General features: G+C 64.5%; 54 protein-coding genes (2 of these 54 cut by a window edge). 23 read left to right on the top strand and 31 right to left on the bottom strand.

What is annotated here, in order from left to right:
* The 3 genes from J6525_RS00855 to J6525_RS00845 form a co-directional block, all read right to left on the bottom strand.
* Positions 1-363, bottom strand: partial view of a D-TA family PLP-dependent enzyme gene (locus J6525_RS00855; protein ID WP_225641319.1) — the beginning only. Its footprint begins 717 nt before the window's first position; the window shows 363 of its 1,080 coding nt (coding positions 1-363); it begins with the start codon at positions 361-363; the stop codon falls past the left edge of the window.
* A 127-nt stretch (positions 364-490) separates the two neighbouring features.
* Positions 491-2,305: an ABC-F family ATP-binding cassette domain-containing protein gene (locus J6525_RS00850; RefSeq protein WP_225641317.1), complete on the bottom strand. Its 1,815-nt coding sequence runs from the start codon at positions 2,303-2,305 to the stop codon at positions 491-493.
* 4 nt (positions 2,306-2,309) lie between these two features.
* A complete protein-coding gene (locus J6525_RS00845) occupies positions 2,310-2,810 on the bottom strand; it encodes a YaiI/YqxD family protein (RefSeq protein WP_225641315.1) in 501 nt (166 codons plus the stop codon).
* 135 nt (positions 2,811-2,945) lie between these two features.
* Here J6525_RS00845 and J6525_RS00840 point away from each other — a divergent pair, with 135 nt between their 5' ends.
* Positions 2,946-3,749, top strand: coding sequence for a hotdog family protein (locus tag J6525_RS00840; RefSeq protein ID WP_225641313.1), 804 nt, complete (start codon positions 2,946-2,948; stop codon positions 3,747-3,749).
* Between the two features lie 167 nt (positions 3,750-3,916).
* Here J6525_RS00840 and J6525_RS00835 read toward each other — a convergent pair whose 3' ends face one another.
* Positions 3,917-6,289 carry a xanthine dehydrogenase family protein molybdopterin-binding subunit gene (locus J6525_RS00835; protein WP_225641312.1) on the bottom strand — a complete coding sequence of 791 codons (2,373 nt, stop codon included), beginning with the start codon at positions 6,287-6,289 and terminating at the stop codon, positions 3,917-3,919.
* Between the two features lie 197 nt (positions 6,290-6,486).
* Here J6525_RS00835 and J6525_RS00830 point away from each other — a divergent pair, with 197 nt between their 5' ends.
* From J6525_RS00830 to J6525_RS00820, 3 genes are all read left to right on the top strand, one after another.
* Positions 6,487-7,530: a Ppx/GppA phosphatase family protein gene (locus J6525_RS00830; RefSeq protein WP_225641310.1), complete on the top strand. Its 1,044-nt coding sequence runs from the start codon at positions 6,487-6,489 to the stop codon at positions 7,528-7,530.
* Between the two features lie 166 nt (positions 7,531-7,696).
* Positions 7,697-8,398 (top strand): RlmE family RNA methyltransferase, encoded by a 702-nt coding sequence (locus J6525_RS00825; protein ID WP_092081821.1) that lies wholly within the window; start codon positions 7,697-7,699, stop codon positions 8,396-8,398.
* Between the two features lie 233 nt (positions 8,399-8,631).
* Entirely contained in the window at positions 8,632-9,468 is an 837-nt protein-coding gene (locus J6525_RS00820; RefSeq protein ID WP_176936848.1) for a Crp/Fnr family transcriptional regulator, read from the top strand.
* A 26-nt stretch (positions 9,469-9,494) separates the two neighbouring features.
* On the opposite strand, the gene J6525_RS00815 is transcribed toward J6525_RS00820, so the two are convergent.
* From J6525_RS00815 to J6525_RS00805, 3 genes are all read right to left on the bottom strand, one after another.
* The gene (locus J6525_RS00815; protein ID WP_225641308.1) at positions 9,495-9,692 is read right to left on the bottom strand and encodes a hypothetical protein; all 198 of its coding nucleotides are present in this window, start codon (positions 9,690-9,692) and stop codon (positions 9,495-9,497) included.
* A gap of 119 nt (positions 9,693-9,811) precedes the next feature.
* Entirely contained in the window at positions 9,812-10,393 is a 582-nt protein-coding gene (locus J6525_RS00810) for a phasin (protein WP_092081825.1), read from the bottom strand.
* Between the two features lie 641 nt (positions 10,394-11,034).
* Positions 11,035-12,522, bottom strand: coding sequence for a DHA2 family efflux MFS transporter permease subunit (locus tag J6525_RS00805; RefSeq protein ID WP_225641306.1), 1,488 nt, complete (start codon positions 12,520-12,522; stop codon positions 11,035-11,037).
* A 139-nt stretch (positions 12,523-12,661) separates the two neighbouring features.
* Between J6525_RS00805 and J6525_RS00800 the strand changes: the two genes are divergently transcribed.
* Together J6525_RS00800 and guaB are read left to right on the top strand one after the other, a co-directional pair.
* A complete protein-coding gene (locus J6525_RS00800) occupies positions 12,662-12,913 on the top strand; it encodes a hypothetical protein (RefSeq protein WP_018271177.1) in 252 nt (83 codons plus the stop codon).
* 183 nt (positions 12,914-13,096) lie between these two features.
* The gene (gene guaB / locus J6525_RS00795; protein ID WP_028335041.1) at positions 13,097-14,587 is read left to right on the top strand and encodes an IMP dehydrogenase; all 1,491 of its coding nucleotides are present in this window, start codon (positions 13,097-13,099) and stop codon (positions 14,585-14,587) included.
* Positions 14,588-14,662: 75 nt separating this feature from the next.
* Here guaB and J6525_RS00790 read toward each other — a convergent pair whose 3' ends face one another.
* From J6525_RS00790 to J6525_RS00765, 6 genes are all read right to left on the bottom strand, one after another.
* Entirely contained in the window at positions 14,663-15,505 is an 843-nt protein-coding gene (locus J6525_RS00790) for an ABC transporter ATP-binding protein (protein WP_225641304.1), read from the bottom strand.
* A 74-nt stretch (positions 15,506-15,579) separates the two neighbouring features.
* Positions 15,580-16,905 (bottom strand): ABC transporter substrate-binding protein, encoded by a 1,326-nt coding sequence (locus J6525_RS00785; RefSeq protein WP_225641302.1) that lies wholly within the window; start codon positions 16,903-16,905, stop codon positions 15,580-15,582.
* An 83-nt stretch (positions 16,906-16,988) separates the two neighbouring features.
* The gene (locus J6525_RS00780) at positions 16,989-18,116 is read right to left on the bottom strand and encodes a branched-chain amino acid ABC transporter permease (RefSeq protein WP_141339946.1); all 1,128 of its coding nucleotides are present in this window, start codon (positions 18,114-18,116) and stop codon (positions 16,989-16,991) included.
* 15 nt (positions 18,117-18,131) lie between these two features.
* Entirely contained in the window at positions 18,132-19,061 is a 930-nt protein-coding gene (locus J6525_RS00775) for a branched-chain amino acid ABC transporter permease (RefSeq protein ID WP_080667122.1), read from the bottom strand.
* A gap of 9 nt (positions 19,062-19,070) precedes the next feature.
* Positions 19,071-19,856, bottom strand: coding sequence for an ABC transporter ATP-binding protein (locus J6525_RS00770; RefSeq protein WP_225641300.1), 786 nt, complete (start codon positions 19,854-19,856; stop codon positions 19,071-19,073).
* Positions 19,853-21,823 carry an AMP-binding protein gene (locus tag J6525_RS00765; RefSeq protein ID WP_225641298.1) on the bottom strand — a complete coding sequence of 657 codons (1,971 nt, stop codon included), beginning with the start codon at positions 21,821-21,823 and terminating at the stop codon, positions 19,853-19,855. Before J6525_RS00765 ends, J6525_RS00770 begins: the two co-directional genes overlap by 4 nt.
* A 685-nt stretch (positions 21,824-22,508) precedes the next feature.
* Between J6525_RS00765 and curA the strand changes: the two genes are divergently transcribed.
* Both curA and J6525_RS00755 read left to right on the top strand, forming a co-directional pair.
* Positions 22,509-23,531 carry an NADPH-dependent curcumin/dihydrocurcumin reductase gene (gene curA / locus J6525_RS00760; protein ID WP_225641296.1) on the top strand — a complete coding sequence of 341 codons (1,023 nt, stop codon included), beginning with the start codon at positions 22,509-22,511 and terminating at the stop codon, positions 23,529-23,531.
* A 144-nt stretch (positions 23,532-23,675) separates the two neighbouring features.
* Positions 23,676-23,933 carry a hypothetical protein gene (locus J6525_RS00755; protein ID WP_092082141.1) on the top strand — a complete coding sequence of 86 codons (258 nt, stop codon included), beginning with the start codon at positions 23,676-23,678 and terminating at the stop codon, positions 23,931-23,933.
* Positions 23,934-23,939: 6 nt separating this feature from the next.
* Here the strand turns inward: J6525_RS00755 and J6525_RS00750 are convergent, their stop codons facing one another.
* Positions 23,940-24,776 (bottom strand): metallophosphoesterase family protein, encoded by an 837-nt coding sequence (locus J6525_RS00750; protein ID WP_225641294.1) that lies wholly within the window; start codon positions 24,774-24,776, stop codon positions 23,940-23,942.
* Here J6525_RS00750 and J6525_RS00745 point away from each other — a divergent pair.
* The 3 genes from J6525_RS00745 to J6525_RS00735 all read left to right on the top strand — a co-directional run bounded on the left by J6525_RS00745 (position 24,775) and on the right by J6525_RS00735 (position 26,902).
* Positions 24,775-25,026: a hypothetical protein gene (locus tag J6525_RS00745; RefSeq protein WP_225641292.1), complete on the top strand. Its 252-nt coding sequence runs from the start codon at positions 24,775-24,777 to the stop codon at positions 25,024-25,026. The two genes, J6525_RS00750 and J6525_RS00745, sit on opposite strands and share 2 nt — an antisense overlap.
* Positions 25,027-25,158: 132 nt before the next feature.
* Entirely contained in the window at positions 25,159-25,581 is a 423-nt protein-coding gene (locus J6525_RS00740) for an MAPEG family protein (protein ID WP_076826618.1), read from the top strand.
* A gap of 22 nt (positions 25,582-25,603) precedes the next feature.
* Positions 25,604-26,902: an RsmB/NOP family class I SAM-dependent RNA methyltransferase gene (locus tag J6525_RS00735; protein ID WP_225641290.1), complete on the top strand. Its 1,299-nt coding sequence runs from the start codon at positions 25,604-25,606 to the stop codon at positions 26,900-26,902.
* A gap of 172 nt (positions 26,903-27,074) precedes the next feature.
* On the opposite strand, the gene J6525_RS00730 is transcribed toward J6525_RS00735, so the two are convergent.
* Positions 27,075-28,349, bottom strand: a complete 1,275-nt coding sequence (locus J6525_RS00730) for an MFS transporter (RefSeq protein WP_225641288.1) — start codon at positions 28,347-28,349, stop codon at positions 27,075-27,077.
* Positions 28,350-28,463: 114 nt separating this feature from the next.
* Between J6525_RS00730 and J6525_RS00725 the strand changes: the two genes are divergently transcribed.
* The gene (locus J6525_RS00725) at positions 28,464-28,916 is read left to right on the top strand and encodes a winged helix-turn-helix transcriptional regulator (protein WP_092081847.1); all 453 of its coding nucleotides are present in this window, start codon (positions 28,464-28,466) and stop codon (positions 28,914-28,916) included.
* 200 nt (positions 28,917-29,116) lie between these two features.
* Here J6525_RS00725 and J6525_RS00720 read toward each other — a convergent pair whose 3' ends face one another.
* Both J6525_RS00720 and J6525_RS00715 read right to left on the bottom strand, forming a co-directional pair.
* Entirely contained in the window at positions 29,117-29,449 is a 333-nt protein-coding gene (locus J6525_RS00720; RefSeq protein WP_225641286.1) for a DHCW motif cupin fold protein, read from the bottom strand.
* 144 nt (positions 29,450-29,593) lie between these two features.
* On the bottom strand, positions 29,594-29,965 hold the full coding sequence (locus J6525_RS00715; RefSeq protein ID WP_225641284.1) for a nuclear transport factor 2 family protein: 372 nt from the start codon (positions 29,963-29,965) through the stop codon (positions 29,594-29,596).
* Between the two features lie 137 nt (positions 29,966-30,102).
* Here J6525_RS00715 and guaA point away from each other — a divergent pair, with 137 nt between their 5' ends.
* Together guaA and J6525_RS00705 are read left to right on the top strand one after the other, a co-directional pair.
* Complete coding sequence (gene guaA / locus J6525_RS00710) at positions 30,103-31,713, top strand: glutamine-hydrolyzing GMP synthase (protein WP_249795859.1); 1,611 nt, start codon at positions 30,103-30,105, stop codon at positions 31,711-31,713.
* Between the two features lie 92 nt (positions 31,714-31,805).
* Positions 31,806-32,708: an HNH endonuclease gene (locus J6525_RS00705; protein ID WP_225641281.1), complete on the top strand. Its 903-nt coding sequence runs from the start codon at positions 31,806-31,808 to the stop codon at positions 32,706-32,708.
* Positions 32,709-33,833: 1,125 nt separating this feature from the next.
* Here the strand turns inward: J6525_RS00705 and J6525_RS00700 are convergent.
* The gene (locus J6525_RS00700) at positions 33,834-34,397 is read right to left on the bottom strand and encodes a TetR/AcrR family transcriptional regulator (RefSeq protein WP_225641280.1); all 564 of its coding nucleotides are present in this window, start codon (positions 34,395-34,397) and stop codon (positions 33,834-33,836) included.
* A gap of 107 nt (positions 34,398-34,504) precedes the next feature.
* Between J6525_RS00700 and J6525_RS00695 the strand changes: the two genes are divergently transcribed.
* Positions 34,505-35,158 carry a glutathione S-transferase gene (locus J6525_RS00695; protein WP_225641278.1) on the top strand — a complete coding sequence of 218 codons (654 nt, stop codon included), beginning with the start codon at positions 34,505-34,507 and terminating at the stop codon, positions 35,156-35,158.
* Positions 35,159-35,349: 191 nt separating this feature from the next.
* On the opposite strand, the gene J6525_RS00690 is transcribed toward J6525_RS00695, so the two are convergent.
* Both J6525_RS00690 and J6525_RS00685 read right to left on the bottom strand, forming a co-directional pair.
* Positions 35,350-35,949, bottom strand: coding sequence for an NADPH-dependent F420 reductase (locus tag J6525_RS00690; RefSeq protein WP_249795858.1), 600 nt, complete (start codon positions 35,947-35,949; stop codon positions 35,350-35,352).
* A 36-nt stretch (positions 35,950-35,985) separates the two neighbouring features.
* Positions 35,986-36,720, bottom strand: a complete 735-nt coding sequence (locus J6525_RS00685; protein ID WP_225641275.1) for an SDR family NAD(P)-dependent oxidoreductase — start codon at positions 36,718-36,720, stop codon at positions 35,986-35,988.
* A gap of 317 nt (positions 36,721-37,037) precedes the next feature.
* On the opposite strand from J6525_RS00685, the gene J6525_RS00680 reads away from it, so the two are divergent.
* On the top strand, positions 37,038-37,934 hold the full coding sequence (locus J6525_RS00680; RefSeq protein WP_057019792.1) for a LysR family transcriptional regulator: 897 nt from the start codon (positions 37,038-37,040) through the stop codon (positions 37,932-37,934).
* A 280-nt stretch (positions 37,935-38,214) separates the two neighbouring features.
* Here the strand turns inward: J6525_RS00680 and J6525_RS00675 are convergent, their stop codons facing one another.
* Together J6525_RS00675 and J6525_RS00670 are read right to left on the bottom strand one after the other, a co-directional pair.
* Positions 38,215-38,451: a hypothetical protein gene (locus J6525_RS00675; RefSeq protein WP_225641272.1), complete on the bottom strand. Its 237-nt coding sequence runs from the start codon at positions 38,449-38,451 to the stop codon at positions 38,215-38,217.
* 395 nt (positions 38,452-38,846) lie between these two features.
* On the bottom strand, positions 38,847-39,992 hold the full coding sequence (locus J6525_RS00670) for an NAD(P)/FAD-dependent oxidoreductase (RefSeq protein WP_225641270.1): 1,146 nt from the start codon (positions 39,990-39,992) through the stop codon (positions 38,847-38,849).
* 371 nt (positions 39,993-40,363) lie between these two features.
* Between J6525_RS00670 and J6525_RS00665 the strand changes: the two genes are divergently transcribed.
* Positions 40,364-41,551, top strand: a complete 1,188-nt coding sequence (locus J6525_RS00665; RefSeq protein WP_225641267.1) for a serine hydrolase domain-containing protein — start codon at positions 40,364-40,366, stop codon at positions 41,549-41,551.
* Positions 41,552-41,631: 80 nt separating this feature from the next.
* Here J6525_RS00665 and J6525_RS00660 read toward each other — a convergent pair whose 3' ends face one another.
* Positions 41,632-42,285, bottom strand: a complete 654-nt coding sequence (locus tag J6525_RS00660; protein WP_225641264.1) for a glutathione S-transferase family protein — start codon at positions 42,283-42,285, stop codon at positions 41,632-41,634.
* A gap of 408 nt (positions 42,286-42,693) precedes the next feature.
* Between J6525_RS00660 and J6525_RS00655 the strand changes: the two genes are divergently transcribed.
* Both J6525_RS00655 and J6525_RS00650 read left to right on the top strand, forming a co-directional pair.
* Positions 42,694-43,167: a VOC family protein gene (locus tag J6525_RS00655; RefSeq protein ID WP_225641262.1), complete on the top strand. Its 474-nt coding sequence runs from the start codon at positions 42,694-42,696 to the stop codon at positions 43,165-43,167.
* Between the two features lie 188 nt (positions 43,168-43,355).
* Positions 43,356-44,618: a serine hydrolase domain-containing protein gene (locus J6525_RS00650; RefSeq protein ID WP_225641259.1), complete on the top strand. Its 1,263-nt coding sequence runs from the start codon at positions 43,356-43,358 to the stop codon at positions 44,616-44,618.
* Positions 44,619-44,742: 124 nt separating this feature from the next.
* On the opposite strand, the gene J6525_RS00645 is transcribed toward J6525_RS00650, so the two are convergent.
* The 6 genes from J6525_RS00645 to J6525_RS00620 all read right to left on the bottom strand — a co-directional run bounded on the left by J6525_RS00645 (position 44,743) and on the right by J6525_RS00620 (position 50,535).
* Positions 44,743-45,240: a peptide deformylase gene (locus J6525_RS00645; protein WP_225641257.1), complete on the bottom strand. Its 498-nt coding sequence runs from the start codon at positions 45,238-45,240 to the stop codon at positions 44,743-44,745.
* A 69-nt stretch (positions 45,241-45,309) separates the two neighbouring features.
* Positions 45,310-46,182, bottom strand: a complete 873-nt coding sequence (locus J6525_RS00640; RefSeq protein WP_225641255.1) for a bifunctional helix-turn-helix transcriptional regulator/GNAT family N-acetyltransferase — start codon at positions 46,180-46,182, stop codon at positions 45,310-45,312.
* Positions 46,183-46,347: 165 nt separating this feature from the next.
* Positions 46,348-46,815 (bottom strand): carboxymuconolactone decarboxylase family protein, encoded by a 468-nt coding sequence (locus tag J6525_RS00635; RefSeq protein WP_225641254.1) that lies wholly within the window; start codon positions 46,813-46,815, stop codon positions 46,348-46,350.
* A 91-nt stretch (positions 46,816-46,906) separates the two neighbouring features.
* Complete coding sequence (locus J6525_RS00630; protein WP_225641252.1) at positions 46,907-49,003, bottom strand: YncE family protein; 2,097 nt, start codon at positions 49,001-49,003, stop codon at positions 46,907-46,909.
* 165 nt (positions 49,004-49,168) lie between these two features.
* The gene (locus J6525_RS00625; RefSeq protein WP_225641240.1) at positions 49,169-50,029 is read right to left on the bottom strand and encodes a DMT family transporter; all 861 of its coding nucleotides are present in this window, start codon (positions 50,027-50,029) and stop codon (positions 49,169-49,171) included.
* A complete protein-coding gene (locus J6525_RS00620) occupies positions 50,026-50,535 on the bottom strand; it encodes a MarR family winged helix-turn-helix transcriptional regulator (protein ID WP_225641238.1) in 510 nt (169 codons plus the stop codon). Before J6525_RS00620 ends, J6525_RS00625 begins: the two co-directional genes overlap by 4 nt.
* 217 nt (positions 50,536-50,752) lie before the next feature.
* Here J6525_RS00620 and J6525_RS00615 point away from each other — a divergent pair, with 217 nt between their 5' ends.
* Positions 50,753-51,550 (top strand): DUF899 domain-containing protein, encoded by a 798-nt coding sequence (locus J6525_RS00615; protein WP_225641236.1) that lies wholly within the window; start codon positions 50,753-50,755, stop codon positions 51,548-51,550.
* Between the two features lie 129 nt (positions 51,551-51,679).
* Here J6525_RS00615 and J6525_RS00610 read toward each other — a convergent pair whose 3' ends face one another.
* On the bottom strand, positions 51,680-52,579 hold the full coding sequence (locus tag J6525_RS00610; RefSeq protein WP_225641235.1) for a LysR family transcriptional regulator: 900 nt from the start codon (positions 52,577-52,579) through the stop codon (positions 51,680-51,682).
* A 103-nt stretch (positions 52,580-52,682) separates the two neighbouring features.
* Here J6525_RS00610 and J6525_RS00600 point away from each other — a divergent pair, with 103 nt between their 5' ends.
* Together J6525_RS00600 and J6525_RS00595 are read left to right on the top strand one after the other, a co-directional pair.
* A complete protein-coding gene (locus tag J6525_RS00600; RefSeq protein ID WP_312009707.1) occupies positions 52,683-53,465 on the top strand; it encodes a GNAT family N-acetyltransferase in 783 nt (260 codons plus the stop codon).
* On the top strand, positions 53,462-54,655 hold the full coding sequence (locus J6525_RS00595) for an MFS transporter (RefSeq protein ID WP_225641232.1): 1,194 nt from the start codon (positions 53,462-53,464) through the stop codon (positions 54,653-54,655). Before J6525_RS00600 ends, J6525_RS00595 begins: the two co-directional genes overlap by 4 nt.
* 20 nt (positions 54,656-54,675) lie before the next feature.
* On the opposite strand, the gene J6525_RS00590 is transcribed toward J6525_RS00595, so the two are convergent.
* Positions 54,676-56,115: an MFS transporter gene (locus tag J6525_RS00590; RefSeq protein WP_225641230.1), complete on the bottom strand. Its 1,440-nt coding sequence runs from the start codon at positions 56,113-56,115 to the stop codon at positions 54,676-54,678.
* 125 nt (positions 56,116-56,240) lie between these two features.
* Here J6525_RS00590 and J6525_RS00585 point away from each other — a divergent pair, with 125 nt between their 5' ends.
* Positions 56,241-56,596, top strand: the 5' end (the start) of a protein-coding gene (locus J6525_RS00585) for a LysR family transcriptional regulator (protein ID WP_225641227.1). It continues 556 nt past the right edge of the window; only the first 356 of its 912 coding nucleotides appear in the window; its start codon is at positions 56,241-56,243; the stop codon falls past the right edge of the window.

Raw genomic sequence — 56,596 nt, 5'->3', positions numbered from 1 at the left:
GCCGACGACGACGGAATTGTCGGCGGCGACGGTGACGTTGGCCTTGCCTTGCAGCGCGCCGAGCCGTGCCATCTTCTCGTCGCCGAGCAGATTGTAGCTGATCAGGATGTTGTCGATGCCGGCGTCCGCCATGATCTCGGCCTCGCCGAGCTTCTGGCAGGTAATGCCTTTGGCGCCGGCCTTGATCTGCAGCTGCGCCAGCATCGGGTTCTTGTGTGTCTTGATGTGCGGGCGGTTGGCGACGCCGGCCTCATCGCAGGCCTTCTGGATGCGCGCGATGTTGCGCTCGACCCGGTCCATGTCGATCACGGCGCAGGGCGTGCCGTATTCCTTGGCGATCTTGGCGGCGAGGGGCGTGGTCATCGGGGCGGCTCCATTGCAGAGTTTCTGTCATTGCGAGCGGAGCGAGGCAATCCATCTGCCCGCATCTGCGGTTGCATGGATTGCTTCGTCGCTCCGCTCCTCGCAATGACGGCAAGAATCATTGTGTTCACGCTTGCTCGATCTCTTCACGCAGCACCTCTAACTCGAGCCAGCGGTCCTCGGCGGCGGCGAGCTCCTCCTGCGCCTTTGCGATCGCGGCCGAGGCGGCGTCGAATTTCTTGCGATCCTTCGTATAGAGATCGGGATCGTCGAGCAGCTTCTGCTGCTTGGCGATCTCGTTGTGCAGCTTGTCGATCGTCTTCGGCAAGGTTTCCAGCGCGTGCTTCTCGTTGAAGCTCAGCCGGCGCCTCGGTGCTGCTTCGGGCGCCGCGGCCCTGGCTTCCTTCTTCTCTTCGGTCGCGGCTTCCGCCTTCACCGTCTCGCGCTTCACGTCGGCGCCGCGCTGCGCCAGCATGTCGGAATAGCCGCCGGCATATTCGATCCAGCGTCCCTGGCCTTCGGGCACGATCACCGACGTCACGACGCGGTCGAGGAAGTCGCGGTCGTGGCTGATCAGGATCACCGTGCCCTCGTAATCGCCGAGCATGTCCTCGAGCACGTCGAGGGTTTCGAGATCGAGGTCGTTGGTCGGCTCGTCCAGGATCAAGAGGTTGGACGGCTTGGCCAGCGCGCGCGCCAGCATCAGGCGGCCGCGCTCGCCGCCGGAGAGCGCTTCCAGCGGCGTGCCGCGCTGCTCCTGCGCGAACAGGAAGTCCTTCATGTAGCCGATGACGTGCTTCGACTTGTCGCCGACCATGACGTGATCGCCGCGGCCGCCGGTCAGCGCCTCGGCCAGCGTCAGCTTCGGGTCGAGGCTCTCGCGGTGCTGGTCGAGGGTTGCCATCTCGATATTGGCCCCGAGTCGCACCGAACCGGAGTCGGGCGGATCGTTGCCGATCAACAGATGCACCAATGTGGTCTTGCCGGCGCCGTTCGGGCCGACGATACCGAGCCGGTCGCCGCGCTGGATCCGGGTCGAGAAGCCGTCGACGATCTTGCGCTCGCCGAACGCCTTCGCGATGTTCTTGGCCTCGATCACCAGGCGGCCGGACTTCTCGGCTTCGGCGGCGGCGAGCGTGGCATTGCCGGTGGCGCCGCGATAGTTGCGGCGCTGGTCGCGCAGCGCAAAGAGATTGCCGAGCCGCTTGACGTTGCGCTTGCGGCGGCCGGAGACGCCGTAGCGCAGCCAATGCTCCTCGTTGACGATCTTGCGGTCGAGCTTGTGCTGCTCGCGCTCTTCCTCCGCCAGCACCTCGTCGCGCCACGCCTCGAAGGCGCCGAAGCCGCGCTCGATCTGCCGGATCTGGCCGCGGTCGAGCCAGGCCGTGGTGCGCGACAGATTGGTGAGGAAGCGGCGGTCGTGGCTGATCAGCACCAGCGCGCAGCGCCGGCTTTCCAATTCGCCCTCGAGCCATTCGATGGTCGGCAGGTCGAGATGGTTGGTCGGCTCGTCCAGCAGCAGGATATCGGGCGAGGGCGCCAGCACACGCGCCAGCGCCGCGCGGCGCGCCTCGCCGCCGGAGACATGCGCGGGATCTTCCTCGCCGCTGAGGCCGAGTTGCTCAAGCAGATAGCGCGCCTGGTAATGGTCGTCGCCGGGGCCGAGGCCGGCCTCGACATAGGCGAGCGTCGTCTTGTGCTCGCCGAAATCCGGCTCCTGCGGCAGATAGCGGATGGTGGCGCCGGGCTGCACGAAGCGGCTGCCGGCGTCAGGCTCGACCAGGCCGGCCGCGATCCGCAGCAACGTCGACTTGCCGGAACCGTTGCGGCCGATCAGGCAGACACGCTCGCCGGCGGAGACCGAGAGCTCGACGCCCGTCAGCAGCGGCGTGCCGCCGAAGGTCAGGCTGATGTCCTTGAGCTGGATGAGAGGCGGAGCCATCGCGCTAACCCTGCTGGCTCGCCTGCGCGTGCTCGGCGCGACGGCGCTGGATACGGCGGATGGTCTGGTCGAGCGTCGACAGGAAGGTCGAGCGGTCGCGCGGCGAATATGATTTCGGCCCGCCGGTGATCTCGCCGGACGAGCGCAGATCGGTCATCAGATTGCGCACCGCCAGCGTCATGCCGATCGACTGTTCGGTGAACGGCTTGCCGTTCGGCGCGATCACATCGGCGCCGGCCTTGACGCAGCGGCTCGCCAGCGGGATGTCCGCCGTGATCACGACGTCGCCTTCATGCGCGCGTTCCGCGATCCAGTCGTCGGCGGCATCCATGCCGGAACCGGCGGCGATGCGCTCGATCAGCGGATCCTGCGGCACGCGGATGAAATTGCCGGCGACCACGCTGACGGACACGCCGTGCCGGATCGCGACGCGATAGATCTCGTCCTTCACCGGGCAGGCGTCGGCGTCGACATAGATGCGGGTGGGAGCTGCGGTTTCAGTCATCGATTCCAGGGTTGGCAGGCGCGGCCTGCGTGTACTCCATCGGGCGGAAAATAGCGAGCAAAACGAGAGGCTTGTCACGCTGCCCGGTTCGACTACGATTGCCTGAGAAAAACAACGGAAATAAGGGGAAACACCATGGATTCGAAGACGCCTTCACTGACCTACCGCGTCTCGGCGTACAACACCTCGAAACTGTCGGAGAACAAGATCCACGACGACACGGTGGCCCGAAAGTTCGGCTTTTCCGGCGGGCTCGTGCCCGGCGTCGACGTGATGGCCTACATGATGCATCTGCCGGTCGAGAAATGGGGCCGCGATTTCCTCGCGCGCGGCCTGATCGAGGCGCGCTTCGTGAAACCGGTCTATGACGGCGAGATCGCGGAATTGACCGGCCAGGAGACCGGCAATGGGCTCACGATCGAACTCCACAGCCGCGGCGAGCTCTGCGCCACCGGCACCGCGTCGCTGCCGCCGTCGGCGCCGAAATTCGTGCTCGACGACTACAAGCAGATCGCAGCTGTCGCCGAGCGCAAGCCGGTCAGCGCGTCGTCCTATGAAGAGGGCAAGTGGCTCGGCACCATCCCGCGCGACTGGTCGGGCGATGCCGCGAAGGAGTATCTCGCCGATATCAGGGAGACCGACCCGATCTACTTGCGCGAAGGTCTCGGCCATCCCGGCCTGCTGCCGCGAGTGATGAACAAGGTGCTGGTCGACAATGTGATCCTCGGGCCCTGGATCCATGTCGGCACCCGTATGCAGCTGCTGTCGGCGGGCAAGATCGGCGACGAGCTGACCGCGCGCGCCAAGGTGACCGGCAATTACGACAAGAAGGGCCACCGCTTCGTCGAGCTCGACGCGCTGGTGCTCGGCAATGGCGTGCCGCTCGCGCATTGCTGGCACATCGCGATCACCCAGCCGCGCGAGCAGGCCGCGGCGTAACTTTCCACCTCTCCCCGTTCTTCACGGGGAGAGGTCGGATCGCATCGCAGATGCGATCCGGGTGAGGGGCAAGGCACAATTCCAGTTACAACGACCTTGCTCGCCGGATGGAGCCCCTCACCCCAGCCCTCTCCCCGCAAGAGCGGGGCGAGGGAGCAGGAGAGCCCTCACGCCGCGCTCGCCTTGGCATCCTGGATCGCGCGCCAGACGCGTTCGGGCGTCAGCGGCATGTTGATGTGCTTGATGCCGTACTCGGAGAGCGCGTCGACCACGGCGTTGACGATGCAGACGAGGCTGCCGGCGCAGCCGGCTTCGCCGCAGCCCTTGGTGCCGAGCGGGTTGGATTTCGCCGGCGAGGGATGATCGCCGACCAGCATCGACGGCACGTCGCCGGCACGCGGCAGCGCGTAGTCCATGAACGAGCCGGTGATCGGCTGGCCTGAGGCGTCGTAGCTGACTTCCTCCATCAGCGCCTGGCCGATGCCCTGCGCGACGCCGCCGTGCAGCTGGCCCGCGACGATCATCGGATTGACCACGACGCCGAAATCGTTGACCGCCGAGTAGCGCACGATCCGCGTCACGCCGGTGTCGGGATCGATCTCGACCTCGGCGACGTGGCAGCCGTTCGGGAAGGTCGACGCCGTCTCCTTGGTGGCGTGATCGACGTCGAGCGTCTCCGGCGTGCCCTCGGGCATCTTGCCGGCGCGCATCCGCTCGGCGAGCTCCATGATACCGATCGAGCGGTCGGTGCCGGCGATGGTGAAGCGGCCGGCGCCGAATTCGATGTCGGCCTCGGAGGCCTCCAGCATATGCGCGGCGGCCTTCTTGCCCTTCTCGACCACCAGCGCGGAAGCCTCGACGATCGCCTGGCCGGTCGCGGTGATCGAGCGCGAGCCGCCGGTGCCGTTGCCGAACCGGACCAGATCGCTGTCGCCCTGTTCGAGGGTGATCTTCTCGAAGGGCACCCCGAGCTGGTCGGACAGCACCTGCGCGAACGGCGTGGCGTGGCCCTGGCCGTAATCCAGCGTGCCGGTGGTGAGCTTCACCGAGCCGTCGGGCTCGAAGCTGATCTTGCCGAGCTCGCCACTCGGCGGCGCGGTGACCTCGAGATAGGAGCCGACGGCGATGCCGCGCAGCTTGCCGCTCTTCTTGCTTTCCTTCTTGCGCTTGGCGAAGTTGTCGTAGTCGGAGATCTCGAGCGCCTTCTGGAACACGCCGGCGAAATCGCCGCTGTCATAGGTGACGCCGGAGGCGGCCGGGAAGGGCAGCTGCGACGGCTTGATGAAGTTGCGCTTGCGCAGCGTGAAGCGGTTGATGCCCATCTCGTCGGCGGCGGCATCGATCAGCCGCTCCATGTAGTAATTGGCCTCGGGCCGGCCGGCGCCGCGATAGGCGCCCATCAGCGTGGTGTTGGTCAGGACCGTCTTGATGTCGACGCCGAGCAGCGGCGTGCGATAGACGCTGGCGAGGTTCTTGCCGGTGTTGAGCGACAGCGGGCCCGGCGCGACGCCGGTGATGTAGGCGCCGAGATTGCCGTAGCCGGACAGCCGCACCGCGAGGAACTTGCCGTCGGCATCGAGCGCGAGCTCGGCATGGATCAGCTGCGCACGGCCCTGGCTGTCGGAGAGGAAGCTGGTCGAGCGCTCATCCAGCCACTTCACCGGGCGGCCGAGCTCACGCGCCGCATGCGCGATGCAGGTGTATTCGGGATAGTTGAGATTCTTCATCCCGAACGAGCCGCCGACATTGCCGGTGAGGATGCGGACCTTGTCGGCGGGCACGTTGAGCAGGCGCGCCAGGATCGCCTTGTTGCCGGAGACGCCCTGGGTCGGCACCTGCAGCGTGAAGCGTTCGGTTTTCTTGTCGTAATGCGCGAGGGCGACGCGCGGCTCCATCGAGACCACGGCGACGCGGGTGTTGACGATGTCGAGCTTGGTGACGTGCGCCGCGCCGGCGAACGCCGCCTCGATCTTGGCGGTGTCGCCATAGTGATAGTCGAGCGCGACGTTATCGGGGATGTCGTCATAGAGCTGCGGTGCGCCGGGCCTGGCGGCTTCAGCCGCGTCGGTCACCGCGGGCAGCGGCTCGATATCGACCGCGACGGCCTCGGCGGCATCGCGCGCCTGCGCCGCGGTCTCCGCCACCACGAAGGCGACGGGATCGCCGACGAAGCGCACCTTGTCGGTCACCAGCGCGGGACGGTTGGTCTGCTTGAGTGGCGAGCCGTCACGGTTCTTCAGCGGCAGGCCGCAGGTGAAGGGGTTGTAGCCGGCGGCGGCAAGGTCGGCGCCGGTCCAGACCCCGAGCACGCCCGGCATCGCCCTGGCGGCCGCCTTATCGATGCCCTTGATGATTCCATGGGCATGCGAGGAGCGAACCATCCAGCAATAGGCCTGGCCGGGCAGCGAGAAATCGTCGGTGTATTTGCCCTTGCCGCGCACCAGGGTGTCGTCCTCCTTTCGTCGAACAGGCTGTCCGACACCGTATTTTTGCAGTGCGATAGCGTTTTCGAGGGAGGCAGGCGGCGTGTGATCTTGCATCGAAAATGACCTGAAATGCCCGGATTTGCTGGAGTTTGGGGGCGCTGAGGAGATAACGCACACCCCCCTTAACGACAACGCCCGATTGGGCATGGACCCAATGTGAACGGAGTTTGCGTAGGGCTTTGACGCTGCTAAAGTTTCCGTGAACGATAATTATTCGGCGGGCCTTTTGGTCCCGCGGAAAGACAGTTTTGATGAACGACCATGTGCGGCTTTGCGACGGCCCCCCGGCCAGCGAAGCCCCGCCAGGGTTGGTTGCGGCAGCGGCGGAAAGTGGCGTCTACGCCGCGCTGGACCTTGGCACCAACAATTGCCGGCTGTTGATCGCCTGTCCCGCCGGCGACGGGTTCCGCGTGGTCGATTCATTCTCGCGGATCATCAGGCTCGGCGAGGGCATCGCCGCCACGGGCTCGATCAGCGAGGCCGCGATTGAGCGGGCGATTGCCGCACTGGCCATCTGCAGCGACAAGATCCGCTATCGCAAGGCGCGCCGGCTCCGCCTGATCGCCACCGAGGCCTGTCGCGCCGCCGGCAATGCCGAGAGCTTTCGCGCGCGGGTGGCGGCCGAGACCGGCATCAAGCTCGAGGTGATCGATCGTGAGACCGAGGCGACGCTCGCGGTGGTCGGCTGCTCGCCGCTGCTCGATCCGAAGGGGCGGGGCGCCATCCTGTTCGATATCGGCGGCGGCTCGACCGAACTGGTGCGGATCGAGCGCGACCCCAACGCGCCCGACGCGGCGCCACGCATCAAGGCGTGGATGTCGATCCCGCTCGGCGTCGTCACGCTGGCCGAACATTTCGGCGGCAAGAATGTCACCAGGGATATGTATGCGCGAATGATCGATGAGGTCGCGCGGCACGTTGCGCCGTTCGCGGCCGAGCATGGCAGGGATCTGCGCGACATGCACATGCTCGGCACCTCCGGCACCGTGACCACGCTTGCCGGCGTGTTCCTCAACCTGTCGCGCTACGACCGCCGCCGCATCGACGGCATCTGGATGAACGATTGCGACGTCACCGCGACGATCCAGAGGCTGCTCGGCATGAGCTATGAGGCGCGCGTCAACAACAACTGCATCAGCGTCGAGCGCGCCGATCTGGTGCTCGCCGGCTGTGCGATCCTCGATGCGATCCGCAATGCGTTCCCGATGCCGCGGCTCCGCGTCGCCGATCGCGGCCTGCGCGAGGGCATGCTGGTCGAGATGATGCGCGAGGACGGCGCGCTGCGGGCGTGCTAGAGCGTTTCTTGCCTCGCCCCGCTTGCGGGGAGAGGCCGGATTGCATGTCAATGCAATCCGGGTGAGGGGCACTCTCCACGAGCGCATCTCTCATCTTCATTGCGGAAACAGTCCCTCACCCCAACCCTCTCCCCGCAAGAGCGGGGCGAGGGAGTAGAGAAGCAGTATGGCGAAAGACACCACCGGGCGGCTGCACGTCACGGTCAAGAGCGGCGGCAAGCGCAAGCTTTCGTCAAAACTCTGGCTCGAGCGCCAGCTCAACGATCCCTATGTCGCCAAGGCCAAGGCGATGGGCTACCGCTCCCGCGCAGCTTTCAAGCTGCTCGAGATCGACGACAAATACCGTCTGCTCAAGCCGGGCATGACCGTGGTCGACCTCGGCGCGGCGCCCGGCGGCTGGAGCCAGATTGCGGCCAAGCGGACCGGTGCTGTCGACGGCAAGGGCAAGGTGGTCGCGATCGATCTGCTGGAGATGGGCGAGATTCCCGGCGTCACCTTCGCGCAGCTCGACTTCCTCGACCACGACGCGCCGGAAAAACTGATCGCGATGATGGGCGGCCGCGCCGACATCGTGATGTCCGACATGGCCGCCAACACCACCGGCCATCGCAAGACCGATCAGCTGCGCATCATCGGCCTGGTCGAGACCGCCGCGCATTTCGCCGGCGAGGTGCTCAATCCCGGCGGCACGTTCCTGGCAAAAGTGTTCCAGAGCGGCGCCGACGCCGAGCTGGTGGCGCAGCTGAAGCGCGATTTCGCCACCGTCCGCCACGTCAAGCCGTCCGCCAGCCGGCAGGATTCGTCGGAGCGCTACGTGCTGGCGACGGGATTCCGCGGGCAGCAACAGCCGTTGTTGCGAGGGGCGTAGCGACGAAGCGTTCGCCGAAGCCTCCGCGAAGGCAATCCAGATCCCTCATAGGGCCCGGCCGGAGCGCTGCCCGGTACGCGAGCGCGTCCCGAGCTGACCTGAATCCATTGGAACTCTTTCCGTTACGGCGTATTCTATCTTCCCGGCGCGGTCTGTTCGTTGCGTGTTTCGGCCTGGCGCCACGGCAGGATTTTGCAGCGAGCCGCGCCTCCGTCTTGCGGAGCTCTTCCGTGATGGAACGCAGGTCGAGCATAGGTAATCGCCTTCTGGCGGCCTTGCCGCCCGCCGACTTTGATTTGCTTGCGCCTCATCTCCGCAAGGTGTCGCTCGAACGCGACGCCGTGCTGGTGCGGTCGGGTGACCTCGTCGAACAAATCTATTTTCCCTGCACGGCATTGATCGCGTTCGTCATGGACATGCCGAACGGACAGGCCGTTGCGACGACAATGATCGGCAACGAGGGCGCCGCCGGCATCCTGTCGACACTCAGGTCAATACGCTCGCCGATGACTGCGGTGGTTCGCGTCGCGGGCACGACGTGGCAGATTTCGCCGGCACGATTTCACGCCGCGCTCGCGCACAGTCACGGGCTCGCCAGTGCGGTGCAGCTCCATATGCGGTCGTTGCTGGTCCAGTTCCAGCATATCGCGGCGTGCAATGCGCTCCATTCCGTGGAGGCCCGCCTGGCCCGGTGGCTGTTGCAGGTTCACGATCAGATCGGCGACGACACGCTGCCGCTGACGCAGGAGACGCTGTCGGAATTGCTGGGCGTGCGACGAACGACCGTGACCCACGTCGTGCACAAGCTTCGCGCCTCGGGCGCAATCCGCTCCAACCGGCGGAGCTCGATCGAGGTCGACAGGCCGCGGCTCGAAACCGCGGCCTGCGAGTGCTACGAGATCATGCGCGGCAGGATCGACCGCATCGTATCCGCGGAAGGGTTGAGGTCGTCCGGTCACGGCGCGCCGCCACATGGACCTCGGCGTTCGCACGCCGGACCGTGGACCAATGGCGACAAGGTTCATGCACACACGCGCGGCGCGGGTGCTGAGCGATCACGAAGCCATTGAACGCGGTTGCAACGCAGACGCGGATGTCAGGACGCCTTGCGCAATTCCTGCTCGGGATCGTGGACCCACGCGTCCCCGGCGAACCATTCGTGATTGGTCCGACAGCTCGTGCAATAGCTGCGCGAAAAGAACACGGTGCTGCACCGGAACGTCTCGCGGTCGGATTTCATGCCGGTACTGATCGCACGTCCCGTCCGCGGGCATTTGATCATGATGACGCCCACCTTGGGTCCTCCTCCAATGTCAGGAATTGCTGGTCCCGCGCACCGTCCGCTGGACCGCGCCCCTTCTATTGGAGACGCTTGGTCCAGCCGGCCTGGGAGCGGGGGGGGGGGGCGGCTCCTCAGGAAGGTGTTTTCAGGGCCTTTGCAAAGCTCTTCTTGATCGGCTCGGAGGTCTCGGTCGCGACTTTCTTCGCGATCTCCCAGAGCTCCTTGTTCTGCGCGGTCGTCGCTTCGAAATTCTTGCGGCCGTGATCGGCCGAAAGCTGGATGACTTCCGACAGCGATCTGGTGCCGGCGAGTTCGGATATGAACGCGAGGGCCGAACTGGCGTTGGAATGCGAGATCTCGATCACCTTGGCTGCGTAATCCGCGGCGCCCTTGGCGTTGACCGCGTATGCTTCCTTGAGCAGGACGGAGATTTCCTCCGAAGCTTCCTTGGCCTTCTCGAACTGTTCTCGGGCACGCCTTGCATTTTGTTCGGCGATACCCTGAAAGGCCTGAGGCAATGCGAACAGGGGCAGGCCAAAGCCGCCGGCTTTCGGATTATCGCTCACTTCATTCGTATGGACGTCACTCACTGGCTCTGATCCTTTCAAGCGAAACCTGATCAAGGAAAATCCGCGCCTCGCGGTGCACGGACGCTGGGGAAGCGCACCTGGAGCGCTTCCTTCCACATGGCTTTTTGCTGAATGCCGGGTCACCGCGTGCCCGCTTGAGCCGGACTATGCAGGATCGGCGGCGTAGCTTCCGTTCGCTTTCTGACTCTCGCGGAGATTTTTTTCCGGGACGAAGCGGCGGCGATTCATCGAACACATCTCGACCGCTTGCGCCAGGAGAGCCTGGCCGGGCGCGGTCCCGGTCGCGACACGCGCACGAAGGCAATTCAGCGCGACCGGTTGGAACCTCGGCGCGCGGCCGGAGTCGATTCCGTTGCTCCCGGCCAATGCCCCCCAAGCCCACCGGGAGAAAACCCCAACTGGGTTGGCGGCCTTGGTGCAGCGTCAGGTTTCGCGCACTGGGGCCGTTTCTTGCAGGACTGGAAAATCGGGCGACGCAAGCGCATATTTCCCAGATGGCGACCATTGTTCAATGCAATTGCGGCGCCGAGTACAGACGCACTGAAGAGAAGTTCTTGGTGCCGCATACGGGTGATGCGATTTGCACGGTCTGCGGAGCAGCGCTGGAATCGTGGCTGGAAGCGACCCACGTTCCCACATACGAACTGATCGAACGTCCGGATCGAAAACAGCCAGGCGGAATGACCGGCCACCCCTGATGGTCTGGTCGTGACCCTGACGGCGACTCGCGGTGTCCGTGCCTCGGGAACGGCTCGTTCGATCGACTAGCCGAGGCGTTGATCGCGCGCGTTCTGGGTGTCCTCGGTCGCGACCTTGACGGCTTCGGTCGCGGCGCGCTTCTCGGCGCCCTTGCGGCTCGAGATGTCGATCGCCTTGCGGCCGGCGATCTCGTTGCCGGCCTCAGCCGGCATCTGCCAGAAGAACCAGGCCGAGGCCGCCGAGATCAGCGAGACCACGATGAAGGCGGGCGCGAACACGTCGGCGGAGAGCTCGGTCTGGTGATGCAGCGCCAGCGTGGTTTCAACCGAGAACGCACCGACCGCGACGCCGGCGGACACCGCGAGCTGCTGGTTGACGCTGACGAGGGTGGTGGCCCGGCTCATTTGCGGCGCCTCGACCTCGGCATAGGCCACGGTGTTGATCGCGGTGAATTGCAGCGAGCGGAAGAAGCCGCCGACCACCAGGATGGTGAAGATCAGCATCAGCGGCGTCGAGATCGTGAACAGGGCGCAGGCGGCGAGGAAGGCCGAACTGACCACTGCGTTGACGGTCATCATGTTGCGGAAGCCGAAGGCGCGGATGATGCGCGCCGCCAGCGTCTTCATGCCCATGGCGCCGACCGCCGACGCAAAGGTGACGAGACCGGACTGGAATGGCGACAGGCCGAAGCCGACCTGCATCAACAGCGGCAGCAGGAACGGCAGCGCGCCGATGCCGAGCCGGAACATGAAGCCGCCGACGATCGACGCGCGCATGGTCGGCAGCCGCAGCAAGCCGAAATCGAGCACCGGCGAACCGGTCCGCCGCGCGTGGATGACGTAAAGCGTCATCGAGACCGTGCCGACACCGACCAGCGCGGCGACGATCGGCCACGGCAGCAGATTGAGCCCGGCCACCGACAGTCCGAAGGCGATGCCGGCGAGGCCAATGCCAGCCAGCACCAGTCCTATCAGGTCGAAGCGCTCGGGATCCTCGCTCTTGATCGGGTCGATGTATTTCAGCGCCAGAAAGATGCCGAGCAGCCCGATCGGGATGTTGATCAGGAAGATCCAGTGCCAGGAGAAATAGGTGGTGATGAAGCCGCCGAGCGGCGGCCCGATCACCGGGCCGATCAGCGCCGGGACCGTCACCCAGGCCATCGCGTTGACCAGCGCACTCTTGTCGACCGAGCGCAGCAGCACCAGCCGCCCGACCGGGGTCATCATCGCCCCGCCGAGGCCCTGCAGGATGCGGGCGAACACGAAATCGGTCACCGAGGACGACAGTGCGCAGCCGATCGAGCCCAGCATGAACACGCCGACGGCGCCGGCAAACACGATGCGGGCGCCGAAGCGGTCCGCGGTCCAGCCGCTCGCCGGGATGAACACCGCGAGCGACAGCAGGTAGGAGGTGATCGCCAGTTTCAGCGTCAGCGGGCTGGTGCCGATATCGGCGGCGATCGCCGGCAGCGAGGTCGCGATCACCGTGGAGTCCATGTTCTCCATGAACAGGGCGGTGGCCACGATGAGCGGGATCAGGCGTTGCTTGTTCATCAAAACAGGACAGCTGTGCTGAAAAGGCGGGCGAGCGGGCCATATCATCCTGCCCTCGGCCACGCTATTGCGGAACCGGCCAAACGCCCTAAATCCTGCGTGACGCTGGTATGCATCCGCCCGTGTCCAAAGGTTCGCCGTGATCTACGTCCTTGCCGCTCTCCTGCCGCCGATCGGACTGCTCCTGAACGGACAGCCGTTTTCGGCCATCTTTAATCTGGTCCTGATCGTGTTTTGCGCGGTTTTCGGGCTGTTTTTCCACGTGTTGCTGCTGGTGCCGTCGGCCCATGCCGTGATCGCGGTCCACATGAAGCGCGAGGACCGGCGCCATCGCGAAATGGTCGAGGCGATCCGCCGCCATGGGCCGCCGCCGGGTTACCGGGCGCCCTGAACCGGCCCCCTAAAAAGGCCTGTGCATGGCTGGCAAACACTTTGATTCGTCATGCCGCCATGCTATCGACCAGCGTCAACCCCACCGATGGGCGCCGATTCGACGGTGACGCAGCGAGCGTCGCCGCAGGCGGCGTTCATCCGTAAGACCATCGCGGCTGGGCCGCAGATAAAGGAGTTGGCAATGGCCACGGGATTTCCGGCTATCCGCGAAGCCTTCACGTTCGACGATGTGCTGCTGAAGCCCGGTTTGTCCGACGTGCTTCCCTCGGAAGTCGATATTCGCTCGCGCGTCACCCGCGCGATCTCGCTCAACATCCCGATCATGGCGTCCGCGATGGACACCGTCACCGAGGCGCGCATGGCGATCGCGATGGCGCAGGCCGGCGGTCTCGGCGTCATCCACCGCAACTTCGATCCGGAAGGGCAGGCCGCGCAGGTGCGGCAGGTCAAGAAGTTCGAGTCCGGCATGGTGGTCAATCCGCTGACCATCGGCCCCGACGCCACGCTGGCCGATGCGCTGACCCTGATGAAGGAGAACGGCATCTCGGGCATTCCGGTCGTCACCGGTGCCGCCAAGAACGTGCCGGGCAAGCTGGTCGGCATCCTGACCAACCGCGACGTGCGCTTCGCCAGCGATCCCCGGCAGAAGGTCTCGGAGCTGATGACGCACGAGAACCTCGTCACGGTGCGCGAGGGCGTCGGCCAGGACGAGGCGAAGCGGATGCTGCACAAGCATCGCATCGAGAAGCTCCTCGTCGTCGACGACCAGTATCGCTGCGTCGGCCTGATCACCGTCAAGGACATCGAGAAGGCGGTCGCCCATCCGCTCGCCTGCAAGGACGAGCACGGCCGCCTGCGCGTCGCCGCCGCCACCACGGTCGGCGAGACCGGCTATGAACGCACCGAGCGGCTGATCGATGCCGGCGTCGATGTCGTCGTGGTCGACACCGCGCACGGTCATTCGCGCCATGTGCTCAACGCCGTCAACCGCATCAAGCGGCTCTCCAACGCGGTGCAGGTGGTGGCCGGCAACGTCGCGACCGAGGGCGGCGCGCAGGCGCTGATCGATGCCGGCGCGGACTGCATCAAGGTCGGCATCGGCCCCGGCTCGATCTGCACCACACGCATCGTCGCCGGCGTCGGCGTGCCGCAGCTTACCGCGATCATGGACGCGGTGGCGGCGGCGAAGAAGGCCGACGTGCCCGTGATCGCCGACGGCGGCATCAAATATTCCGGCGACCTCGCCAAGGCGCTCGCCGCCGGTGCCGACATCGCCATGGTCGGCTCGCTGCTCGCCGGCACCGACGAGACGCCGGGCGAAGTCTTCCTGTGGCAGGGCCGCTCCTACAAGGCCTATCGCGGCATGGGCTCGGTCGGCGCGATGGCGCGCGGCTCGGCCGACCGCTACTTCCAGCAGGACATCAAGGACACGCTGAAGCTCGTCCCCGAAGGCATCGAGGGCCAGGTGCCCTACAAGGGCCCGGTCGGCAATGTGATGCACCAGCTCGCCGGCGGGCTCAGGGCGGCGATGGGCTATGTCGGCGCCAAGGACATCAGGGATTTCCACGACAAGGCCGAATTCGTCCGCATCACCGGCGCCGGCCTGCGCGAGAGCCACGTCCATGATGTCACCATCACGCGCGAAGCCCCGAACTATCCGGGCGGGGTGTAGGCCCAAGCACCGTCATTCCGGGGCGGTCCGAAGGGCCGAACCCGGAGTCCCGGGAGTCCGGGACGCCATCATCCGCTAGGCGAGCCAGCGCTTGCGTCGCTTGTAGTGCTTCACATCGCGGTATGATTTTCGCTTCTCTCCGGCGACGCCAAGATAGAACTCCTTGACGTCCTCATTTGCGGCGAGCGCGTGCGCTTCGCCGTCCATCACCACGCGGCCGTTTTCGAGGATATAGCCGTGGCTTGCATATCTGAGCGCCATATTGGTGTTCTGCTCGGCGAGAAGAAACGACACAGCTTCCTTGGTGTTGAGATCCTTCACGATCTCGAAGATCTCTTCGACGATCTGCGGCGCGAGGCCCATCGATGGTTCGTCGAGCAGGATCATCTTCGGGCGTGACATCAGCGCGCGGCCAATCACGCACATCTGCTGTTCGCCGCCCGACGTATAGCCGGCGGTGGAATTGCGTCGCTCTTTGAGGCGGGGGAAATAAGCGTAGACACGTTCAAGGTCCTGCGCGATCGCGAGCTTGCCGTCCGTCCGTGTAAAGGCGCCGGTGAGGATGTTCTCCTCGACCGTCAGATGAGGGAAGGCGCGCCGCCCCTCCATCACCTGGATGCAGCCGCGTCGCACCACCTCGTTTGGCGACAGGGACTTCACCTCGACGCCGTTGAACAGGATCGAGCCCTTGGTGACCTCGCCGCGCTCTGCGTGCAGCAGATTGGAGACCGCCTTCAGCGTCGTCGTCTTGCCGGCGCCGTTGGCGCCGAGAAGCGCAACAATGCCGCCTCGCGGGACCTCCAGCGAGACGCCCTTCAACACGAGAATGACGTGATCGTAGACAACCTCGATATTGTTGACCGATAGGATCAGCGCTGCCGCTTCCGTCGCAGCGGTGACGACCTTGGCGGTTGACATGCGCAGACCTCCAAACTGAGCAGGGGCTGGGATCCGGGAGCAGGCAATCCTGCCTCCCGGATCGCTCGCAAGGGTCAGGTTTCTTTCGCGCAGTCGCGCGGCTTGATCTTCTTCTCCGCGGCATACTTCGCGGACACATCGGCGACGAGCGGCTCGATGAGCGATTCGTCAGCCGTGTACCAGTCGGAGATCACTTTCCAACTCTTGCCATCCCATTGCTGGACGCGCCCGTAGCGCGCGCCTTCGTGGTCGGAGCAGGAAATGCTGACCGGCTTCAACATTCCCTCAAAACCGAGCTCCTTGATTCGTGCGTCGGTGAGTATGAGGTTCTCAAGCCCCCAACGGACCTGTTCGCCCGTCAGCGGTTGCTTGCCGAATTTCTCTTGCGCCTTGCGGATCGCCTCTACGCCGAGCATGGCATTCGTGATGCCGCGGTTGTAGAGGACTTCGCCGATCTTGCCAGGTTCTGTCGAACCCTTTCCCTTGGCGTAGACGTACTTCTCTATGTCGGCGTGCGCGGGGAATTTTCCTGCGCCATGCTGAAGCATCAACGATTTGTAACCGCTGGCCTGATCGCCCGCCGGCGTCACATCCGGCTCTGCGCCTGACCACCAAACACCGATCATCTTGTCGCGCGGATAGGCGACGGCGGCGGCTTCCTTGATTGCCGTACTGTTCATGACGCCCCAGCCCCAGACCAGGACATAGTCCGGCCGATTCTGGCGGATCGCCAGCCATTGCGACTTCTGCTCGACGCCGGGATGCGTGACGGGGATCGGCGTGAATTCAAAGCCGTACTTCTGCGCCAGCACCTGCAGCATCGGAATTGGCTCTTTGCCATAGGGGCTGTCATGGTACAGCAGCGAAATCTTCCTGCCTTTCAGCTTGTCGAAGCCGCCGAGTTCCTTGGCGACGTGCTGGATCGCGATGTCGGCCGCGGACCAATACGTGCCGAGCAATGGAAAATTATATGCGAACACGGCGCCGTTCTTGGAATCGGCACGGCCATACCCCATCGTAATGATCGGGATTTTGTCAGCCGCGGTCTTTTCGGTGAGTGCGAAGGTGATCCCGGTCGACAGCGGATTGATGAAGGCCGCGCCGGTTGGTCCTTTGCTCTTGAGACGCTCGTAACACTCCACTCCCTTGTCGGTCGCGTAACCCGTCTCGCATTCCTCGATCAGAATCCTGACGCCGTTGATGCCGCCGTCACGTTCATTGATCAGGTTGTAGTAGTCTACGACGCCGTTTGCGTAGGGCGCGCCGTTCACAGCGTACGGTCCGGTCCGGTAAGACAGAATTGGGATGAATTGTTCGTTTTGCGCTGCGGCCGGTGCGCTAAGCGCCGCGCCGGCCAAGGCGGTCGCGAGTATCAGTAACCTGCGTGCAATACTTGCCATATTGATATCCTCCTTGCGGTACTTCCTTCCTCTTCATTGTCAGCGGCCGCCATTTCCATTGCGATCAAGGCACGATCGCTCCCTCAGTAGGGAAACGGCCAAAGTCTGAGCTTCTCCTTGCCGATCGATATCAGCCGGGCGAAGCCATGGGGTTCCTTGATGAGCAGATAGCAGATCAAGGATCCGAAGATGATGAACTGGAGGTGAGTGATCGTTTGCGTCGACAGTGGCAGGCCGAGCTTGGTCGGAATCACATTCAGCATGATCGGCACGATGAGGATGAACGCTGCTCCGATGAACGAACCCATGATCGAGCCGAGCCCGCCGATGATGACCATGAACAGAAGCTCAAGCGAGCGGTCGATCGAGAACGCAAGCGGCTCCCATGAACCGAGGTAGACGAACGCCCAGAGCGCACCCGCCACCCCGATGATGAACGAAGAGACCGCGAAAGCCGTTAGTTTTGCATAGAGCGGCCTGATGCCGATCAGCTCGGCGGCGATATCCATGTCGCGGATCGCCATCCACTGCCTGCCGAGATTGCCGCGCACGAGATTTTTCGCCAACACCGCCATCACGGTCACGAAGAGCAGGCACAGCAGGTAACGCTCGACCGGCGAGCGAACGACCATGCCGAAGAAATCCAGTTCCGGCGCATTCACTGATCCCGACGGGGCGTAGTTGGTGAACCATGGGATCCGCAGGAATGCCCAATCGAAGAAGAACTGCGCGGCGAGCGTTGCGACCGCCAGGTAGAGACCCTTGATCCGCAGACTGGGAATGCCGAACAGGATTCCGGCACCCGCCGCCATGAACCCGCCAAGCAGAATAGATGCCAGCACGGGCAACGGCGGGATCGCGATCGCGAAGCCGAGCCAGGCAAGCGGGATATGAACGCCGGTCGCCAGCTTGTAGGCGGAATAGGCGCCGATGGCCATGAACGCGCCGCTGCCGAGCGAGATCTGGCCGCAATAGCCGACGAGAATGTTTGTCCCGATGGCGGCGAGCGCCAGGATGAGGAAGGGCAGCAGGATGGCCCACAACAGATAGTCGGTGCCGAACGGCCAGATCCGGAAGGTGGCCAACAGCGGCACGCCAATGAAAGCAATCGCGAGCAAGACGGCGAGGGCAATACGATCCTGCCGGATCGGGAAGATCGCCATGTCCTCCGCATAGGTCGCCTTGAACTGGCCAGCTTCGCGATAGAGCACAACGACCTCCTTGCCTCAGACACGTTCGATGATCCGCTCGCCGAACAGGCCCTGCGGCCGCAAGAGCAGCACCGCCAACGCCAGCACATAGGCAAACCAATATTCGATGCCGCCGCCGATGGATGGCCCGAGATATACCTCTGCGAGCTTCTCACCGGCCCCGACAATGAGCCCGCCGACGATGGCTCCGGGAATGGAGGTGAGGCCGCCGATGATCAGGACCGGCAAAGCCTTCAGCGCGAGAAACGTGATGGAGAACTGCACGCCAAGCTTGGTCCCCCACACGGTCGCCGCGACGAGCGCAACGAGGCCGGCAACGAGCCAGACCACGAACCAAATCCAACTGATTGGAATCCCGATCGAGTGCGCGGCCAAATGGTCGTCGGCCACGGCTCTGAGCGCGCGACCGGTCTTGGTGCGCTGAAAGAAGACCGCGAGGCCGGCGACCAGGACGCCCGCGATCAATGCGCCCCAGACATCCAGCTTGTTGACCAGAATTCCGCCCGGGAACAGGCCTTCAAACAAGAACCAGGCGTCGGTCGGGAACAGCCGCAGCGGGTAGACATCCGATCCGAAGATCATCTCCGCGGCGCCCTCGATGACGAATGTCACGCCGATCGTCGACATGAACAGCGTCAAGCCGTCCTGATTGACCAGAGGTCCGATCACGAACCGCTCGATGAGCCAGGCGGTTGCCGCCATGATCACGGCGGCAAAGCCGATAGCGAGGATGACCGCGACCCAAAGCGGAAGGCCGTTGGCGACCAGGAGGTCGAGGGCGCGAACCAGCGCCAATCCCGCGAGCAACACCATTGCTCCCTGCGCATAGTTGAATACGCCGGATGCCTTGAAGATCAGCACGAAGCCGAGCGCGACCAGCGAATAGAGCACGCCGGACATCAATCCGCCGATAAGGACCTCGAGAAACTGACCCAGTGCGATCATGGACGCACCTCAATGCGCGACGCCAAGATATGCGTCGATGACGGCTTGACTTCTCTTCACTTCATCAGGCGTGCCGTCGGCGATCTTCACGCCGTGATCAAGCACCGCTACGCGGTCCGACAGATCCATGACCACGGCCATGTCATGCTCGATCAGGGCAATGGTCGTGCCGTAATGGTTGTTCACATCAATGATGAACCGCGACATGTCCTCCTTCTCCTCGAGGTTCATGCCTGCCATCGGCTCGTCGAGGAGCAGAAGGTCGGGCTCCATCGCCAGGGCGCGACCGAGTTCAACTCGCTTCTGCAAGCCGTATGGCAGACGCCCGACCGGTACCTTGCGGATTGTCTCGATCTCGAGAAAGTCGATGATCTCCTCGACCTTGCGCCGATGCTCGATCTCCTCTGCGAGGGCAGGGCCATAACGCAGCAGCTGCCACAACAGCCCCCGGCGGACCTTCAAGGTGCGGCCTGCCATGATGTTGTCGAGCGCGCTCATGCCCTTGAACAAGGCGACATTTTGAAAGGTGCGCGCGATGCCGCCGCGCGCCGCCTCGAACGGCTGCATTTTGGACCGGGTCCTGCCCTTGAAGGTGATCGCGCCATGGTTGGGATGATAGAAACCGTTGACGACGTTCAGCATTGAGGTTTTGCCGGCGCCGTTGGGGCCGATGATGGCGCGAATTTCGCCTTTCTTGACGTTGAACGAGACGTCCCGCAGCGCCTTGACGCCGCCGAAGGCCAGTGCCACGCCCTCGACCTGCAGCAGGATTTCGTTGGCGTTTGACGCTCTCATGCTGCTCTTCCCAGCGATTCTGCCGGACCGATGATTTGCATGTCGCGAATCTCGACTCGTGCCGCGATCGTGCCCTTCCGGCCATCCTCAAACGTGACTTCCGTGGAAATGTCGGCGTCATGCTCTCCGTTGTAGAGTGCCGTGACCAGCGACGCATAGCGTTCGGCAATGAAGCGGCGGCGCACTTTCTGCGTGCGGGTCAGCTCGCCGTCATCCGCGTCGAGCTCCTTGTGCAGAATGAGGAAGCGGCGAATCTGGGCGCCCGCAAGCACCGTTTCCCCGGCCAGAGAGCGGTTCACCGCGGCAACGTCTTTGGCGACCATGTCGTAGACCAGCGGATGCCCGGCAAGCTCCTGATAGGACCCGTAGGCGACGTTGTTGCGTTCCGCCCAATTCGCGACCGCGACCGGGTCGATGTTGAGCATGGCGCATACGAACTCTCTGGAGTCACCGAACGTGATCGCTTCCTTGATATTGGGATAGAACTTCAGCTTGTTCTCAAGGTACTTGGGAGCAAACATCGTGCCGTCAGCCAATCGACCGACGTCCTTCGCACGATCGATGATCTTCAGATGCCCGGTTTTCTCGTCGAAAAAGCCCGCATCGCCGGTCCTGACATATCCGTCGGACGTCGTCGCTTCCGCGGTCTTTGCCTGATCCTTGAAATATCCGAGGAACATGCCGGGCGAGCGAAACTGCACTTCGCCCGAGTCCGCGATGCGGATGTCGACGTTGGGCGCCGGCGGACCAACCGTATCCGGATAGATCTCGCCATCGGGCTGACACGTTACATAGAGGAACGCTTCGGTCTGGCCGTAGAGCTGTTTTAGGTTCAGTCCGATGGCGCGGTAGAACGCGAACAGATCCGGACCGATAGCTTCGCCTCCGGTGTATGCGACGCGCACCTGAGACAGGCCAAGAACGTTCTTGAGAGGCTCGTAGACCAGCCAGCGTCCGAGCGCATAGAGCAATCGGCCTGACAGCGGCACCGGACGTCCCGTCAAGACTTGCTCGCCATACCGCCGCGCGACGTCCAGAAAGTAGCTGAACAATCGCCGCTTGATCGGCGCTGCGTCCTCCATCCGGACCATCAGCCGCGTCAGCATGGCCTCGTAACCGCGTGGCGGGGCCAAGTAGAAGGTTGGTCCTATCTCATGCCGATCCTGCTCGATTGTGTTGCTGCTCTCGGGGCACGCCATGCAGAATCCGGCCACCAGGCCTTGCGCATAGCTGACGTAATGATCGCCCGCCCAAGCCAGCGGCAGATAGGCCAGCACCACGTCCTTGTCGGTCAACTTGTCGAACCGCGTGGTGTCGGTTGCGGCATCGATGCAGCCTCGCGCCGACAGCATGACGCCCTTGGGCGCGCCGGTCGTTCCCGAGGTGTAGAGGATGATCGCGATGTCCGAACCGTTGCCGGCCCGAATGGATTCATCGATCCGTTCGCCAAGTGCTGCGTCGGCTGCAAGCGCGGCGCGGCCGTCATTGATGATATCGCCGATTGCGATCAGTCGACCGTGGTCGTAGCCGTCGATTCCGCGCGGTTCGTCGTAGATAATCCTGTTGAGTTGCGGCAGTCGGTCGGACACCGACAGGACCTTGTCGACCTGCTCCTGGTCCTGCGCTGCGACCAGCGTCACCTCGGCGTGGGCGAGAACAAAAGCAAGCTCATCAGCCACTGCATCGGAGTAGACTGGAACGGGGATCGCGCGCAGCGTCTGCGCTGCCATCATGGTCCAGTAAAGCTTGGGCCGATTGGAGCCGACGACCGCGATTGTCTCGCCTGGCCGCAAGCCGAGGCGATGCAAGCCGGCAGCGTAGCTACGTATGATTTCGGCAACCTCAGCCCAGGTCCAGCTCTGCCAGATGCCAAGATCCTTGTGCCGGAACGCTGGCCGCGTGCCAAATTGTGCCGTGTTTCGCAGCAGCAATTTGGGAAACGTGTCATACGATCCGCCGCCGGCCATGTCGGTCTCGATCCAAAAACCGAAGCGTTGGTTCGCTCCTGTTATGGTGATGCCTGCTCCATTTTTGGGTAGCAGACATGCGAGTGCCGCATGGTCCGAGATTACAGCGAATCGCAAGTCCGACAAGTGCCAGATTGATAGGTCGCGTTTTTGCCGCGGGCGCGCGCGGCAGAGATAGGTCTACCGGCTGCCAATTCGCCGAAGGTGAATCCGGCCGCCACCAGACGGACATTGCGGCGCGAAGACGCTGATCGGCTCTCAAGAGGTAACCCCAATGCTTCGGAGAGCCTCATGTCCATCGGACGGTCCCGCGAAGCTGACCGGAGTCCTGCGCCACTCAGGTTTCGAGGGCGACCGGAAACCGGTTGCCGATTTGCTGCGCGGCCGCCCTCGTTGCGATCATGGAGGGCCGCTGTGCCGGATCGCGAGGTCGGATGAGGCGACTTGACTACGGCCGCTTCGTCTGCCGGTGGCGCGTCGTGACAAACTGCCGCCACCAGGGGGCCCTGCGAACCGCCGCGACGTGACGGTATCGCGTTGGCGCCAATGTGCCTGGCATGATGGCTGTCATTTCAAACAACATTTCAAACAACGCAACGCGAAGACAGCAAATCCATTTCCCTTGCGGGGAGGTGGATTGCATGACTACGTGTGCGCCACGAACCAATCATCCCAAGAGGAAATCATGTCCCAAGGAAAGCGCATCGTTCTGGCTTCGCGCCCGCACGGCGAGCCCACGTCGGCCAATTTCAGGCTCGAGGACTACACGCCGCCGGCACCGGGTGCGGGCGAGGTGTTGCTCCGCACCATCTGGCTGTCGCTCGATCCCTATATGCGCGGCCGCATGGCCGACGGTCCGTCCTATGCCGCACCGGTGCCGGTCGGAGGCGTGATGGAAGGCGGCACGGTGAGCGAGGTGATCGCCTCCAACAATCCCGGCTTTGCCAAGGGCGATATCGTACTGTCGCGCGCGGGCTGGCAGACGCATGTGCTGTCCGACGGCAAGGGCCTTGCCAAGATCGATCCGAAGATCGCGCCGATCTCGACCGCGGTCGGTGTACTCGGGATGCCCGGCATGACCGCCTATACCGGCCTGCTCGAGATCGGCAAGCCGCAGGAGGGCGAGACGGTGGTGGTCGCGGCGGCGTCCGGCGCGGTCGGCTCGGCGGTCGGCCAGATCGCCAAGATCAAGGGCGCGCGGGCGATCGGCATCGCCGGTGGCAAGGACAAGTGCGCGTATGTCAAGAACGAGCTTGGCTTCGACGAGTGCCTCGACCACCGCGATCCCAATCTCGCGGCGAAGCTGAAGGAAGCCTGCCCGAAGGGCATCGACGTCTATTTCGAGAATGTCGGCGGTGCAGTGTTTGACGCGGTGTTTCCGCTGCTCAACGCGTTCGCGCGCATCCCGGTCTGCGGTCTGATCGCGCATTACAACGACACCGAAGCGCATGCCCCGAAATGGGCCGGCGCGATGATGCGCAACATCCTGACCAAGCGCTTGACCTTCCGCGGCTTCATCGTCAGCGACTTCGCCGCCATGCATGGCGACTTCCTCCGCGACATGTCGCAGTGGGTGCGCGAGGGCAAGGTCAAGTACAAGGAGTTCGTGACCGAGGGCCTGGACAGCGCGCCGGAGGCCTTCATGGGCCTGCTCAAGGGCGCCAATTTCGGCAAGCAGCTGGTCCGGGTCGGGCCGGACAAGGTCTGAGTTACAGGCCCCGGAAGCTCCCATTCCGCGCAACAAAGTATCAAAAGCGCCACAATGGCGGGGATTTGGGGGCCTTTTGGCCCCCATTTGCTTGACGGAGACCCGCAGCAGTTGATTCAATATGGCTATATTTCAGGTGTAGCCATGATTTTTGAAGCTATTGTTGTCGGGGTCATTCTCCTCGCCGTCGGCTATTGGGCGACGATGTTCGTCATGGGCCGCCGCGACGACGTCCTGCATGGAAAATTCGTCGAGGAGCAGCCGGATACGACGCCGGTCCGCTTCATGCCGCACGTAGCTCGCGTACGGCCCGCGCAGGCGGCACCACAGCCCGACGGGGACTCGCTTCAGGCGCTGCTCACCGTGATCAAGCAGGACCTGCACGACGCGGCGCGGAGCTGACGCGGCTCAGGCCGGCTGCTTGCCGAGCAGCATGTCCAGGTCGACATCGACCTGGCCCTTCGCCCTGACGTGGCGGACCTCGAAACTGTCGGGCTGGAAGCGGTATTCGACGAGACCAACTTCCTTGATGCCGATCACCTCCTGCCGCGCGTCGGAGATGATGAAGCCGGCCGAGGGCGCCCAGATGTGTCTGACATGCTCGAACGTATAGTCGCGACGCTGGTGCACATGGCCGCTGCCGACCAGGCGCCAATCGACCTTGCCGAACATCTCGATCAGGCGGCGGCGCGCCGGTTGCGGCACGAACCGGATCGCGGTCTCGGCGCGCTCGGCATCGTAGGGCAGGTCGAGATAGAGCGGCTTGTGCAGGAACAGCGCGACCGGCCTGCCGACCGCCTTGTCGAGCGCGCCTGCGAGCCAGTCGAACTGCTCGGCCTCGCTGTCGAGGCCGGTGTTCATGATCAGTGAATTCAGCCCGATGAAGCACCAGCCGGCAGCGTCGAAATGCCAGCGGTCCTCGCCGAGCACCGAGGTGAAGGCGCCGCGCGTTTCCTCGGTCGGCAGTTGTGAAGGCGTGGGGCCGACCGCGGTCGGATTGTCGCCGATGTCGTGATTGCCCGGCAGATAGTGGCAATCGACCGGCAGCGCGTTGTGCAGCTCCTTGGCGAATGCGAGGTCGTCGCGGCTGGTCGGCCCGTCGAACGAGACGTCGCCGGAGTTGAGCACGAGATCGGGACGCGTCGCGTCGATGTGCTCGCTGACGCGATGAAAGTTGTCGATCAGCGGCTTGAAGCGGCGCGCGAGATGGGTGTCGGAGATTTGTGTCAGGCGAAATTGGGGCATGCATCGCTCCTTTCGGCCGGAGCATAGGTCGGCGCGAAGTCGGAACGATGACGATTTCGCCGTCTTATTCGATGCCTCGTTTGAAGCCTTGTTTGATGTGTTGTTTGGTTTTGCGCCTTTTGGGCGGCCGCTGATCGCCAGTTGCCGCACCGACGCCGGCGAGCCCGCCGTCACCGGGCACACCGCTTCTCGGGGCCGCGCTGTCGAGGATGGGCTGATGATGCTTATCGCGTCAACCGTGAGGGGCTGAAACCGCCATTGGTCCTGGGAGTTGGTCACCCGGGCTCGGAAGGTTCAACGGGTTACCGCGCACGCTTCATTGTGTTGGGGGCGAGTGGCGGCTAAGAGGGCGGCGGGCGCCCGCGGCTGAGGGAGATTTTTGATGTCGGTTCAAATGGTTCTGCTGCCGGTCTTCATCCAGATCGGGATCACCTTCGCGCTGTTGTTCGCCATGGCGACGACGCGCACGAGGGCGCTGACGAGCGGCGAGACAAAGATCGCCGATATCGCGCTGCGCGAGCCGAACTGGCCGGCCCAGGCCACCAAGTTCGGCAACTGCTTCGCCAACCAGTTCGAGCTGCCGATCCTGTTCTATGTCCTGATCGCTATTGCGCTGCCGCTGCGCCGTGCCGATCTGTTCATCGTGCTGATGTCCTGGGTGTTCGTGGTGACGCGGTTTGCCCATGCCGGCGTGTTCGTCACCTCCAACGACGTGCGGCCGCGCTCGCTCGCCTGGTTCGCCGGCGCGCTGGTGCTGGCGGCCATGTGGCTGTATTTCGCGCTCAGACTGCTGCTGCTGATCTGATGCGCCCAACCGAAAGAGACCAATGACCCCCGCTGCCCGGCTTTCCGCCGCGATCGAGCTGATCGCCACCATCGACGCACAGCGCATTCCCGCGGCGAAAGCGCTGAAGGAATGGGGCACCGCGCACCGTTATGCCGGCTCCGGCGATCGCGCCGCGATCTCCGGCCTGATCTGGGACGTGCTGCGCCGGCAATCCTCCGCGGCCTGGTTGATGGATGACGCCAGCGCGCGGTCGCGCGTGCTCGGCATGCTCAAGCTCGAACGCGGCATGGACATCGCTACGATCCAGGCGCTGTGCGACGGCGGCCGGTTCGCGCCGGATCCGCTGACCGCGACCGAGGAGGCCGCATTGGTCTCGCGCTCGCTCGAGGATGCGCCGGCGCATGTCGCGGGCGATTATCCGGACTGGCTCGACCCGCATCTGGCAAGGGTGTTCGGCGACGACCGCGCGGCGGAAGCGACCGCGATGGCGAGCCGCGCGCCGCTCGACCTGCGCGTCAACACGCTGCGCGGCAAGCGCGAGAAGGTGCTGCCGCGGCTGTCGCATCTCGGCGCCAGGGAAACGCCGTGGTCGCCGCTCGGCCTGCGCATCGAGCTCGGCGCCGACGCGCGCAATCCGGGCATCCATGCCGAGGAGGATTTCATCAAGGGCGCCATCGAGGTCCAGGACGAGGGCTCGCAGCTCGCCGCGCTATTCTCGGCGGCCAAGCCCGGCGAGCAGGTGATCGACCTCTGCGCCGGCGCCGGTGGCAAGACGCTGGCGGTGGCGGCGATGATGCAGGGCAAGGGCCGGCTGATCGCGACCGACAGCGACAAGCGCCAGCTTGCGCCGATCCATGAGCGGCTGTCGCGCGCCGGCGTGCACAATTGCGATGTGCGCACGCCGCGCGGCGAGGAGGAGGTGCTGTCCGACATCAAGGCGTCCGCCGACCTCGTGCTGATCGACGCGCCCTGCACCGGCACCGGGACCTGGCGCCGCAATCCCGACGCCAAATGGCGCATGCGCCCCGGCGCGCTCGAGGTGCGGCTGAAGGATCAGGCCGAGGTGCTGGAGCGCGCCGCGCCGCTGGTGAAGGGCGGCGGCCGCATCGCCTACATCACCTGCTCGGTGCTCTCGGAGGAGAACGGCGAGCAGGTCAGGGCCTTCATCGCGCGGCATCCGGAGTTCTCCGTGCAGCCGCCGGAACAGACCGCAGCGGTGCTGTGGGACAAGGCCGAGCAATTTGCGGAGGCCGCATTGCTGTCGCCGGAGGGCCTGCTGATGACGCCGCGCCGCACCGGCACGGATGGGTTCTTCGTCTCGGTGTTGAAGAAGGCGTAACGCTTCCCCCGCCGTCATTGCGAGGAGCTCGCGACAAAATTGCAGAGCAATTTTGCGCTGAAGCGACGAAGCAATCCATTTCTCCGCTTGCGGCACGATGGATTGCTTCGCGGAGCCTGTCATCGGGCGCGCGTTCGCGCGACCCGTTGGCTCGCAATGACGGGCGTGTCCACTACGCTTCGGAGCACGCACCAATCGGCACCGGCGTCCGGCTCACCACGATGACCCAGTACAGCAGCGCGCAGGCGCTGATCGCGGCACCCAGCACGCAGACGCCGGGCCAGCCGGCGACGGCATAGGCCATTGTCGAACTGATCGCGCCAAAACCTGTTCCGATCGAGTAGAACACCATGTAGCCGCCGACCAGCCGGCTCGCCGCGTCGGGGCGTGCGGCGACGATCAGGCTCTGGTTGGTGACATGGATCGCCTGCACCGCGAAGTCGATCATCAGGACGCCGGCCACGACCAGCCATAGCGAGGTGTTGAGGCAGGCGATCGGCACCCAGCCGGCGAGCATCAGCAGCAGCGACAGGCCGGTGGTGCGCTGTCCCCAGCCGCGGTCGGCGAGCTGGCCGGAATTGCGCGCCGCCAGCGCGCCGGCGAGGCCGGCGATTCCGAGCATCCCGATCGTGGTGTGCGACAACGAGAGCGGGGGTGCCGCGAGCGGCAGCACGACCGAGCTCCAGAACACGCTGAAGCTTGCGAAGATCAGAAGCGCGAACACCGCGCGTTCGCGCAGGACCTGCTCCTCGACGAACAGCGCGAGCGTCGAGCGCAGCAGCTTGGCGTAGGACGATCCGGCCATCGGCTGCGGCGCATGCCGCGGCAGCGCGCGTGCCAACAGCACCGCCAGCACCAGCGTCAGCACGGCCGAGGTGAGATAGACCACGCGCCAGCCGCCGAGATCGGCCAGCGCGCCGGCGGCAAACCGTGCCAGCAGAATGCCCGAAACCACGCCGCTGGTGACGGTGCCGATGGTGCGGCCGCGGTCGGCCGGCGCTGCCAGCGTCGCGGCGTAGGCGACCAGCACCTGGATCACGACGGCGAGCAGCCCGACCAGCACCATGCCGACAAGCAGCACCGCGGCGTTCGGCGCGGCGCCGACGATGATGAGCGCGATCGCCGACAGCACGGTCTGGCCGACGATCAGCCTGCGGCGGTCCCAGAGATCGCCGAGCGGCACGATCAGCATCAGGCCGAAGGCGTAGCCGACCTGGGTCAGCGTCACGACGCCGCCGATCACCGCCGGCGTGATGGAGAGATCCTGCGCCATGGTATCCAGCAGCGGCTGCGCGAAATAGATGTTGGCGACGCTCAGCCCGCAGGCGACGGCGAACAGCAGTACGACGGCGGGAGACAGAGCGCGAGCCGTGGTGTGGCTGGGCCTGTTGTGCGTCTTGTGATCGGCCTCGGCCGGTCCGGCCTTGGCCATGGTCTGGTTCGTCATCTTGCCTCCGCTGCAATTCGCAATCTGGTCTCATCATGAGACCAGTTGCGCCGGGCGCTGTCTAGTCCTATTTTAGGACCAGTTCGGAATCGTGATCGAGAAAGGTTGGCCGCGATGAAGCGGACCGCATTTGCCAAAGCGGAATGCCCGGTGGCGCGCGCGCTGGACGCGATCGGCGACTGGTGGTCGCTCCTGATCGTGCGCGACGCGTTCGACGGCCTGCGCCGGTTCGGCGACTTCCAGAAGAATCTCGGCATCGCCAAGGGCATGCTGACGACGCGGCTGCGCACGCTGATCGAGCTCGGCGTGCTCGAGCAGGTCGCAGCCTCCGACGGCAGCGCCTATCAGGAATATGTGCTGACGAAGCGGGGCCACGACCTGTTCCCGATCGTGGTCAGCTTGCGGCAATGGGGCGAGGCGCATCTCTTTGCGCGCGGCGAGCCGCATTCGGTGCTGCTCGACCAGGCCGGGCAGGCGGTTGGGCAGCTCATGCTGCCGTCGAAGAGCGGCAAGCCGCTGAGCTGGGCGGACACGAAGGTGAGCAAGGTGGCGGCGCGGAGGCGGTGAGCGAAGGGCGGACTCTCTCCACGTCATTGCGAGGAGCGAAGCGACGAAGCAATCCATGTCTCGGCAAGCGGCGCGATGGATTGCTTCGCTACGCTCGCAATGACGGGGATGGAGCCGGGCCGTCGCCCTTCGAGACGCGCTACGCGCTCCTCCAGCGACAAAGGCGAAGCCTTTGCGCGGGGGTGACGGACGACGTGTGATCAATCCACAATAAACAGCGTCGCACCCGTCTTGGTCGACGAACGATGCGCGGCGTCGCCGAAGTCGGAGACCTGGTAGCTCATGCCCGGCTTCAGCGTGAATCTGCGGCCGTCGCGCAGCTCGGTGTCGAGCTCGCCCGCGACGACGTAGAGCACATGGCCGCGATCGCACCAGTGATCGGCGAGATAGCCGGGCGAATATTCGACCATCCGGACCCGCAGCTCGCCGATGTTGAGCGTGCGCCACAGCGCTTGCCCGGTTTCGCCGGGATGCACTGAAGGCTCGAGCTTGTTCCAGTCGGTGACGGTGAAGGGCAGGGTCGGGATTTTCATGGGCGTGGTTCCTGACGTTCTGCCCAACTTACGATTCCTCTACCGTCATTGCGAGGAGCGAAGCGACGAAGCAATCCATCGTTCCGCATATGCGGACAAAATGGATTGCTTCGCTGCGCTCGCAATGACGAGGAGAGAGCGCGGTCAACCCACCAGATGGTTCGCCGAGCCTTGCCTGATCTTGCCTTCGGCATCCAGTCGCAAATACTCGCAGATCTTGTTGCCGCGTTCGTTCTGGTAAAACACGACAACGCTGTCCGGCGACACATAGAGGTCGATCAGCTCGAAATGCAGCTCGGGCAATTTCGCCAGCGCCGCGCTCCAATAGGCCCGCAAGCTCGCCTTGCCGCGCACGGTGCCTGACGCGCCGAAGCCGAGCGGCGGGATCCGGTCCGAGGTCATCTCGGCATCCTCGGCATACATCGAAAGCACCCGCTCGAGGTCGCGCGCGTTCCAGGCGGCGATCCAGTCGCGGCCGAGCAGGGCAAGGCGGGATGGCTCGTGAAAATCCGGCATTGGTTTCCTCCATGTGGCTTATGGCCAAATTAGGTCAATAATACTGACCTATATGGATTTGTCCATGCCCAAAGAAGAATGTGGGCGCCCCTTCGAGCGCGGTTGCGGGGGCGGGCGCCGTCGCGTATCTGCTTGCCATGACAGCCCAGCACACAGCCCAAGACACAGCTCAAGCGCCGTCGACGCCCTCCGTGGCCTCGGCGCATGACAAGATTCTGATTGTCGATTTCGGCAGCCAGGTGACGCAACTGATCGCCCGCCGCGTCCGCGAGATGGGCGTCTATTCCGAGATCGTGCCGTTCCAGAAGGCGGAGGCCGCCTTCAAGGAAATGAAGCCGAAGGCGGTGATCCTCTCCGGCGGCCCTGAATCCGTGCACGAGACCGGCTCGCCGCGCGCGCCGCAACTGATCTTCGAATCCGGCGTTCCCGTGCTCGGCATCTGCTACGGCCAGATGACGCTCGCGGCCCAGCTCGGCGGCGAGGTCGAGGGCGGACACCATCGCGAGTTCGGCCGTGCCGATGTCGAGGTGAAGACCGACAGCCAGCTGTTCGACGGCATCTGGGGCCATGGCGAGAAGCACCAGGTGTGGATGAGCCATGGCGACCGCATCACCAAGATGCCGCCCGGCTTCTCCGTCGCCGGCACCTCGCCGAACGCGCCGTTCGCGATCATCCAGGACGAGACGCGCAAATATTACGGCCTGATGTTCCATCCCGAGGTGGTGCACACGCCGGATGGCGCCAAGCTGCTGCGCAACTTCGTGCGCAAGGTCGCGGGGCTCACCGGCGACTGGACCATGCGGGCGTTCCGCGAGGAGGCGATCGAGAAGATCCGCGCCCAGGTAGGCCCGGGCAAGGTGATCTGCGGCCTCTCCGGCGGCGTCGATTCCGCCGTGGCAGCGGTCCTGATCCATGAGGCGATCGGCGACCAGCTCACCTGCGTGTTCGTCGATCACGGCCTGCTGCGGCTCGACGAGGCCAAGACCGTCGTCGACCTGTTCCGCAACCACTACAACATCCCGCTGGTCCATGTGGACGCGTCGAAAGAGTTTCTGGGCGAGCTCGAGGGCGTCACCGACCCCGAGGTGAAGCGCAAGACCATCGGGCGCCTGTTCATCGACGTGTTCGAGGCCGAAGCTAAGAAGATCGGCGGCGCCGCATTCCTGGCACAGGGCACGCTCTACCCCGATGTGATCGAGAGCGTCTCCTTCACCGGCGGTCCGTCTGTCACCATCAAGTCGCACCACAACGTCGGCGGCCTGCCTGATCGCATGAACATGAAGCTGGTCGAGCCGCTGCGCGAGCTCTTCAAGGACGAGGTGCGCGTGCTCGGCCGCGAGCTCGGCCTGCCCGAAGTGTTCGTCGGCCGCCACCCGTTCCCGGGCCCCGGCCTCGCCATCCGCTGCCCCGGCGACATCACCAGGGAGAAGCTCGACATCCTGCGCAACGCGGATGCGGTCTATATCGACCAGATCCGCAAGCACGGGCTCTACGACGCGATCTGGCAGGCTTTCGCGGTGCTGCTGCCGGTGAAGACCGTCGGCGTGATGGGCGACGGCAGAACTTACGAATACGTCGTCGGCCTGCGCGCCGTCACCTCGACCGACGGCATGACCGCGGATTTCTACCAGTTCGACATGAAATTCTTAGGGGAAACCGCGACGCGCATTATCAACGAGGTGAAGGGCGTCAACCGGGTGGTGTACGACGTGACGTCTAAGCCGCCGGGGACGATTGAGTGGGAGTGATGTCCAGTCGCGAAAAAGCAGATCCCACGATGACTTCTTGGAGCGTTGTTACGAAGACCAAATAGATCCGGGGAGGTCGGGCCGAAGAAGCTATGGGATTTGGCGTATTCATTCATCGGTCGGACTCGATCTACGACGATAGTCCTGCGGAAAAGTATCAGTTCCCCAGCCAGTATTTGCGCCGCGTCGAGGCCTGCGTCGATGACTGGATTGTCTACTACGAACCAAGCAAAGTGGCTGAAACAAAGGGTTACTTTGCAATCGCCAAGGTTCGTCAAGTTATCCCCGATCCCGGCATTTCCGGGATGTATCTCGCGCTGATCGAGCCGGGAACCTATCTCGACTTCGCAAATCCGGTCCCCTTCAACGGTGCGACGGGACCGGTAGAGCGAGGTGTTCTCAATGATCAGGGACGCATATCCGGACGGGCTCAATCGGCGGTTCGTCCACTTTCACCTGAAGATTTTGCCAGGATAGTCGAACTGGGCTTCGAGGAAGACGTGCCTCTGTTGCCGCGTTCCGACAATGATGTGCCATCGCTCGATATTGGAGAGGGAGAACAAGCGCCCTTCATATACGACCAGCAACGCGACCGCGTAACCGTTACGATGTCGAGGATCATGCGCGACCGGGTCTTTCGTCGCGTGGTTCTACGTGCCTATGACGAACGGTGCGCGATCACAGGACTAAAGCTGATCAATGGAAGAGGGCGCGCGGAAGTCGCCGCCGCACACATTCGGCCAGTGGAGGCGAGCGGGCCGGATATTGTTAGCAACGGGATCGCGCTTTCAGGGACGGCGCATTGGATGTTCGATCGGGGCTTGATTAGCTTGGCTGACAATTTGGAAATATTGATCTCGCGGCAGACCAATGATCCGCGAGGCATACGATCGATAATTAACCAATCAGGACACGCGCTTGCACCGCAGCGCGTGTCCGATCGTCCGCATCCGCATTTCCTGAGATGGCATCGTGAATATTGCTTCAAGCAGTGATGAGCTTGCAGGCGCTTGGAAAGCGTAGCCCGGATGAGCGAAGCGATATCTGGGGCATTTCCTGTCAGCGCCTCCTGTGACGTCCCGCATATCGCTCCGCTCATGCGGGCTACTCGCTGAGCAGTACCGACGCCATCACGCCTCCGGCGGGACTGGTCTCGGATTTTCGCTGCGCTCCCTCCGGGCTACGGCCGACACGTGTCGCGCGGCTGAGTTGCTTCGGTGCAAATCAAATTCCTTGACGCCACCTGCGACAAATCAACCCGACGGGCAACTCAGCAAAACCCGTCAACCCGGCGATAAGAAAATATTCCGCTTGGCGTTTGACCCAACTCAGATGTTCAATATGCGCGTCCCACCCGACACGAGGGGCGTTTCGCGATCGTCACGAGCGTGGTGTGGGATGCGGTGGACGCTGAGTGCGCGACTGACGAGTGCGCATGAAGCGGACGGTGAAGTCGTGTGGTCCTGACGCCCTAGTGGTAGGTGTCTTCCGCGAGATGCGAAACATCTTCGCGAAACGGTGACAAAAAAGCCCAGTCTCGCCGGGGAGAGCACGAAGTAAGCCGCACAACCATCGCGCAAGGAAGGCCGGATGTTTCCGGTTACACCTGTGGTCCGACCCCCGAGCTTCCTACCCATTGCTCGGGGCCCATGGGTGCGATCGGCACCCGGTCTTCCCTGCGCCCTCTGATCGAAGAGGGTGAAACCAACATCAAGTCTCGGACGATTATCGTCGCGAGAACGCGCTGCCATATCTGGTGCTGTTTGAAACCGTTGAACCGAACTGCGCGCTGTTCATCCGGCGCGGCCAGGGTGTCTCCCCACTGTTCGAACGGCGCCCGTGCGCCGATTACTGCTCCTTCTTGAACAAATCCTGGAAGATGAGCGGGCCCCAGATGCGGCCGCGTGCGTGTACCAGCGAGCGTAGCCCGGATGAGCCAACGGGTCGCGCGAACGCGCGCCCGATGACAGGCTCCGCGATATCCGGGGCACTTCCTGTCAGCGTGTCGCGTGGTGTCCCGCATATCGCTTCGCTCATGCGGGCTACTTGCTACCATGGCTTAGAACAATCGAGTGGGAGCAGGGCGTCGCCGCCTCACGTCGATCTGACATTCGGGCCATCTATGCCGGCAGAAGACCCGCGGCGCGATAGCTGTCGATCATCGAGTCGTAGAGCGAAATATCGGAGCGGCTTCTGGCGATGAGCTGCGCGCCGGCGACGGCGGCGAAGATGGCACGGGCCCGCTGTTCGCTCTTTCTGGAACCGACCAGGCCCGCGGCCACCAACAGCTTGCTCAGCCACGCGACGTTGACGTCGGCAAAGGTCTGGACCTCCTTCTTCACTGCCTCCGGCAGCTCGTCGACTTCCGCCGACATGAAGCTACAGAGGCACATGCGATTGTTGTTCTCGAGCGCTTTGCGAAACACATCGGGATATCGACGCAGGCAGCGGACAGGATCGGCCGTTTCTGCCAGCATCGCCTCGAGTTGGGCGGCAGTGTCCTCCCAGTAGCGCTGCGCGACGGCCACGCCGAGATCGGCCTTGCTCGGAAAATGGTGATAGATGCTGGCGGCCTTGATCCCGACTTCGTCCGCGAGATCACGGAAATTCAAGCCGCCATAGCCGCGCGCCTGCGCGGTCCGCTTTGCTGCCGCCAGGATGGCCTCCCGAGAGCTCGAACTCACTTCGTCGCCTCACTGCTTCGTTATCTACCAAGTGACAGATAGGCGTTGACCGGCCGGATTTGAAGGCTAGTTTTACCCTACCAAGTGACAGGTAGACAGGAGTCATGATGAAGATCTACGATTGGCCAACTGGCCCATATCCGGCCCGCGTTCGCATCGCTTTGGCCGAGAAGAACCTGCGGCCGCAAGTGGAGTTCGTATTGGTCGATCTCTACAAGGGCGAGCACAAGAAGCCCGAATTCCTCGCCAAGAACTACTCCGGCACGCTGCCGGTGCTCGAGCTCGACGACGGGACCTTCATTGGCGAGTGCACGGCCATCACCGAGTACCTTGACGCGCTCGATGGCGCGCCGACGCTGACCGGCAGGACGCCGCGCGAAAAGGGCGTGATCCACATGATGAGCAAGCGCGCCGAACTGGAACTGCTCGACGCCGTCAGCGCCTATTTCCACCACGCCACGCCGGGCCTCGGGCCTCATGTCGAGATCTATCAGAACCCCGAATGGGGATTCCGTCAGCGCGACAAGGCCCTCAGGGGGATGCACTACTTTGACGGCATTCTGAAAGCACAGCCGTTCGTCGCCGGCGAGGCGTTCACGATGGCCGACATCACCCTCATAGGCGGCTTGATCTTCGCGGGACTCGTGAACGTGCCGGTGCCGATGGAGTGCGAGGCTCTTTTGGCATGGTATGCCGCGATGCAGGAGCGTCCCAGCGTGAAGAACCGGATAGCCATGTCCGAGCCGATCGAGGCATCTTGATTGAGATCGTCGTTTGCGAACACCGCCCTCGCGAGTCTTACGCGAGGGCGGATCGCCAGGATGGCAAGCGTAGCCCGGATGAGCGCAGCGACATCCGGGGCATTTCTATCTGCGCGTCGCGGGTGCCCCGCATATCGCTGCGCTCATGCGGGCTACTCGCGTCTCGGGCCAAATCACACGGCCGGGATCAATCACTGCTCCTTCTTGAACAAATCCTGGAAGATGAGCGGGCCCCAAGTGCGGCCGCGTGCGTGCACCAGCGCGCCACCCTCGTTGAGCCTTCCCAGCTTGACGGGCGCGAACCCGAGTTGCTTCGCCAAGGCCGCCACAGGCGCGACCGCGTCCTCGTCGTCACCAGACAGCAAGACCACCCGGTGCCCACCCTCGACGATCGGATCGGCAGCCAGGATGGCCGCAATCAGGTGATTGAACCCTTTGACGAGCTTGGCGCCGGTGAACGCCTTCGCGACGAAGGCGGAGGACGGCAGGCCGTCCAGCTCTTCAGGGACTGGAAACGCGTTCATCGCGTCGATCACCGTCTTGCCTTTCCAGCTCGGCAGGGCCTTCGCGACCTCGCGATGCTCCCCGAACGGGACCGCCAGGATGATTGTGTCGGCCTCGAGCGCTTCCCGCAGCGACTTGGCGACGACCCCGGGTCCAATCGCCCGAGCCTGTGGCGCCAACGCCTCGGGCGGCCGGCGGCTTGCGACGATCACGTCGATGTTTTTACGGGCGAAGGCGTGGGCGAGGGCCTGGCCTATCTTACCGAATCCTACGATCGCGTAGCTCATAGTGCTTCTCCGATCCGTGTTGGTGTTGATTCGATTTCAGATGGCCGAAAAACCGCCGTCGACAGACAACTCCACCCCATTCACGAAGCTCGAATCGTCTGAAGCAAGAAACAGCGCGGCCGCCGCAATTTCCTCAGGGCGACCCATCTTTCCCCGCGGGATCAGGGATTCGAACATCCGCTTCGCCTCCTCGGTGAGGACCTGGTCTTGCATCGGAGTGGCGATCGGCCCCGGGCTCAGCACGTTCACCCGGATATTCCTGCCCTTCAGTTCGTTGAGCCAGGTGCGTGCGAATGAGCGCAACGCCGCCTTGCTCGCCGCATACACGCTGTAACCAGGAAAGCCCTTCACCGACGCGACCGACCCGGTCATGAAGATCGATCCGCCATCGTTGAACAGCGGCAACGCCTTCTGGACCGTAAACAGCGTGCCGCGCGTATTCAGGCCGAAGGCCGCATCGAAATGCTGCTCGGTAATCTCCCCCAGTGGGACGGCGTTGCCGATGCCGGCGCTCGCGTACAGGACGTCGATCCTGTCCTTTTCCCGCTTGACTGTATCGAACAAACGATCGAGGTCGTCGAGATTGGCCGCATCGCCGCGCACGCCGGTTACGTTCCGGCCGATCAGCTTGACCGCCTCGTCGAGCACCTCCTGCCTTCGGCCCGTGATGAAAACATAGGCGCCTTCTTCAACGAACCGCCTGGCGCTCGCCAGCGCCATGCCGCTCGATCCACCCGTGATGACTGCAACCTTACCCTCAAGCTTTCCCATGACTTCTCCTTTCGTCGTGTCGGACAGCGTCTCTGGTCCCATTTTGCGAGATGGCCCCCGAGAACCTCGACGTAGCTCCGCCGGCGTCAGGCGTTGAGTGCGGAAGCGCGCACATCGGTGGTGCGAAATCGATCCGGCCGGATGACTGACGACAGCCGCGACGATCGGTGTCCGCCGTTCGGAATTGGGCCGCGCTTGTCGGCGTGGCTATTCGGCTTGGGCTATGATGATCGCCCGTGCTACCCACATACGAGATGCTGTTCGATGTACTGGAGACGGGCTTTGGAAGGCGCACCCCAGCGGTGCTGGATTGCACCATGATCGACTGGGATGACGTTCGCTACTTTCTTGCCGTCGCGCGCGGAGGCTCGGTCCGGGCTGCCGCCGAGCGCCTCGGGGTGAACCACTCGACCGTGCTGCGACGCGTCGCCCAACTGGAGGAGCGGCTCGGAGCGCAGATGTTCGAAAAGCTGCCTTCGGGCTACCGCCTGACGGCTGCGGGGGAAGAGGTCCTCGAGCTCGCGGACCAGATGGAAGCGTCGTCGCACCAGCTGGAGACGCGCGTCTTCGGCCGCGACCAGAGCGTGCGCGGGCTTCTGCGAGTGACGCTGGCGCCGCCCCTCGCGACACACCTGCTCATGCCGGACTTCTCCGATTTCGCGCGACTGCATCCGGATATCGAGATGGAAATCCTGTCATCCGGCGAGCTGGCAAATCTGACCAATCGAGAGGCCGATGTCGCGATCCGCGTCGTCTACGACCGCAAAACCCTGCCGCTCAATCTTCACGGCCTGAAGGGACCGGAGCTGTTCGGAGGCATCTACATATCCCGCGATCGACTGGCCGCGTGGCGCGCGGGCGCGCCTGATCCCGTCAGGTGGATCGTCATAAGTATTCACGGAATTCCGGACTGGGCTCACGAGGGTGAGGTGCGCGCCGCCGAGGTTCCGTTCCGGGCCACAGATGCCGCGGCGCAGATCGTCGCGGTGCAGCAGGGGATCGGCATGACGACGCTGCCGTGCTTCGTCGGAGATGCCGACCCGCTGCTGGTGAGGGTGCCGGGTACCGACTTGCACATGTACGGAACGCTCTGGCTTCTCACACAGGGAGAGACACGCAAGACGAAGCGCGTGCGGCTCTTCACCGAGTTCGTATCCCGCAGGCTCACCGCATACGCTCCGCTTCTCGCCGGGCTGTCCGTATCACGCGACTGACGCGCGGCAGGTCGCCGATGGCGCTTGCCGTAATCCGGTCGGAAGCCGAGCCGCGATTGCACCAAGCGAAAATCGCGGTCAGTCTCTTGCGCTGCTGATGGTAGCAAAGCGTAGCCCGGATGAGCGAAGCGATATCCGGGGCATTTCTATCCGTGTGTCGCGTGGTGCCCCGCATATCGCTGCGCTCATGCGGGCTACTCGCTGTTTCATCGTCGCGATGGCACACCACGGCGGTCAAGCAGCTAGGAGGCCGCCCGACCGATCGATGCGCGCGGCGCGATCAATACGGACCCGGTTCGCAGGGGACGTTGTTGCCGGTCCAGGGCGCAGTGGCGAATGAACCAACGCGCGGCGCTGGAATGCAGGCGCGACCGTCGACATAGACGGGCTCGGTCGGCGTGGCAGCGCTTGCCTCCGCGACGTGGCGGGACATCGCGTGGGTTTCACGCGCCATTGCCGGCGACGCGATCATGGCAACCGCGATCAAAGCAGCCGACAGGAGTTTGACGTTCGTCATGGAGTTTCTCCGTTTTGTTTATGGGGCCGAGGAGTCTGGCCTCGTCAGATATTTGTGCACGGCAACGGCGGACTTAAATGCAATCATCACTCACGCCGGCTCAACGCTGCGTGAGCAATGAGGTCCTCGCAGTTGTGTTGCGCGATGCAGACCATCACCGACAGTTCGGATGAACGAAGCGTAATTCATCACGTCTTCGCGTGATGATCGTGAGGGTGCGTTACGTGCGCGTTGACACTCCTACGGGTTCAGCAAGCGTAGCCCGGATGAGCGAAGCGATATCCGGGGCGTGTCGTGGCGTCCCGCATATCGCTGCGCTCGTGCGGGCTACCCGCTGGCGAACCTGTCCTGCGTGCCTAGGAACTTTCGGACGCAAACGCCGCACAAAAACTCCGTCATGGCGCGAGCTCGGCTCTGACCTCGCCGAGCAGCGCCATGCCGCCGAGCCGGCCGAGTTCGTCCGAACATTTTGCGCTCTTGCCGTAGCAGCAGAAGGCGACCGTGACGCGCTCAGAAAGCGGTCCGATGCAGGGCAGGCCGCTGTCGCCGAAGGTGGTCATGCAAGGCACGACGCGGCGTTCCTCGAAAGCGAGGTCGCGAATGCGGTCAAGGATCTGTCCTTGAAGCCGATCGGCAACCTCGATCGATCCGCCCGAGCGGAACCAATCCTTGATATCGGCGTCGCTGTCGAGCGGAAGATCGACCGGATCGCCGCCGAGCTTCAGCCAGGTCTGGCCGTCCGGATAGGGGATCGGCGGCAGGATGTAGGGATTGTCACCCTTGGGCCCGAGACAACGCATCGACGGCATTCCGGCCAGGCGTTGAACCTCCGCCGCACCAAGCCGGAACAGCGCCGCGGTCCGCCCATAGACCGTAAAGCCCAGGGAGCGGCCGAGCAGCGATTGGGTATGCCCACCCGCCGCAACCAGCACACGCTCGGCCTCGACGCTGCCCGATCGCGTCCGGATCGTCACGCCGGAGCCGCTTTCCGAAATCCCCAGCGCGGGTTCGTCGATGATCCGGGCGCCGGCGCGTTCCGCCGCGATCATCTGCGCGCGGACCAGACGGCGCGGGCTGATGTATCCGGCATTGCGCGGCTCGAAATAGCCCTGCATTCCCGCCGTCGATTTCAGAAACGGAAAGCGCTCCGCGAGCCCCGCATCATGATAGGCTTCACACCGGATCCCGTCTTCGGCACAGATCCTGCCGATCGAAGCAACATCAGTGGTTTCGCTGCGGCCGATGTGAAGCGCACCGGCTTCCCGATAGAACTCCACGCCGCTCTCCGCTGAAATCTCGCCGTAGCGCGAAATCGCAGCGCGGTTCGCTTGCCGCCAGAACGCCCCTGGATCGTAACTCCGCGTGATGCGGCCCTCGTCATAGTGGCTGCCGAACACGCCGCCATGGCGCGAAAAATCCGCCGGCTCATCGGGCCCGATCAGCGCAACATCGTGGCCCATCTTGCTCAGATGCCGCGCAGCCGCCGATCCGATCAGGCCGCGTCCGATCACCGCAAGTTTGATCACTTGATTGTTGCTCACGAAGAAGTCCTGCGCTCTGCCTGCATCGGCGGTGTGAGATCGACCATGTCATTTCCGATGCTCCGGCAGCAAGCATAATCCAGCCGAGCGCAGGTGGACCGGCGAAGCGTAATCCGCCACATCTTGAAGCCGGGCGCGAGGCAGCAGGTTACGCGTTCGGCTAACCCGGCCCCGATTTCCCGCGAGACTCTTCGCGACTGCCGGGAAGTCGGCGCAAGCCGGCGTCTGACGACGCTGTTTTTCCGCGCGAACGCTCCACCGAGCGAACTTGAAACAAATAGTCACGGTGATTTCACTCGCGCTGAACGGCGTTATATGAGATGATGCAACCAAGGGTCAACATGGTGCATCTTCACCGGCAGGAGGGCGAAATGAGCGACCAGATGATCGAGGCGACGACAAGTCCGGCACAGATCGTTCAACAGGCGGCCGAAAAATACCTCGGCATCAGCAACGCCCCTGGCTGCTGCATCGCGGTCTATGACGAAAAGTCGTTCGGCACCAAGGGCTACGTCTACCCCAAGGGACTGTCAGGCGTGGCCGGCTCTTCGCCCGCGCCATTCAGTGTCACGACCGACACGGTGTTCGAGATCGGATCGGTAACCAAGGTGTTCACCAGCACATTGCTGGCGGTGGCGGTCAAGGCTGGTGGGCCCACTCTTGACGATACCATCGGCCCTTATCTGAACCTCTTCAGCGCGAACGCGGTGGGAACGCCGGTGCTGGACGCCATCCAGCTCGTGCAATTCGCCACCCATACCTCCGGCATGCCAGAGCAGCCGGGGGACGGCTTGACTGGCTACAGCGAGCAACTGTTTGCGGACGAGCCGCCCTCCAGTGAACTCATCAACTGGTGGAATCAATATGATACGCCGCCGCAGGGCTGCTGGCAGTATTCCAACATCGGCTTCGTGACCCTGGGCTTTGCGGTCACGCAGATGTTTGCGAAAGACAAGGGCCATAACTACAACGAAAATTTGGTCGAATACATCACCGGTCCGCTCGGCATGAAGCAGACCGGAGCCGTGCTCAATTCGTCGTGGAAGATCGCGAAGGGATGTATCGGGCATTGGAGCAAGAGCTCCGAGCCGCCATATCCGATCGTCTTCGACCGCAACACGCCGACCGGCGGCACAGCCTTTGATCTGAAAACCACCGGCGACGATATGCTCAAATTTCTTGCGGCGCAGATCGCGGCCCCGAACGGGCCGCTCGGGTTGCAAATCGCGCTCACGCAGCAGAACCAGGGGACATTCCCCGTTTGCGGGGAGAAGACCAGCGTCACCATGGGCCTCGGCTGGCAGATCACCACGGACACGCAGGGCCATACCGTTTTCACAAAGAACGGCGCGACGAGCAGAGGCGGCTTCGAAGCGATCGTGATCGTCGTGCCGGAACTGCAATGCGGTGTCGCGGTGCTGAGCAACCAGTATTTCGATGCGTCGGGCGTGCACCCCGCGGGGATCGCACCCGGCCGCACCGCGCTGGAGATTATTTCGCAGCTTCATCCAGGCTTCGAACTGACCGAACCGCTGCCAGAACACGATCCATTCGACTAGCAAACCTGGCCCGGACGAGTGCACCGATGTCCGGCGGCTTTGTCGTCTGCGCGAGGGCGCTGTCCCTGTTGTCGCCAACCTCAGCCGGCCGGTCGCTTACCCGTGTTAACCGCCAACTGAGCCTCGAAAGCGCGCTGGTAAGCCGGCCGGGCTTCGCCGCGGGCGACGTAGGCGGACAGGCCCGGATATTCGTCGAGAATGCCCGATGCTCTCAGCCTGAGCAGCACCGACACCATCATGAGGTCGCCCGCGCTGAACGCGCCGTCGAGCCAGTCGGCCTTGCCGAGGCGGGGGGAGAGTTGCTTCAGCCGGTCGCGGATGCGATCCATGACCAGCGGCAGGCGATCTTTGGTCCAGGGCTTGTCGCTCTCCAGAATCCTGGCGGTCATGAGTTCGAGGATCGGCGGTTCCACCGTGTTGACCGCGGCAAACATCCAGGTGATTGCGCGGGTGCGGGCATTGGCATCGCCGGGCAGCAGCCCGGCATGACGCTCGGCGATATGGAGCACGATCGAGCCTGTCTCGAACAGCGCCAGATCACCTTCCTCATAGGTCGGAATCTGGCCGAAGGGATGCAGCGCCAGATGCGCAGGCTCCTTCATCGCCTGGAACGAAACAAGGCGAACCTCGTAAGGCTGGCCCGCTTCTTCCAGCGCCCAGCGAACGCGCGTATCGCGCGCCAGTCCCTTGCCGCCATCGGGCGACCGTTCGAAGGCGGTAATGATGGGCGTCATCGTTTCTCTCCATGTCCTTGCGTCCTGAGGACGAGCGGGCGGCGCGCGCCCCGACAGCCGATTCCGGAATATTTTGGCCAAGCGTAGCCCGGATGAAGCGCAGCGAAATCCGGGGCCGGTCCCGCCAAAGGCGAGAACCCGCAGGGACGACGATCGGGGATGGAGGCCATGCCACACACTCACTGTCGTCCTGGCGAAAGCCAGGACCCATTACGCGACGCTGGGGCCGTGATCCCGTTCCCAATCAGTTGCGGTGGTTATGGGTCCTTTCGCCAGGACGACGATCGTGTCTAGAGGCGGGTGTTGTGACGGAACGCGGTTCCGCAAATATTTTTCATCGGCCTGTTGCCGCGATGTCGGCTGCCGCCTTCGCCAATCGTCCTTTGCGCGCAAACAAGGAGACTGCAAATGACCGATCTCGTTACATGCCTCTGGTTCGATCAGGGCCGGGCGCGCGAAGCGGCGGAGTTTTATGCTGCGACGTTTCCCGACAGCCATGTCGGCGCAGGCCATCAATCTCCGATACCGGGCATCGGGCAGGGCGAGGAACTCACGGTCGAGTTCACCGTGCTCGGCCGGCGCTTCGTGGGGCTGAACGGAGGCTCCAACTACATGCCGAACGAGGCGGTCAGTTTCATGGTGCTCACCGACAGCCAGGAGGAGACCGACCGCTACTGGAATGCGGTCACTTCCAACGGCGGCAAGGAATTGCCGTGCGGCTGGTGCCGGGATCGCTGGGGCTTTGCCTGGCAGATCACGCCGCGGCGGCTGCTCGAGCTCGTCAACAGCGCCGACCGCGCCTCCGGCAAGCGCGCGATGGAGGCGATGATGACGATGAAGAACATCGACATCGCCGCGATCGAGCGCGCGGCGGCGGGGTAATCCGCGTGGTGGAATGATTTGGCCCGGGCTCGATAGTCAGGTGTCCGATCGAGCTGGCGTGTGCGGCACGCGGCCATTCGCGTTGCGGCGTGCGCTCGCCGCGACGATCACCCCGGCGCAAACGTGGGATGTGCCTGGTGCTGTCGCGTGATACGAAATTCGCATTCGCAGCTCTGGAGCCAGTCCTGATGTCCGTCGCAGCCGCCGCCAATCAACAGCAAAATCTCACCGCCGCCGAATCCGATCCGCAGACGCTTGGCTGGATGCAGGGCTTTCCGCCGCCGCAGGACAGGACCATCACCTTCCAGAACGGCTCGTTCCGCAGCTTCCCCGAATTGCGCTGGGCCTGGAGCAACATCCGCCAGCTGGTGCCGACCGTGAGTGTCTGGCGCGGGGCAGGGCCGGCGTCGGTGCTGCCGCGCGAAGACCATGATATCGGCACGTCGGCATCGGTGACGATGGACGGCCGCCCGATGACCTTCGCGCGCATGCTCGAGGAAACCTATGCCGACGGCATCGCCGTGCTGCATCGGGGCAAGCTGATCTACGAGCGCTATTTCGGCGCCCTGAGGCCGCACAAGCCGCACATCGCGATGTCGGTGACCAAATCGTTCACCGGCACGCTCGCCGGCATCCTGATTGCGGAGGGCAAGATCGATCCGCAGGCGCCGATCACCGATTACGTGCCGGAGCTGAAGGCAAGCGCGTTCGGCGATGCCCGCGTGCACGAGGCGATGGATATGACCACCGGCCTCAAATACACCGAGGTCTATACCGACAAGAATTCCGACGTGTGGGGGCTGCGGCGCGCCAACGGCATGGCGCCGATCGAGCCGGGCCATGAGGGCGCGACCAATATCTTCGATTTCCTCTGCGCGCAGCAGAAGCAGGGTGAGCACGGCAGGGCGTTCGCCTACAAGACCGTCAACACCGACGTGCTGGCCTGGATCTGCCGCCGTGCCAGCGGCATGACGCTGTCGGACCTGCTCTCCGAGCGGATCTGGGCGCCGATGGGCGCCGAGGAGGATGCGCATTATCACGTTGACCGCATCGGCACCGAAAGCGGCGGCGGCGGATTGTCGACGACGCTGCGCGATCTCGCCCGCTTCGGCGAGACGATCCGCAATCATGGCCGCTTCAACGGCCGCCAGATCGTACCGTCCCAAGTTGTCGAGGACATCGCGCGCGGCGGCGACCCCGGGAAATTCAAGCCTGCCGGCTACACCACACTGCCGGGAGCGTCCTACCGCAATCAATGGTGGGTGACGCACAATGCGCACGGCGCCTTCATGGCGCGCGGCGTTTATGGCCAGGGCCTCTATATCGATCCGAAGGCCGAGATGGTGATCGCGCGCTACGCCTCGCACCCGATGGCGGGCAACGCCGCCAACGACCCCGTGACGCTGCCGGCCTACATGGCGCTGGCGAAGGATTTGATGGCGGGAGGGTAGGACGAGGGCAGGTTGGTTCGCTCGCGCAAGACGCGTAGCGCGGATGAGCGCAGCGATATCCGGGGCCTTTCCGTCTGCTGATCGCGGCTTGTCCCGCATGTCGCTTCGCTCATGCGGGCTACGATCACGTCCGCGAGATTTTGTCGTATCGCTTGATCAGGCGCTCCCGCTTGATGCGGGACAACCGCCTGATCCAGAACATGCCGTCGAGCTGATCGACCTCGTGCTGATGGCACACGGCGCGCAGGCCGTCGGACTCCTCGGTCTGCATGTTGCCGTCGAGATCCTGATAGCGGATGCGGACGCGGGCGTGGCGCTCGACCTCGTCGGTAACGCCGGGCATCGACACGCTGCCTTCCTTGTGCAGGATCATCTCGGGCGAGGTCCGGATGATCTCCGGATTGACATAGGTCCGCGCGCCCTCGCTGGCATCGAGCTCGAGCACCACGACGCGCAGGGATACACCGATATGCGGCGCGGTGATGCCGATGCCGGGCGCCGCGCGCATGGTCTCGAGCAGGTCCTGCGCCAGTTCGCGCAGCGCCTCGTCGAACATGGTCACCGGCTCGGCCGGCAGCGCAAGGCGCGGATCGGGATAGCGCACGATGGGGCGAATGGTCATGCCCTTGTCTTAGGCCAGCGCGTCGCGCCGGACAACATGCCGATGCGGGCGCCGCGCGCGGCGCGCCGTTCAGAGATGCTTTTCGAAGAACAGATCGGGGTAGGGGTCGTCATTGAAGCGCGGGATCTCGGTCCAGCCCGTCCGGCGATAGAGCTGGCCGGCTTCCGGCAGCGCGCTGTTGGTGTCGAGCCGTAGCGCCGCGATGCCGAGCTCGCGCGCGGCCTTCTCGGCTGCGTCCATCAGGCGGCGGCCGAGGCCGAGACCGCGCGCGCCGGGTGCGACCCAGAGCCGCTTGATCTCGGCGAACCCGCCGCTGCTGCCCTTCAGCCCGACGCAGCCGATCGGCAGCCCGTCCGACATCGCCACGATGAAGCTGCCGCGTGGGCGCACCATGTCCTTGGCCTCGGGGTCGCGCGACAGCCTGACGTCAAAGCCTTTCTCGAAGCGCCGCGCCAGCTCGGCATAGTATTCGCCGAGGCAATACCGCGCCTCGTCGCTGCGCGGATCCATCTCATCGAGGGCGGTGCCGTCGCGGCCGAGCGCCGAGGCGATCAGGTCCATCGCCGCCAGCAGCGCCTCGCGTTGGCTGTGGTGGGCGAGAAAGTCCTTCGCCTGCCGGTTGGAGATCGCCTCATAGGCGCTGAACTCGCGCTTACCCGCCGCCGTCAGCCGTGCGATGCGACGGCGCGCATCGTCGCCATGCGCCGTGGTCTCGATCAGCTCCTCGTCCTCGAGGCTGCGCAGCAGGCGGCTCATCAGGCCGGAATCGAGCCCGAGATAGTCCCTGATCTCGCCGACATCGGCGCGGCCGTGCCCGATCGCGTTAAGCACGCGCGCCGCGCCGAGCGGCCGACCGCGCCCGAGGAACGAGGTGTCGAGCGCGCCGACGGCGGAGGTCACGGCACGGTTGAAGCGACGGACGCGGGACACGGGGTCGAGCATATATCTGACCTTAGTCAGATATCGTCGCCACGTCAATCGGCCGGCGATCCGGACCGAATGAAGCCCTGCCGGCTAGCGCAGAGGCCATGCGATAGGCGACGCGCATCAGCCTGGGACGCAGCGGCGCGAAGTCAGCCGCTGCGTCGTCCCGTGCCATTTCCGCGGTCACGCCGCCGCCATCCTGGCCTTGATCACTTTCGGATCGACGAAGCCGCCAAAGCCGACCGCGATCCGGTTCCAGCCGTTGATGATGTTGATCAGCAAGGTCACCTTGACCTGCTCCTCCGGCGTGAAATGCGCCTTCAGCGCCTCGTAGGCCGCGACATGGGTATGCTGCTCGCAGATCCGCGTCAGGGCTTCGGTCCAGCCGAGCGCGGCGCGCTCGCGATCGGTGTAGCAGGGCGCTTCGTGCCAGGCCGACAGCAGGTAGATCCGCTGCTCGGTCTCACCCTCATCGCGGGCGAATGTCGTGTGCAAGTTGATGCAGTTGGCGCAGCCGTTGATCTCCGAGGCGCGGATCTTCACGAGCTCGGCGAGCTTCGGCTCGAGGCTGGAGGAGATCGTGACCGACGCGTCGAACCAGATCTTCATGATCTTGGGGGCGGCGGCGAGCGGATCAAGTCTGACAGTCATGGTCGGTTTCCCTGGGTTGGTTGACGACATCATGACGAACGAGGAACGGCGAATGTGACATGCCGGCGCGATATTTTCATCTGCCGCGGCGCTACCGGGGTGCGAGATCGCTCGCCGCTTCCCGGAGTTCTCGCAGCAGCTCTGTTTCCCATTGCGAAGGATCCGTCAGGAACCGCGCGAGATTATCGAAACAATAATACCCGAACTCCGACTTCGATCGTGCGGCGGACGTCGCGGCTGCACGCGTCAGCAATCGTGCCGCATACTGCTTCGCCGTCATCAGGCTCGCCGCATGCTCGGCCATCTTCGCCATTCGCCAGAGCGCCGAGTGATCGATGGCATTGCCGAGATCGCCGAAATAGAATTGTTCCGCGAGCTCCAGGCGAGGGCTCGCGTCGCCTGCGTTCTCCAGCATCAACGGAGCAATCTTCTCGAAAAAGAAGTTCTCGTGATCGGTATCGACCAGCCCGTAGTAGCGCAGCAGGACATCGTTGCTCGTTTTGTCCAGGCGCGCGAGGCACCATGCGGCGTAGCCGAACAGCGCGGTCGGAATCTCGTCTCCGTAAGGGTCGTACCAGGCGTTGGCATGCGGTCCGATGTGCGTGCATACCGCGTCGATCAGCCTTCGGATCGCAGGCGCGGCGTCGGGGCAGTGCTTCGCAACATGGGTGAAGAACTTCTTCTCGTTGAGCCGCTTGCCGTCGCAACGGAACACCGCCTGCAGGTGGTTGTCGTAGGGACGCTCGTTGATATCGGGGCCGATTTGCGCCGTGAGCGCATCGATGGCCGCGATACAATCGGGCTCGCTCATCGAGGCGAGATCGACGGTGTAGGTGCTGAACCGCTTGGCGAGCGTCTCGGCCTTCTTGGCGAGCGCGGCATCCTTGTCCTCTTCTTGCGGCTCGGGTGGCGCGGGCCTGAAATGATCCTCGGTTACGGACACGGCCCGGACGCGGTGGATCGGATCGCCCGGCGCGCCGGAGACCGTCACCATCCCCTCCGCGAACCGCATATCGAGACGCCGGTCGGGCAGGGGCGTCGCCTTCGACCAGCCGCGGGCGTGCGCCAGCCAGGGGCGGTCGTCCATCCCGAACCGCTCCAGCATGATCTTGGGCGAAACCGTCCCGTCCACACCGACGCAGGCGACGAAGTCATGTCGCTTCAACCAGAAAGCCTGGCTATCGCCCTGCCAGCCGATCACGTCGCGCTCGGAGAGTTCGAAGTCGCGGAGATTGCTGCTGACATTGGCGTAGTGGCCGTTCGGATCCGGCCACAGATCGGGATGCGATTTCGCGTTAATCTGGTTGGTCGTCAGCGTGGCCTCGCGATCGAGCAACTGCGACACCTTGCGGTAGATCTCGCCTCGCCGAGGCGGCAATCCCTGCTTCCGCCTGTCGAGGTCAAGCTGGGTCGTGTCGGGCAACCCTTCCGCCTGCATCCACATCGGCGCGACGGAGTGCAGCCGCCGCAGCGGAAACGCCTGCCAGATCTCGACGGCAAAGCTGAAATACTCCCGCTGCGCCGTGGTGTCTCTACCCAGCAACCGGGAGACAAGCGAGCTCTCCTCGGTAATCATCGGGAGCCGGGAATTGTCGGCGCGCAGCCAATAGCGGCCGCATGGGCTCGAGCGGATCAGGAACGACCTGGCGCGCGATCCCTCGCACCTCGATGCCTCGTGATGGCCGGTCTGCGGATCGATGCGCAGCAGCAGCGCGATAATTCCATTGTCATGCCGGAACGCCGAAACCAGAATCCGGCCAGCCTGGTCCAGAACCGGCGGGCACAGCGAGTTGCCGCTCGGCATGTCCAGAACCGAGCGGACGATCGCCCTGCGCTCGAGGTCGACGACATGCAGGTCAGTCGCGTTCGCGGCGTGATAAAGCAGGAGATAGACGAACCGGCCATCCTTGCTCTGGAGAAATCCGTAGCTCAGATAGTCGTCGCGCGCGTCCTTTCCGTCGTGGCCGCGCGCCCAGGGCGTTTGCAGCCGATCGACGAGTTGGCGACGCGCGAGATCATAGAAGATGAATCCCGCGTCGGTGTTGAAGAACCAGGCGATGCCATCCGGCAGCAGCCCGGCATTCCGCGCGGGCCGCTGGCCGAGGGCAGGACCCATGATCCAGTCATCCTGGCCGCCGACCTGGATTGCGAAGTACTCGGTGTTGCCGATTCTGCGGATGGAATTCACGATCGGGTAACCCTGCGAAGCCGCCTCGTCGTCCCGGGTTGCTTCTTTATATGCGAGCCGGACAACGTCCGATTAATGCGATCGGGAAATAAGAGGTTGACTGGCCGGCGATCGCCGGCGCGGGACAACTTGCCGCATGCCTCTTGCTGTGCGCCGACGAGCCGGTCAAGCGCGCGCCAGCACCAGCACGTTGCCGGCGAGGATCGCGGCGGCGCCGGCGAGCACCGGCCAACCCAGCGCAAGGTGCTCGAACAGCGCCGACAGCACGAGCGCGACGAGCGGCACCAACGCGAGCGTATAGGCCGCGCGGCCGGGACCGAGCCGGCGCACCAGCTCGAAATAGAGCATGAAGGTGATGCAGGACGCGGCGATCGCGAGATAGAGGAAGCTCGCCACGTAGGAAGGCGAGATGTCGGCTGCAAACGGCGTGCCCGTCGCGACGGCCCACAGCGCGCTCGCCGCCGCGCCGACGAACGCACCCCAGGCGAGCACGGAGACGACGGGCAGTCCGGCGCGCTGGTTGCGTGCACCGACCGTTGTCCCGGCGCCGGTTGCGATGGCCGCGGTGAGCGCCCAGGCGAATCCCGCAAGCGGCGCGGCGCCATGCGCGGCGGCGCCAGGCAGGAAGATGATCGCCAGTCCGAGGATGCCGCACAGCGCGCCCCACACGAATCCGGGAGAGATCGGCACACCGAGCACGGCACGCGCGATCACGGCCGCGAACAGCGACGATGTCGACAGCACGAGTGCCGCAAGCCCGCTCGGCATGCGTGCGGTCGCCTCATAGAAGGCGATGAAGGCAATGGCGAAGAACAGCAGGCCCTGCAACGCGACCGCCGGCCGATCCTTTCGCGGGATCGCAAGCGTCACGCCGCGCAGCCGGCCGTAGCCGAGCAGGATGACGCCCGCGAGCACCATGCGCAGCGCGACCGACCACGGCGCGGGCGTCACGCCGGCCTGCATCGCCGTTGCCAGCGCGCCGCCGCCCCAGAGCAGCGCGGTCAGCGCGAACAGCAGGGCTGTCATGGCGCGCCGGCGTCATCGCGCAGTGCGCGCCAGCCGTCGGCATCGATCCGCGCGCTTTCTCCCTCAAGCCGGGTGAGGGTGGAATCGAGCGTGGCGCGTTCGCTCTCCGACAGCCGCGCCAGCAGCCGCGCCTCGATCGCGCTGCCGAGTGCGGCGATCCGGTTGAACGCGGCCCGGCCGCTGCGGGTGATGCTGACGGCGGCGAAGCGCCGGTCGGACTTGCCGGAGCGTCGCACCGCGAAGCCGAGCTTTGTGAGCTGGCCGATGCCGCGGCTGACCGCGAACGGATCGAGCGCGCAGGCGCGGCCGATCTCGGAGGCGTTGGCTGCTTCGCGCTCGGCGATGACGGCGAGGATGCGCCAGCCGGCCTGGCTCAATCCGAACGTCTCGCCGTAGAAGCGCTCGAGCGGTCGGGCGACCTGCGCCGCGACCAGGAACAGGCGGTAAGGCAGCCAGGCACTGAGCTTGAGGCCATCATCGGACGCGGGGGCGGCGGTTTGCTTCATGCCGGCGAGGTTCGCATAGTTAATTGTAAAGTGCAAGCATATCACAAGTATGGTGATGCGGTCTGACCACCTGCGCGAAAAATCCCGACACACTTGTCACTCCCGCTCGCCAGCACTGCCGAGCCAGATTGCGGCATGGCCAATGACGAACGGCCGCCGGCGCTGGAACCGCGCTCGGGGAGCGGAGTTCGTCCAAATCGGAGATGGAGAGACCATCATGAATAAATCAGCTGAAAACGATCGTGGCGGACTGGCAGCGATGCAGACGCCGCTGGTGGTGTCACGGGAGGCGTGGGAGGCGGCGCGCCTGGAGATGCTGGTGAAGGAAAAGGCCCAGGTGCGGGCACGCGACGCGCTTGCGGCGGAGCGGCGGCGGATGCCCTGGATGGCGGTCGAGAAGCCGTATGTCTTCGAAGGACCGAACGGCAAGGCGAGCCTGCTCGACCTGTTCGAGGGCCGCCGGCAGCTGATCATCTACCGCGCCTTCTTCGAGCCCGGCGTGTTCGGCTGGCCGGACCATGGCTGCCGCGGCTGTTCGCTCGGCGCCGATCAGGTCAGTCACCTCTCCCATCTGAACCAGCGCGACACCACGCTGGCTTACGCCTCGCGCGCGCCGCAGGCCGACATCGCGCGGCTGAAGGCGCGGATGGAGTGGGACATGCCGTGGTACACGATCACCGACAGTTTTGACACCGACTTCGGCGTTGCCGAGTGGCACGGCCACAACGTCTTCATCCGCGACGGCGAGCGGATCTTCCGCACCTATTTCGTCAACAGCCGCGGCGACGAGGCGATGGGTACGGTGTGGAGCTATCTCGACATCACGCCGCTCGGCCGCCAGGAACTCTGGGAGGACTCGCCGAAGGGTTATCCGCAGAGCCCGACCTACAAATGGTGGAACTGGCACGACAATTACGACGCCGAGGCCACGCCGAACGCAAAATGGGCGGCGGTGACCGATGCCGGCGAAGCCGCGTTCCGCAAGATCGCGGAGCAGGAGCGCAAGGCGACGTAAGGGGTAGAACGGGGAGAACGCGCGGCGTGCTTCCGAGGGCTTCGGTTTTGATTGGATCAGAACCGAAGCTCCCGCTTGTTGTCTTGCCTGCTTTCTTGACGCGGACCGGCGTCCGCCTCGCTCGACGCTCTAGCGGCCATTGTCCTTGGCCGAGAGTGCCTTCAGCGCCGACAAGGTCTGCCGCAGCCCGCGATCGAGGCGCTTGTCGCGGCGGATCACTACCGCGAGCCGGCGGTAGAGCTTTGGTGACAGCGACCGGACGACCAGGTCGCGCTGCTTGGTCCTGGCGGGGACGGCCATGCCGGGCAGCACCGCACAGCCCAGCCCGGCGCGCACCATCTCCTTGATCGCCTCGACGCTGCCGAGCGACATCAACGGCTTCAAGGACACGCCGCCGCGGGCCAGCCACTCGTCCGCGGTGCGCCTGGTGTTGCCGCCCGGCTCGAACAGCAGCACCGGCCTGGTCGCCAGCACCTCCGGCGTGATCCGCGCCGGCAGTTGCATGTCGCGGGGCGCGATCAGCACGAACTCGTCGTTCACGACCGGCGTGATCTCGAAGCTGCGTCCCGACACCGGCAGCGTGACGAGCGCGATGTCGATGGTGTTGTCCTCGACCGCCCTTGCGATCTCCGCGGTGTTGCCGGTCGTGACCGTGATCTCGAGCGAGGGCAGCGCGGCCCGTAACTCTTTTAAGATCGGCGGCAGCAGGAAGATGCACGCGGTCGCACCAGTGCCGAGCCGCACGCGGCCTGCCGTTCCCGTCGTCTGCTGTGCAACGGCGTCGACCGCCGATGCCACCGCCGCATTGATCTGATGCGCATGGGAGAGCAGCGCGACGCCGGCGGCGGTCGGTCTGGCCTTGCGTCCGACCCGCTCGATCAAGGTCGCATTCAGGCTGCGCTCGAGCTGGCGCACCTGCAGGCTCACCGCGGGCTGCGTGAGTTGCAGCCGCTCGGCCGCTGCCGAGAAGCTGCCGCAGTCGATCACGACAGCGAAGCTTTCGAGATAATCGAGGTTGAGGTTCTTCATCAAAGTACCTCTTATGCCTTGCATAAGCTGTCAAAGCTTCACTTATATAACGCCGGGCCGCATAGTCCGGCAAGCGACGGCTTCGGCAGACCGGGAGCAGGCATTGTCCGGCCTCAAGTCCATTGGCGGTGTCATCGTCGAGCTGGGGCGCTATCTTGCGGTCTCGCCGCATTCGCGCATCCGCCGCCGGCAGGCGCTGCGCGAGCTCGATGATCGCCTGCTTGCGGATGTCGGACTGTCGCGCAGCGATGTCGAGATGAGCCCGTGGTGCCCGCAGCGTGCACCGACGCGCCGTCGAAGCACGGGCATGATGCCGCAAGACGAGGCAAGGATGAGAGACAACGAAAATACCGTGATCCGCGACGCTACAGAGGTCGACATGGCGGAGGTGCAGCGCATCTACGCGCACCACGTGCTCAACGGGCTCGCGACCTTTGAGGAAGTGCCGCCGACACTCGACGAGATGCTCGGGCGCCGTGCCGCCGTGCTGGCCGCGGGGCTGCCGTATCTCGTGGCCGATATCGACGGACGGGTGGCCGGCTACTCCTACGCGACGGCGTACCGGCCACGGCCGGCCTATCGCAACACCATTGAAGACTCGGTCTACGTGTCGGAAGCCCTGCGTGGCCGCCGCGTCGGCGCGGCACTGCTGCGGGGGCTGATCGAACGGTCGGAGGCGGGACCCTGGCGGCAAATGATCGCCGTGATCGGTAACAGCGGCAACGCCGGATCGATCGCGCTGCACCGTCGCATGGGCTTCGAGATGGCGGGGACGCTGAGGTCGGTGGGCTTCAAGCTCGGGCAATGGGTCGACACCGTGCTGATGCAGCGGCCGCTGGGGCCGGGCGCTTCCACGCTTCCGTCAGACAAGGAAACGGCCCGGTGATCGCACGCCGGGTCGTGATTGCCCTCGGGCTGGCTCAACTGATCTCGTGGGGCGCGACCTACTATCTGATCGGCGGGTTCGGCGAGCAGATCGCTGCGGATCTCGGCTGGAGCCGCGACATCGTCTACGGCGGATTTGCCGCGGCGCTCTTGGTGATGGGCGTGACGTCGCCCCTTGCGGGCAGGTGGGTGGACAGAAGCGGCGGCCGACAGGTCATGGTCGCGGGCGCCGCGATCAATGCGCTCGGCTGCGCCGGTCTCGCGCTCTCGCACCAGATCGGCAGCTATTTCGCATCCTGGATCGTTCTTGGCCTCGGCATGCGGCTGACGCTGTACGATGCCGCCTTCGCGGCGCTGGCCCGGATCGGCGGGCCGGAGGCGCGCCGTGCGATGTCCGGGATCACCTTGCTTGGTGGCTTGGCCGCCACCGTGTTCTGGCCGCTCGGCCATACGCTATCGGACCATTTCGGCTGGCGCAGCGCGGTGCTGGCCTATGCCGGCATTGCGCTATTGACGATCCCGCTGCATCTGCTGATTCCGAACCAGCGATTTGCCGGCGTGCCGGGCTCTGCTGCGGTCGCATCGAGGCAACCGCGCGCGGTGGGGCGGCGGCAGCTTGCGGCGGCGAGCGGGCTCTATGCCGTGATCATGACCGGCGCGAACTTCCTGAACGCCGGCATGTCCGCGCACATGATCGCGGTGCTCACCGGCCTCGGGCTCACCGTCACCGTTGCGGTATGGATCGCAACGCTGCGGGGGATCGGGCAATCCGCCGCGCGTCTCTGCGAAGTTCTGTTCGGCGGACGGATCGATCCGCTCGGGCTCAACCTGATGGCCTGCCTGATCATGCCGCTCTCCTTCATCGCCGGCCTGTTCAGCGGATCGGCGCGGGAGATGGGGATTGCGTTTGCGCTGCTCTACGGCGCCTGCAACGGCATTCTGACCATCACCAGGGGAACGCTGCCGCTCATCCTGTTCGATCATCGCAGCTATGGCACGCTGGTCGGCCGGCTCATTGTCCCGAGCTTCATCCTGCCGGCGGCGGCGCCGCTGATCTATGCAATCGTGATCGACCGGTTCGGCGATGCGAGCGCGCTCTATCTCTCCACCGGTCTCGCCCTGGTGACGCTGCTTGCCGCCATCCTGCTCAAGCTGCTGTTTCCGCCGCCGCTCGCGGCCGCGAAGCAATAGCCGCGTCGGCGGTGTCGATCTCAACCCGCCGCCGGCTCGCGCGGCAGCCACAGCGACAGCCAGCCGCCGAGCGCCAGCAGCGCGACGTTGCAGCCGAGCGCGATCGTGAAGGCTTGCGCGTAGTCATCCACCCGTGGATGCGGCCCGAGCAGGCTGTAGAAGACGCCGCCGATCACCGCGACGCCGAGTGCGGCGCCGATCTGGAAGGTCGAGATCATCATCCCCGATGCCAGCCCGGCATGGCGCGGATCGATGCTGCCGATCACGGCCTTGATCACCGAGGGCATCACGGTGCCGAAGCCGAGCCCGCCGCAGATCAGGCCGAATTCCAGGCTTTGCGGAAGCGCGCCACCGACAGACAGCATCACGACACCGAAGCCTGTGACCTGGAGCGCAAAGCCCAGCGTCAGCGTGCGGGCACCGAGCCATTGCATCACCAGCGACGACACCAGTGAGCTGACGAAGAAGCCGGCGGCAAAGGGCAGGGTGGCAAGGCCGGCTTCCAGCGGAGATTGGTGCAGGCCACTTTGCAGGTAGACCGCGAAGGTCAAATAGAACGACGACAGCATGTAGAAGGCGAGCGCCATCACCAGCCCGATCACGAAATCGCTGTTGCGCAGCAGATGCGGCGCGACCAGCGGATCGCCGCCACGGGCTTCGAGCCGCGCCTCGAAGCGGACGAAAGCGGCGAGCATCAGCGGAGATGCCAGCAGCATCGCGACGATCCAGATAGGCCAGCCGGATTCCCGGCCTTCGATCAGCGGATAGACCAGAAAGCCGAGCGTGAGCGACAGCAGGATGACGCCGCCGACGTCGAGCCGCTGCGCGTGCGCGGCGCGCGAGTCGGCGAGGTACAGCAGGCCGCCGACGAAGGCGGCGAGGCCGATCGGCACGTTGATCAGGTAGATCGCCTGCCAGGCCAGTCCGAACGGATGCGCCGAGACGAGCACGCCGCCCAGCAGCTGGCCGCAGATATTGGCAAGGCCGAAGGTCGCGCCGTAGAAGCCGAGCGCACGGCCCTGTTCGGCCGCCGGAAACAGCACGCGGATCGAGGCGAGCACCTGCGGCGCCATCACGGTGGCGGTGAGGCCCTGCAGAATCCGTCCGGCGACCAGCATGGACGGTGACCACGCGATGCCGCACAGCACGGATGCGATCGTGAAGCCGGCGACGCCGGTCAGGAACATCCGTCGCCGCCCCAGGAGGTCGCCGAGCCTGCCGCCGGTGATCAGGAACACGGCATAGGTCGCGGCATAGGCCGAGATGACGAACTGCACCTCGCTCGGGCTGGCGCCGAGATTGTCGCGAATAGCGGGAAGTGCGAGGTTGACGACATTGAAATCGAGGATCGGCAGGAAGGCGCCGGTGAGCAGCACCGGCAGCGCCAGCCATCGCCGCGGGTCGACCGTCGCCGGCCGCGCGGCGTGCAATTGCAACGTCTCGGTGGTCTCGCTCGTCACCTGCCAGCTCCTCTCGGCGATCGACGGCGCCCTCACGAGGGGTGTCCGTCGGTTGAACGTCCGGGAAGATGGCCTGTCCGTTTGTGATAAGATATTATCCGGCTCTGCGAAGTGAGTTTGCAAAAATGCACAGCGTCCTCGACTGGAACGACCTTCGGCTGGTCCTTGCGGTCGCGCGGGAAGGCAGCCTCTCGGGGGCGGCGCGCCGGCTCGGCGTCACGCATTCCACCGTGTTTCGCCGCCTCGGCACGATCGAGGATGCGATCGGAACGCGGCTGTTCGAGCGTTTCCGCGATGGTTACGCGCCGACGCCGGCTGGCGAGATCGCGGCGGCGTCGGCAGCCCGGCTCGAGGATGAAGTGCTCGCGCTCGAGCGCAAGCTGGCGGGGCAGGACCTCAGGCCGTCGGGGCCGGTGCGGATTACGACGACGGACACGCTCGGCGCGGTGCTGATGCGGCATCTGCCGGCGATGCGCGCCGC

It is taken from the genome of Bradyrhizobium australafricanum (assembly GCF_020329495.1).
GTDB classification, from domain to species: Bacteria; Pseudomonadota; Alphaproteobacteria; order Rhizobiales; family Xanthobacteraceae; genus Bradyrhizobium; species Bradyrhizobium australafricanum.
The sequence above is the reverse complement of the archived record's forward strand: the minus strand, read 5'-3'. Positions and strand labels throughout refer to the sequence as shown.

Bases quoted from the DNA above. Each gene is read 5' to 3' on its own strand.
- J6525_RS00850 (WP_225641317.1), bottom strand. From the start codon at position 2,305: ATGGCTCCGCCTCTCATCCAGCTCAAGGACATCAGCCTGACCTTCGGC.
- J6525_RS00845 (WP_225641315.1), bottom strand. From the start codon at position 2,810: ATGACTGAAACCGCAGCTCCCACCCGCATCTATGTCGACGCCGACGCC.
- J6525_RS00840 (WP_225641313.1), top strand. From the start codon at position 2,946: ATGGATTCGAAGACGCCTTCACTGACCTACCGCGTCTCGGCGTACAAC.
- J6525_RS00835 (WP_225641312.1), bottom strand. From the start codon at position 6,289: ATGCAAGATCACACGCCGCCTGCCTCCCTCGAAAACGCTATCGCACTG.
- J6525_RS00830 (WP_225641310.1), top strand. From the start codon at position 6,487: ATGAACGACCATGTGCGGCTTTGCGACGGCCCCCCGGCCAGCGAAGCC.
- J6525_RS00825 (WP_092081821.1), top strand. From the start codon at position 7,697: ATGGCGAAAGACACCACCGGGCGGCTGCACGTCACGGTCAAGAGCGGC.
- J6525_RS00820 (WP_176936848.1), top strand. From the start codon at position 8,632: ATGGAACGCAGGTCGAGCATAGGTAATCGCCTTCTGGCGGCCTTGCCG.
- J6525_RS00805 (WP_225641306.1), bottom strand. From the start codon at position 12,522: ATGAACAAGCAACGCCTGATCCCGCTCATCGTGGCCACCGCCCTGTTC.
- guaB (WP_028335041.1), top strand. From the start codon at position 13,097: ATGGCCACGGGATTTCCGGCTATCCGCGAAGCCTTCACGTTCGACGAT.
- J6525_RS00790 (WP_225641304.1), bottom strand. From the start codon at position 15,505: ATGTCAACCGCCAAGGTCGTCACCGCTGCGACGGAAGCGGCAGCGCTG.
- J6525_RS00785 (WP_225641302.1), bottom strand. From the start codon at position 16,905: ATGGCAAGTATTGCACGCAGGTTACTGATACTCGCGACCGCCTTGGCC.
- J6525_RS00775 (WP_080667122.1), bottom strand. From the start codon at position 19,061: ATGATCGCACTGGGTCAGTTTCTCGAGGTCCTTATCGGCGGATTGATG.
- J6525_RS00770 (WP_225641300.1), bottom strand. From the start codon at position 19,856: ATGAGAGCGTCAAACGCCAACGAAATCCTGCTGCAGGTCGAGGGCGTG.
- J6525_RS00765 (WP_225641298.1), bottom strand. From the start codon at position 21,823: ATGGCCGGCGGCGGATCGTATGACACGTTTCCCAAATTGCTGCTGCGA.
- curA (WP_225641296.1), top strand. From the start codon at position 22,509: ATGTCCCAAGGAAAGCGCATCGTTCTGGCTTCGCGCCCGCACGGCGAG.
- J6525_RS00755 (WP_092082141.1), top strand. From the start codon at position 23,676: ATGATTTTTGAAGCTATTGTTGTCGGGGTCATTCTCCTCGCCGTCGGC.
- J6525_RS00745 (WP_225641292.1), top strand. From the start codon at position 24,775: ATGCATCGCTCCTTTCGGCCGGAGCATAGGTCGGCGCGAAGTCGGAAC.
- J6525_RS00750 (WP_225641294.1), bottom strand. From the start codon at position 24,776: ATGCCCCAATTTCGCCTGACACAAATCTCCGACACCCATCTCGCGCGC.
- J6525_RS00740 (WP_076826618.1), top strand. From the start codon at position 25,159: ATGTCGGTTCAAATGGTTCTGCTGCCGGTCTTCATCCAGATCGGGATC.
- J6525_RS00735 (WP_225641290.1), top strand. From the start codon at position 25,604: ATGACCCCCGCTGCCCGGCTTTCCGCCGCGATCGAGCTGATCGCCACC.
- J6525_RS00730 (WP_225641288.1), bottom strand. From the start codon at position 28,349: ATGACGAACCAGACCATGGCCAAGGCCGGACCGGCCGAGGCCGATCAC.
- J6525_RS00725 (WP_092081847.1), top strand. From the start codon at position 28,464: ATGAAGCGGACCGCATTTGCCAAAGCGGAATGCCCGGTGGCGCGCGCG.
- J6525_RS00720 (WP_225641286.1), bottom strand. From the start codon at position 29,449: ATGAAAATCCCGACCCTGCCCTTCACCGTCACCGACTGGAACAAGCTC.
- J6525_RS00715 (WP_225641284.1), bottom strand. From the start codon at position 29,965: ATGCCGGATTTTCACGAGCCATCCCGCCTTGCCCTGCTCGGCCGCGAC.
- guaA (WP_249795859.1), top strand. From the start codon at position 30,103: ATGACAGCCCAGCACACAGCCCAAGACACAGCTCAAGCGCCGTCGACG.
- J6525_RS00705 (WP_225641281.1), top strand. From the start codon at position 31,806: ATGGGATTTGGCGTATTCATTCATCGGTCGGACTCGATCTACGACGAT.
- J6525_RS00695 (WP_225641278.1), top strand. From the start codon at position 34,505: ATGAAGATCTACGATTGGCCAACTGGCCCATATCCGGCCCGCGTTCGC.
- J6525_RS00690 (WP_249795858.1), bottom strand. From the start codon at position 35,949: ATGAGCTACGCGATCGTAGGATTCGGTAAGATAGGCCAGGCCCTCGCC.
- J6525_RS00685 (WP_225641275.1), bottom strand. From the start codon at position 36,720: ATGGGAAAGCTTGAGGGTAAGGTTGCAGTCATCACGGGTGGATCGAGC.
- J6525_RS00680 (WP_057019792.1), top strand. From the start codon at position 37,038: ATGATCGACTGGGATGACGTTCGCTACTTTCTTGCCGTCGCGCGCGGA.
- J6525_RS00675 (WP_225641272.1), bottom strand. From the start codon at position 38,451: ATGACGAACGTCAAACTCCTGTCGGCTGCTTTGATCGCGGTTGCCATG.
- J6525_RS00665 (WP_225641267.1), top strand. From the start codon at position 40,364: ATGAGCGACCAGATGATCGAGGCGACGACAAGTCCGGCACAGATCGTT.
- J6525_RS00660 (WP_225641264.1), bottom strand. From the start codon at position 42,285: ATGACGCCCATCATTACCGCCTTCGAACGGTCGCCCGATGGCGGCAAG.
- J6525_RS00655 (WP_225641262.1), top strand. From the start codon at position 42,694: ATGACCGATCTCGTTACATGCCTCTGGTTCGATCAGGGCCGGGCGCGC.
- J6525_RS00650 (WP_225641259.1), top strand. From the start codon at position 43,356: ATGTCCGTCGCAGCCGCCGCCAATCAACAGCAAAATCTCACCGCCGCC.
- J6525_RS00645 (WP_225641257.1), bottom strand. From the start codon at position 45,240: ATGACCATTCGCCCCATCGTGCGCTATCCCGATCCGCGCCTTGCGCTG.
- J6525_RS00640 (WP_225641255.1), bottom strand. From the start codon at position 46,182: ATGCTCGACCCCGTGTCCCGCGTCCGTCGCTTCAACCGTGCCGTGACC.
- J6525_RS00635 (WP_225641254.1), bottom strand. From the start codon at position 46,815: ATGACTGTCAGACTTGATCCGCTCGCCGCCGCCCCCAAGATCATGAAG.
- J6525_RS00625 (WP_225641240.1), bottom strand. From the start codon at position 50,029: ATGACAGCCCTGCTGTTCGCGCTGACCGCGCTGCTCTGGGGCGGCGGC.
- J6525_RS00620 (WP_225641238.1), bottom strand. From the start codon at position 50,535: ATGAAGCAAACCGCCGCCCCCGCGTCCGATGATGGCCTCAAGCTCAGT.
- J6525_RS00615 (WP_225641236.1), top strand. From the start codon at position 50,753: ATGAATAAATCAGCTGAAAACGATCGTGGCGGACTGGCAGCGATGCAG.
- J6525_RS00610 (WP_225641235.1), bottom strand. From the start codon at position 52,579: ATGAAGAACCTCAACCTCGATTATCTCGAAAGCTTCGCTGTCGTGATC.